Here is a 57671-nt window from a genome sequence, read left to right on the forward strand (position 1 = left end):
CAAGGTCAAAACCGGTGACCGTGTTGTTATCGAAAGTGGCGTAGTGATTGGCGATGAAAAAGGTCAGTCACCGGTTATCGGCAACGACGTATTCATCGGTACCGGCGCAAAAATTATCGGTGGGGTAACCATCGGCGATAATGTGAAAATTGGCGCTAATGCTGTGGTGGTAAAAGACATCCCTTCCGGCTGCACTGCGCTGGGCATTCCTGCGAAGCCCCGTTGATGAGTACAACCATGGAATTCATTTTCTGGCTAAGTGTAGTCGCCATTCTTTATACCTACCTGATTTATCCTGTGATATTACTTGCTGTCAGCAGTTTTCATCAGGCAATTAAAGACACCCGTTTTGTGCTTAGTAAACAGGGCCGCAGAAAGCGTGAAGCCGATTTACCTGACGTCACTATCGTCATCGCTGCATTTAACGAAGAGAAGTGCATAAAGGCGCGTATTGAGAACCTTCTGGAACTGGATTACCCGACGGACAAGTTACGGATCCTCATAGGTTCGGACGGCAGCACAGACGGCACCAATGATATTCTGACATCATTCTCTGCTCCCTGTCTGGAAACCGTTGTTTTTGAGCAAAACCGCGGAAAGATCAATGTGCTGAACGATTTGATGACACGGGTATCGACACCTGTCACAGTTTTCTCTGATGCGAATACGTTTTTTCAACCCGATGCTGTCAGAAAGCTGGTCGCGGACTTCCGTGAGGAGCCAGTTGGCGGTGTATGCGGAGAACTGGAACTTGTAGATGCCTTTTCCGGAAAAAATAAAGACAGTTTATACTGGCAATACGAGCAGGTACTGAAGTTTCATGAGTCCCGTATTAATGCCATGCTCGGAGCGAATGGCGCTATTTATGCTATCCGGACAGCACTGTATGAGCCGTTACCGGAAAATACTATCATTGATGATTTCTGCGTGTTTATGGGTATTGCCAGACAGGGCTATAAACTGACCTATAACCCTGAAGCGCGGGCAACGGAAGAGATTGCGCCTAACCTTGAAGAAGAGGCCGGACGTCGCATCAGAATTGGCGCAGGCAATTACCAGGCGATGATGCGCCTGACCTGGGCACTGAACCCGTTAGCTGGCACCCGGTGCTTCAGTTATATCAGTCACAAAATCTTACGCTGGTTTGTGCCGCATTTTATGCTTGTCGCATTGGTAAGCGGTGCGCTGCTGGCATTCACAAGTCCTCTGTACGGTGTGCTGTTTGCCGGCCAGGTACTTTTTTATTTTACTTATTATTATGGCCTGACATTAAATGATGATAAGAAAGGCAAGTTAGCCAGCATAATTAAACTGGTCACCTTTTTTGTTTCTATGAATATTTCCCTCGGCCAGGGCTTCATCCGATTTTTAACTTCTAAACAGTCTGCAACCTGGAAAAGTACGGCACGCTAATGATCACCTATATTGTTCTCGCTCTCATTGTTCTGATATTAATTGCTGCCGGTTTAGGTACCGCGCTGATTTATCAAAAAGATATGCAGACCTGGATCCTGGGATACTGGAAAAATGCATTCTTCTCGTCTAAGCCGGAAGTCAAAGGTACAACCCACGTGATGTTTTGTTTCGTAGACCACTACGAACCCCAATGGCTGAATAAGGATAACATTGAACTGGAGCGTGCCCGGGTTGACCGCTGGATGCAGGACTACCCTGTTATGGCGTCCAAATTTACCGACGCCGATGGTTACCACCCTAAACACTCTTTCTTCTTTCCGGAAGAAGAATACCGGGAAGAGCATCTGAACAAGCTTTCAGACTTATGTGCCCGCGGATTTGGTGAAATCGAAATTCACCTTCACCATGAAGATGATACCAGTGACAACCTGCGCACCGTGTTATCAAACTTCGCGCAAACGCTGCATGAGAAACATGGCGCACTGGCAACCGATCCGGTAACCGGCAAACCTGTCTATGCATTTATTCATGGCAACTGGGCGCTGGATAACTCTCATCCCCATGGTCACTGGTGTGGTGTGAATGATGAACTCATTGTACTGAAAGAAACCGGCTGTTATGTGGATATGACTTTCCCGTCGCCGGACGCTACACAGCCCGCACTGACCAACTGCTTCCACTACGCGAAGGACGATCCGGCTAAGCCTAAGTCTTATAATTCCGGAAAGCTGATGAAGACCGGTGGTGAGGCCTGGGGCGATCTGCTTATCATGCAAGGCCCGATGGGCTTTAACAAAGAAGCCTTCAAGTTCGGTATTTTACCTAAAATTGAACGTGCGGATATCAGGGACAACTGTCGTCCGACTCCTGGCAGAGTAGATAACTGGGTGGATAAGCATATCCACGTTGAAGGCCGTCCTGAATGGATTTTCATTAAGATCCATACCCACGGAGCCCAGGACACAGACATGGGCGCCCTGCTGGGCGAACCGGTTGAAATAATGCACCGTCACCTGAATGAAAAGTATAATGACGGTGAAAAATATAAGCTGCACTATGTCAGCGCCCGAGAAATGTATAATATTGCTAAAGCGGCGGAAGCCGGGAAGCAAGGCGACCCGAACGACTACCGTGACTTTATATTGAAGAAGCCTGCATTTAAAAGGATTTAACGTGCTCGCGAAACGGATACAATCCAAGCTTGAGTCTATGATAGGTGTTTCAGCTTTTCGCTGGAAACACCTGCCGGACGGTGTATATGTACTTAACTTACACCGTATCGGCGATATGACGACCAGCAAACTCGATCCGAATGTATACTCCTGCTCCGCTGAGAACCTGCATAAACACCTGCGCTTTTTACAGGAGTGTTTCACAATCATCAGCCTGGCGGAATTAAACCAGTTAATATCAACCAGTCCGAAACCGGACAAACGTTACTTACTGGTTACTTTTGATGACGGCTACAAAGACAATTTTGAGCTGGCTTACCCTATTCTGAAGTCGCTGAATATTCCTGCTGTATTCTTTATTGCTACCGGGCTCATTGAAAACAACGAACTCCCCTGGTGGGATAAGGTCGCGTATCTTATTCAGCGCTCACATATTCAAAAAATCAAATTACCCGGCTGGGAAGAGACGGTTGAGTTTAAAACTAACCCGCAAATCTTTATCCGGTTAATTCTGAATCAGATTAAGCGCTGCGCTGCCCCTATTGGCGAACAAATTAAAGAGCTGGAAGATTTTGTCGGTATGCCGTCCCCCTATCCGGATGCAGAGTTTATGTCCTGGGACGATGTCATTACGTTAAGTAATAATGGTATGGATATCGGAGCCCATTCTCACAGTCATGACATACTCGCCAAACTCAGTGACGATCAGATGCTGTTTGAGCTCAGCCACTCTAAAGCGATTCTGGAAGAAAAACTGGGAAAACCGGTAAAAGCATTCAGTTATCCCGTTGGCAGCAAGAACACCTACAACGATTGCGTAATTGAGGCGCTTAAAGATAACGGGTATGAGATTGCCTTCAACTTTCATCCCGGCGTCAATGTAAATCTGGCAAAGAACCGCTATGACCTCTGTCGTTTCCCCATCGAATATATGATGGATGACGAAGCACTTAAGAAAATGCTGACCTACGCAAAGCGGATATAGCCATGACAAACCCCAGAATCCTTCATTGCGTGAGCAGCCTTCAGGTTGGCGGCGCAGAAAAGTGCGCGGTTAATTTATTAACGTGTCAACACGCTCTTGGTTATAAAGTGGCAGCACTGAGTTTTGGCAAACCGGCAGAGCCTTTTCAGTCAGTGCTGGAAAGCCGTGGGATCCGCGTCATTAATAATAACGAGAGCATTATCCGCAGACTGGTCAGAACGGTCAGGATCCTGAAAGGATTCGATGTGATACATATTCACTCTCCGGCTGTGATCCGCGCCTTTATGCCTGTTTTCCCTTTTCTTATGGGTAAAAAAGTCTTGTACACCCATCACGGTGAAGACTCACCGGATCAAAAGGGTATGCGCCTCAGTCACTGGCTTGCAGCGCTTTATATTAATAAAGACTTCGCTGTATCAGAGAAAGTTAAACTAAGCGTAAAACAGCGCTATAACTGGGAACCGGCCAGAACAGACGTTATTCCTAATGGCGTGTTGTTAAGCAAGGGCGACATTACCGCACCTGCTACACCGTTTAAGTTTGCTTGCGTTGCCCGGATGGTTCCCCTGAAGCAAATTGATAAAGTGGTCAACGCATTTGCACAGGCTGATATACCGCAATCTGAATTACATTTATTTGGTGACGGACCAGAAAGGCCGGCGGTGGAAGCTGCTGTGGCAAAACACAATTTACAACATCGTGTTGTGCTGCATGGAAATGTTCTTGATGAAGATGAGATATACCGGCATGTGGATTGTCTGGTGATCAATTCAACCACTGAAGGGCTTCCGATGGCCCTTATTGAAGCGCTGGCAAGAGGAAAGCCTGCCATTTCAACGCCGGTAGGTGAAATACCGAACCTCGATAAACGCTATCATTTTTGCCTTTTCAGTAAAGACGACACAGCCGCTCTCAGCGAAGTCATGAAAACCATGGCCTCCAGTCCTGAACAATGGCAAATGCTCGCCAGAAACGGTAAACAACTCGTGGAAGAATCCTATTCTATAGAGCAGGTATCCCGAACTTATTTGAACGCAGTCAGTTAATCCATGCAGAAAGAACACATTGTTTATTTTACCAACCTGTACCCTCTTCCCTGGGAGCCTGCGCGGGCCGCTTATAATAAGCAAATCGTATCAGCGTTAAGAATGCACTGCGATGTGGATGTACTGACACCGGTGCCGGCTCCTGTGTGGTTCCGGCAGCTTCTGAAAAGAAATCTGAAAAACTCAGAAGCCACTCTGTTCCCTTTTTTCTTTCTGCCCGGCTTTGGACGGCGTACCTATGCATTGACCCTGTTCCTGTCCATGCTCTTGTGTGTATTTCCCCTCATCAGACTGATAAGGGCAAAACATATCGTTGCCAGTTGGGCATATCCTGAAGGCGTCATCGCCAGCCTGTTCAAAAAATGGGGAAATCGTAAAGTCGCCATTCATTGCGTGGGAACAGATATCAATTATCACTTCCGGCACTCTGCCAGACAAAAACAGATGTTGCGTGCTTTTGACCTTGCAGATGAAGTGATAACGGTCAGTCGTGATCTTGCCGGGAAAATCGTTCCTCTGGCTACGGCGTCTACCCGCTGCAATGTGGTTTACAACGGCGTCAGCTTCGATAAATTCGCCTTGAGTGATGCCACAACCCACAGCAAGTCGTTCCTGTTTATAGGCAACCTGCTGACGACAAAAGGGGTGTATGAACTGGCCGGTGCCGCAGCCCTACTGAAAGCCAGAGGTCTTGATTTTACCCTTGATATTGTCGGTAAAGGGCCCGAGAGCGATAAGCTTAAAGCACAAATCAGCAGCAATAACCTTGACGATATCGTTACTTTTCATGGCGCTGTTCTGCATGATGATATTCCGGCTCTTCTGGCGAAAGCCAGAGCCCTCGTATTGCCAAGTTACCGTGAAGGGGTGCCTAATGTCATCATGGAATCCCTGGCGGCAGGCGTGCCACCTGTTGCCACCGCAGTAGGCGGGATCCCTGAAATTGTCCGTGACGGAGAAAACGGCATCCTGGTGCAGGAGCTCAATGCTTCAACGCTGGCTGATGCTATGCAAAAAGCGCTGGAGAAAGACTGGGATAACGCTGCCTTGCGTCATTCAGTGTCAGAGTACACATGGGAAAATTGCGCGCAGGGCTTCCTCAGCGCGCTTTCAATACGGTGAGTTGGATTGTGTTAACGCAATCCGGCTTTACGGGCAACGCCGGAGGCGAATGCCAAAGCCTTTATTACCAGCTTCTGCCATCCTGATGCATAAGCTGTCATACTGTAAACAGGTTCAGAAAACTCCGTCAGCGACTGTTTATAGCTCTGTTTCACACCGCTGCTAAGAAAGTCATATTCCGTCATCCCCTGCCCTGCGGCATATTCTGCCATTAAATAATGAATAAGGGTGCCGGGAGATATATTCGGGCTGAATCCGCTATCAATACCGCCCTGATAAAAGTGAACAGAATTACCGGACTTCATGCCGTAAAATGCACTCACAGGCTTTCCGCCGACTTCGGCATAAGCCAGCAGTAAAGTACCCTGCTTCAGCAGTTGCCCAGCCAGAGACTGATGAAAGCGGTTGAAATATACATCATCAAAAATGGTGTTTTGCTGCTCCCCTTCCCAGCGCAACCGGTGTAAATCTGTGAGCACAGAATAGAACGCATCCAGCGACGCCGGATCGCTGCATATATGCAGTTGACCACCTAAACGGGTAAACAGGTTATAGTAGCGCTTCGCCTTCTTTTTGAGCTTTGTTCCGGCTAAACCGTCATCTTCAAGGGTCATGAAGTAACGTTTCTGTGCCACTGTATTCTCAACCAGGGACGGCGGATAAGCTTCGTCGGCTAACCGCAACAACAATGCATCATGTTTTACGTTATTAAGCACCAGCCCTTTGCCGGTTGATTTGATGGCTTCGATAAGAATAGCAGTGACAGTATCAACATGCTCTTTGCATACCAGCACATCGTGATATTCACTGAATACTTCGCTTTCTTCAGGCTCACCGGTGCCGGTAAAACGTAAACGGAAGGGCTCGCCTTTACGTTCATACAAAGGCAGAACAGCGATCATTTGACCATTGCTATGGAAAACACAAAGGAACTGTAACCGTGATATCAGGTGCCGGTAAGTGTCGAGCCAGGTGAGATTCCACGCAGGACTGAGGAAAATATGTGCATTCTCTGCCCGCTGATACAAATCCTGCCAGAGTGGCTTTACGTTGAAAGCCTCCTCCGGTGTATCAATAACGCGCAGTTGCATAGCTGTCAGTATTTTTGATATTCAAATGCGTCTGCAATCAACTGCCACTTCCGTGTCAGAGTATTGCAGTTACTGTCACAGACAGTATGGGCCCATAACAGGCCGGAGCGGCGCTCCCCTCTGAGTGCATTTTCAATACGTAATTTCTTCATTTCACCTTCGGAAGCCACTTCGCCGCCGGGTGCAATAAAACTGTGGGCAAACAAATGCAGATGCCGTCCGTCACTGACCAGTTGAATAGTCCAGCTGCCATCGGTTATCCGGTTTATTTCCTGCCATTCTACAGGTGCTGACTTCACCTGATATTGTGTAGGCTTACCGTCAAGATCTGACCCGTCGAACAAAATACTCAGCGTTTCAAATGCGTATCCCTGAGAACGCTGTTCTTTAACACACACAGCCCCCTCATACGGAAGAACCGGAGCAACTTCAGCATCAATAGCAGACAAACCTTTGCAAGTCTGGCCAAGCGGCGCGGGATCAGCATGTAAAGTCAGCTGTAAAGCCGCGGAGCTCAAAATCAGGAAACACACTGAGGTAACAACTACGGGTTTACGTAAAGCAAAACGCCCCGTACCCGGCTCAGGTGAATACTCTTCTGCAGCGGGCTCTTTTTTCACCAGCTTTTCACCATACCAGAAGAGAAGAATGATAAACGGCGCGTAGATATACCAGCCAAAGTTATTATGGTCCCGCATCAGTTCACTTTGCATATCCGAAAAATGACCAATGAGTATCAGCGCAACGATTCGGATCCAGTTGGTTATCAGTGCACCGACAATGGCCAGCGTCATGAACTTAGCTATTGAAACTTTATTTCTCAGGTTGAGAAATACGAACAAAGAACCAATAGCCAGAGAAACAATGAAGTAACGCAAACCACTGCAGCCACCGGCGATAACAAACGTCCCTTCGGGGATCATTACCGAAGTATTTTCCACATAAGTAGGAATACCGGTGAACCCCATGATTTTCATAACAGCAAACACGGAAAGATGTTGGAGCACGAACTGCAGTGCGCCCCACAGCGGGTACATAAACAACAGGAACGCTACGGTATAAGCCAGCCCTGCAGTGAACGGAACCAGTAACCAGAAACTGTTTGCCAATAAGGCCAGCGACAATACCCACACCGCAAGGCTCAATTGCGCGGCGATGGAGAAGTAGTAAGCAATAAATAAGACAACAAAAGAAACGACAGCAGGCCAGAAAACGGCCTGGCGGGGTGTAAGCTCACCTTTGTTGGCGAGCACATACAATAAATAAAGAAAAATAAACGGGATCAGGTACGCATGGGAATAAGTACCATCGTCAAAGCCATGCCGCCACAAAGTGATCATGACCGGATAATTGACCACTGCCCACAATACCGTCAGCGCACTTAACGCAAAGAAAACAAATCTTGCCGGGTGTGACTGCAAGAAACCTGACATTCCCGCCTTTTCTTTCATGTTCTACATCCTGATATGAATACAACATCCCTGTTTCTTCACAAAACCGGCGTGTTATCTGCCTTTGCCGAACAACACAATTTCTACAGTTCTGATTAGGATAAGGATATCCAGCAGCAAACTTTGGTGTTTCACATAGTAAAGGTCGAATTTCAGTTTTTCCATAGAATCTTCGACGCTTGCACCATATGGATAGTTTAACTGCGCCCAGCCTGCCAGGCCCGGCTTTACGTTATGACGCTGATTATAATACGGTACTTCACGAACAAGCTTTTCAACAAATTCAGGGCGTTCAGGGCGCGGACCGATAAAAGCCATCTCACCTTTAAACACATTGAACAATTGCGGCAGCTCGTCAACCCGGTACTTACGGATGAAGTGACCAATCCGGGTCACGCGGTCGTCATTTTTACTGGCCCACTTCGCGCCGTCTTTCTCGGCGTCAGGCCGCATACTTCTGAACTTAATAATTTTAAACAACTTACCATTCAGCCCCACACGTTCCTGTTTGTAGAACACCGAAGCGCCGGTGCGGCGTCCATCATCCAGCCAGATGATGGTGGCGGTAATTAACATGAACGGCCAGGTAAAGAAGAATACAAAGGAGGCAAGAAACGCGTTAAGCAGGTAATCCATAGCATCACGAAGGTAGTTCTGACTATGGAAGCCATTGGAGTAAATGACCCAGCTCGGATACATCAGGTTGACCACAATCTGGCCGGTCTCGCGCTCCATGAAGTCGAGCAGGTCTGTGACTTCTATACCACGCAAACGGCATTCGAAAAGCACATCAATGGGCAATGTACCCCGGCGCTGATCGCAGGCGATGACAATTTCTTCTATTTCATTCTCGGCAATAAACTGCTGGAAGTTTTCGTCTACCTTCACATGAATAATTTTTTCTTTCTTAATTCCATCTTCACGGTTATCACCGGGTATGGGAATGAATCCCATGAGATCAAATCCGATACGGTCAACATCCCGCCGCATACGCTTTTCAATAATAGAAGCCCGTTCACCGGCTCCTAATACCACAATGCGCACTTTGCCTAATCCGAGTAAGCCAAGGCGATTTGTAAAATAGCGGAAAATCACCAGCGTAATAATGATGCTGGCAACGGCGGCCGGAAGAAAATAGGAGTGCATGGTGAGTTCGTCGAACAGCGCTCTGCTGACCACCTCTACCAAGAAATAACTTAAGCCGACACTGACAAATATGCGCCGGATGATACCGCGGAAAGTCTCTCTGAGCTTAGCTTCGTAAAGGCCCACAGACAGTGAGCAAACGAGTATGCAAACGGTCAGCATTCCCACATTCACAACCAGCTTTTCAATACTGACTGTTTCACTGACACCGATCTGAACCAAAATGAACTGCGTAATGTATGCCATATACGCCACGAGCAGAGCTTCGGTCACTACAAGTATATTTGATCGTTTACTCTGATTGTGCTTATTTATCGCCACCCTTGGCCCCCTGATACTGCAACATCTTTGTTCATGATAAAGGTTATTATTGTAATAGACTACATAAGATGTTGGCATTATAGTGGTATTTGCCGTAGGGTAAATTACATTAAGGCAAAAAAATTAATCATATCGAGTGTAGGATGAACTCTCATGTACTGGTCTAAACACGTTTTAAGTTTGACGGTTGTCGGCGCAATGACAGCCCTTTCTGGATGCACAAGTCACTCATCGTTGCCGGAGGCAACGGCCCACCCATCAATGACAACCAATGTGAACGATTATCAGTATCTCATTGGCCCGGGCGATTCGCTCACCATTTTTGTTTGGCGTAACCCTGAAATTTCTGGTCAGTTTATCGTTCGTCCGGACGGTAAAGTGACAACTTCACTGGTTGAAGATGTTGATGTAGCCGGTAAAACGCCTTCTATGCTTGCCCGCGAGCTTGAAGAGCAACTTTCTACCTTTATTAACAACCCCCGTGTAACTGTCAGCGTTAATAACTTTGCCGGTCCGTTAAGCGAACAGGTTCGCGTTATCGGTGAAGCAACTAACCCGCGCGCGATCAGCTACACAGAAAATATGACACTACTGGATCTGATGATTGCAGTGGGTGGACTGACAGAATTTGCTGACGGCAATGATGCCAAGCTGGTTCGTGTTGTAGATGGCCGTCAGACAACGTATGACGTGAACATCGACGCGCTTATCCGTAATGGCGACATCACCAAGAATGTCGACATTCTGCCAGGCGATATCGTAATCATTCCAGAAGCCTGGTTCTAGTTGTAAAAAGTAGTTGGGACATTAAATGCAGGATTTACAGCGCACCCTTGGTCAGCTGAGTGACTATTTAAAGGGAATTTGGGTTAAAAAGCGTCTCATCATGGTGTGTACCTGGATACTCTGTCCAATAGGTTTCGCGTATGTAGCACTATTGCCGGATGTTTACCGCTCCCAGGCGGTTGTGTTCGTTGATACCCGTTCAGTACTTCAGCCTTTGCTTAAAGGTCTGGCGATCCAATCCAACCCGGATCAGGAAATCCAGATGATGGCAAAGACACTACTGAGCCGCTCAAACGTTGAAACCATTGCCCGTGAAAGTGATTTAGATCTGACGACGACCACTGACCAGGATTTTGATAACCTGGTTAATGGTCTGACTCAACAAATCCAGTTACGTTCAACCGGCAGAGACAATATTTTCACCATTTCTTATGAAAATAAGAATCCGGCCATGGCGCAAACCGTGGTGCAGGAAACACTGAACCTGTTCGTGGAAGGCGCGTTAGGTAACAACCGTCGTGATACCGATACAGCTAACCGTTTCCTTGATGAACAAATTGCAGAGTACGAATCCAGATTGTCAGAAGCCGAACAGCGACTGGCCGGATTTAAACGACAGTACAATAATATTCTTCCTTTACAGGGCACTTTCTACTCAACACTGCAGACACTGAGTAATGAGCTGGAAGCCACCCGCCTTCAGATTAAGCAGACGACACAACAGGTTGAATCCTTACAGAATCAGTTATCAAAGGCCAAAAGTGCCGGTGACAGCTTTGGTGTAACGAATCAAACTGATTCCGTATTGCGAACCCGTTACGACGAACGGATCAAAGCGCTGGAAGAACGTCTGGATGATTTGCAGCTACGCTTTACTGATCAACACCCTGATGTGATTGAATCAAAAGCGCTGCTGGCAAATCTGGAAGAAGCCCGTCAAAAAGAAATCGATGAGTTTCTTAACGCCGGTGACGGCGAAGGTGATGACGTTCCGATGAGCGACCTGAATCAGGAAATCAAACTTGAGATCAGCCGTCATCAAAGTTCTATTGCAGCATTAAATGTGAAAGAACAGGATTTACAACGTCGTATCGCTTCTCTTGAGTCTAAAATCGACCTGGTTCCGCAAATCGAAGCAGAATCAGCGGCACTTAACCGTGATTACGATATTACCAAGGGTAAATATGAAGAACTGCTGGCCCGCCGTGAATCTGCTGACCTGTCCAGACGTGCGGATGTATCTGCCGAGGAATTACAGTTCAGAATTATTGAGCCGCCGTTGAAACCTAACGAGCCTTCCGGCCCGTACCGCATCATCTATTACACGCTGGTTTTATTAGTAAGCTTTGGATTGGGTGTTGCTCTGGCATTCCTGCTCAGTCAGCTGTCACCATTGCTTATCCGTGCATCTCAGCTACAGCAGATTACTGATTACCCGGTATGGGGTACAGTCACGCATCTGAATATTGATAAGATTCGCAAGACTAACCGTATGCGAATGGCAATATTCCTGCTGTCGTCGGGTGTGCTGGTATTAATTTACGGTGTACTGGTTGGCGCAGAATTGCTTAACATCGATCTACTGCAGGGTGTTTTATAATGAGCAGTACTATTGAAAAGGCGCTTCAACGTCAGCGTGAAGCCCAGAAAAAACAAGCAGAACTCGCTGCTCAGCAGGCAACTGCTGAGCCTCAGACCACTGCACAACGTCCCGGCCATGTTGCTGCCCGATCGTCTGTCGCAAGTCAGCACGACGGCGCACCCACACAGCTGGAGCCGTTCACACTGGATATCGAAAGGCTTGAACAAAATGGCCACATTTCGATTAATGGTGTTCGTAAACAAATAAACGAAGAGTACCGGGAAATAAAACGTAAGCTAATTAACAATGCTTTCGGCCCGATCTCTTCAACGCTGAATAACAGCAATATCATCATGGTGACCAGTGGTCGTCCGTCAGAAGGTAAAACTTTTACCGCCTGTAACCTTGCGATGAGTATCGCTGCAGAACAGGATAAAACCGTTCTGCTGGTAGATGCCGATGTGCTCAAGCCTAACGTATTAAACACGCTGGGACTCAAACGCCGCAAAGGACTGATGGAATATCTGACCGGTGAAGTAGAAGATATCTCAGATGTACTCTACCCTACCAACCTGGATAAACTTAAAATCATCCCGGCGGGTAAATCTCACCATCTGACTACGGAATTACTGGCCAGCCAGAAAATGGCTGAAACTGTGAATGAATTTGCTAACCGCTATCCTGACCGTATCGTTATTTTTGATACACCTCCCTTAATTGGTATCACTGAAACAGCGGTACTGGCTAATTTTGCCGGACAAGCTGTTGTGGTAGTCGAGGAAGGTAAATCAAAGCTTAATGACGTACGTCATGCGGTAGAACGATTAAACCCGGACATGGCAATCGGCTTTGTGGTTAACAAGTCGGTCCATAACGATCCGGAAGGAACCGGTTACTATGGATACTACTACGCAGAAAGGCAAGATTCTTAGTATGCGCAATGCACAGCGTTCAAACAAAAAATGGTTACCGGCTTTAACGCCGGTAGCTTTGTTGCTGATGACGCATTTGTCGCACGCTCAGGGGCTTAATGCGTCTGCTTCTGTAGAAGGTTCTACCATTCTTCAAAATCGTCACTCTGATGTTCGTAATGAAGAATTAGTGACTTTCTCTGTGAAGCCTGAAGGTATTTTAAGATACGATTCCCGTACTTTCTCCGGTACGGTAATTGGCAGTGTCACTCACCTTGAGCGTGACTCTGAAGATGTTGCCCGTAAAGATACCTTCTCAGAATTTTCTTATAACGCAAACTGGCAGGCGATAGACCACATTCTGAGCTTCCGCGCGTCAGGAAACCAGAGCTACATTGATGGCTCCGGTGGTGATTTCCTGATTTCTGATTATTTCTTAAATGCGGAAACGCTGGCGAAAGTAGAAACACAGAATTATGGCGCCTACCTGACCATTCCTGAAGGTGACTGGATTGCCGGCGGTGGTTCGCTGGTCTATGCAAAAACCAATGCTGAAGAATCCGAGTTTCGTCCTAATATCGGGCTGAATAACGACTCTGCAGCAGGCTCCCTTTACCTCATGAATGGTGACAATGCTCAAAATTACTTCTGGAATCTGAACAGCACGTACACCAAGCTGGAACGTTCAGAAGAGTCGGGCAACGGTGACTATATCGGTAAATACGCCACCGGTGCACTGGATAGCATGATCTATAACGATTGGGGTATCCGGGTCACCGCCAGCTACGATGCCAATGAGCTTGTAGCCCGTACCGATGAATTCTCTAATGAGCGGGAATTTAAAAGCTACGGTGTGGGTATAACCTACCGTGAAGCTGCCGGCCGTTATATTTCTGTGACTGCAAACAAAGTAGACTCAGACGTAGAGCGGGATGACGGCGATGTCTTTGTGGGTGTTGACGCCGCATGGGCACTGACACCGCGTACCAGTGTTCAGGCTTCAATCGGACGCCGGTTTTATGGCCGTTCAGCCAGTGCCGGTATTACCTACAATACCCGCAAAATTCGTGGTGCCGTTAATTATTCTGAGCAAGTCACATCATTCAGTCAGCTGATTGCCACGCCGCAGTCTCTGGGCGTGTTTGTATGCCCTACCGGAGATTTTACGGCAGATGCCTGTTTCCAACCTTCTTCGCTGGACTACACGCTGGGAGACGACGAGCAATTCCTGCAGTTTATTACGACGGGGCTTGAGTTATCTAATGCGATTTTCCTGAGAAAAGCTGCAAACGGTGAATTTGGTATCCAGGGGCGTCGCGGTACCATCGTACTTAATCTGCAATACGCAGATGACGAATATCTGGACTTTGATCAACAACGTAAAACCTACTCTGCTAACCTTAGCAGCAGCTATCAGTTGAGCCGTCACTCGAGCTTACTGGGTAACCTGCGCTACGGTGTCACTGAACAAATGAATAACGGTACCGACCGTGACAGCGAACAGTGGTTCGCGTCTGTTGGCCTGCGCCGTACATTCAGCCGTTACTTCAGTGGTGATGTGGAAACTGGCTACGTCACACGTTCTGGCTCTCTGGCTACCAGCGCTTATGGTGCTGACTACAACGAACGCCGCATCAGTGTGACTATCCGCTACGACTTTGAATAAAGTCCGTGCCGGTTAAATTCAAATAAAAACGCCGCTTCACAGCGGCGTTTTTTTGTTTGTATTTCACGTTTATGTGAAGAAGAAAACGGGCTCCTCAGGATACTCAGTCTTCATCTTCCTCTTTCAGCCGGGCATACGTCTGGTATTTTTTCTTCAGCATTTTATCAATGTACTGAGTCAATTTTACCTTGTGCGCGATAGCGTCATCCAGCGCATCCACCAGCTCAGCCAGCATGGCCTTATAATACTCAGCATCCTGCACTTCTTTGCCTTTTGGCGTCACAAGCTTCTGATGAGGACCTTTCTTTTTCAGACTGGCAACCACTTCAGATAAATCCATATCTTCGTCGATATCGTCAGACTCATCGTCCATCACCGGCGCATCCGGTACAAACATTTCATCTTTAACTTCGTCGATGACAGTATTTACCGCTTCTTCGTCCAGCGTTTCCAGTTCCTCAAGGAATCCGAACAACAGTATACGGTCCATCAGGGTGTTAATTTTGCGGGGTACACCACGGGTAAACTGATGGATACGGGAAAAGGCTTCATCAGAAAACAAAGACTCACCATTCCAGCCCGCATGGTGCATGCGGTACTCAATGTAACGTTTTGTCTCTTCTTCCATCAACGGGGCCAGGTGGCAGGAGGCCACGATACGTTGACGGAATTGCTCCATATTCGGTGCGCGCAGAATTGGCTGAAGCTCTTCCTGACCAAGTAGGAAGCTTTGCAACAATGGCTTTCCGAACTGCTGGAAATTGGACAGCATACGCAGCTCTTCGATGGTTTCCAGCGGCAGGTTTTGCGCTTCATCCACCAGTAACAGCGCACGACGACCCTGCTTGCTTAAATCAAACAGAAACGTTTCCAGCTCTTTAAGAATATCGGCTTTGGTGAGGCCGGCCACATTGATACCGAATTTAGATGCAACCATCTTCACCAGTTCATCCGGTGTCAGTTTTGGTGTCACAATTTGTGCAGCAACAATATCGTCTTCAATTTCAGCCAGCAGACTGTTTGCGATAGTGGTTTTACCCGTACCGATGTCTCCGGTGATAACGATAAATCCTTCCGCCTGAGACAACCCGTATTGCAGGTATGACATCGCCCGCTTGTGCCATTTACTGGCGAAGAAAAAAGCCGGATCCGGCGTTAGCTGGAACGGCTTGGAATCAAGTCCATAAAAACTTTCGTACATGTATTATACCGCTGATACTGAAAACCACTTCTTGTGTGCATCAAGGGTATCGTAAAGCTGGGTTAACCGCCATGCCTTAACCGGACAAATTGGCGAATAAAAGAGCTTATTGTTGCCCGCTGACGATCTGGCTGATGATTCCGGTAGTAGATACACCTTCTTCAAAGTGCAATACCCGCACTTCGCCGCCGTTTTCCATGACTTCTTTGCCGCCGGCAATTTCTTCCACTTTGTAGTCACCGCCTTTCACCAGGATATCCGGCAGCAGGCCGGCTATCAGGCGCTGCGGCGTATCTTCACTGAACGGCACGACCCAGTCTACCGCGGCGAGCCCTGCAAGCACGGCCATACGCCGGCTCACGTTGTTAACAGGGCGTCCTGGCCCTTTAAGACGGCTGACCGAAGCATCATCGTTTACTGCCACAATCAGACGATCACCTAATTTTGCAGCGGCTTGCAGATAGCTCACATGGCCCGCATGCAGAATATCGAAACAACCGTTCGTCATGACAATTCTCTCACCACGGTGACGGGATTGCTTCATCGCCAGTTGTAATTGTTCTTCAGTCATCACACCACCATCAAGGTGGCTGGCCTGCTCTCCCAGCGCCACCGCAAGTTCTGTAGTCGATACGGTTGATGTACCTGATTTACCAACCACAATGCTGGCAGCCAGATTCGCCAGCACACAGGCATCAGCCATACTGCTGCCTGCCGCCATTGATACGGCAAGTACAGATACCACCGTGTCACCGGCACCGGTAACGTCATACACTTCTTTGGCTTTTGCCGGCAAATGAAACGGACTGTCGCCCTGTTTAAATAAGGTCATGCCCTGCTCCGAACGGGTCAGCAACACAGACTCCAGCGACAAGCTGTCTCTTAAAGACTCAACCTGAGCAGCTAAAACTTCTTCACTGTCTGCTTTGCCTTTCACCGCTTCAAGTTCTGCACGGTTAGGTGTAATTAACGTGGCGCCTGCATAGCGGCTGAAATCATTCCCTTTAGGATCGATTATGACCTGCTTACCGGCTTCTTTTGCAGCCTGAATAAATGCCTGCGCATCAGTCAGACAGCCTTTTGCATAATCTGATAATACGACCAGGTCATGCTCCGGAAGCGCCTCATAAAAAGCCTGAGTCAGCGCTGCTTTGTCAGCTTCAGCAAAGCTCTTTTCGAAGTCCAGTCTTAACAACTGCTGATTCCGGCTCATTATCCGTAATTTCGTAATGGTATCGTAACCTTCACAGCGCACCAGCTTATGGGAAATACCATGCAATGACAGACGCTGTTCGAGTATACCGGCATTATCATCATTGCCGCACAAGCCCAGCAGCGTCACCTCTGCCCCCAGTATTGCAGCATTAATTGCCACATTAGCTGCCCCGCCCGGCCGGTCTTCTGTGCTGTTTACGTTAACCACAGGCACCGGCGCTTCCGGCGAAATACGAGCGGTTCCGCCAGTCCAGTAGCGGTCAAGCATGATATCGCCGGCAATCAAAATACGGGTTGTGCTAAAGTCTGGTAGAATCATGTTTTTTCTGACTATCTTCAAAGTTGCAGCAGAGTATACCAGCCATCAAAGTAAAAGAGCAGACACAGGCACCCTCATGGTATGTGTATATGGTGGAAAACCGCCTGGGACAATTCTATACCGGTGTCACAACAGACCCGGCCAGACGGATCCGTCAACACAGAGGCGAACTACAAGGCGGCGCAAAGGCGCTTAAAGGCAAAGCGCCACTGGTGTTCCGGATGGTGGTATCTGCCACAGACAAATCTGCGGCGATGAAAGCGGAATACTGGCTTAAGCAGCTCAGTAAAAGACAGAAAACCGCCCTGCTTGACGGTAAAAAAGCCCTTCCCGGCGACTTCCCGGACTGCACTTCACAATTCAAAACGTGCTGAGCTTAATCCAGAAACGCCAGCACACCGTTCACAATGAGTGCAATCCCGATACTCAGCGTTAACTCAAGACAGGCCACGCCGATGTTATGCTGCTGATCCACCTCCTGGCGGTAGTTCAGGCCGAACAGCAATAACTTCTTACTGATAGTGACCAGCACCAGTAATGCGAGGGACAGCACCACGCCGGTGGCCAGCCAGCCGGTGATATTACTGACATAGCCTGACGGGTGATAAGTCAGCAGGTGGCTTGCCGACGACACAATCATCGCGATGCCTAACAGGTTGCCCGCATGTTCCACCGCCAGTGCCAGTTGTCCTTTTCGCAGCGCCCCCTGAAATGAGTCGTTCTGATTGTCCCGTGCATAACGTATTTCATACACCCTGGTCATCATCAGCAATAGGGCCAGCACCACAGTAAAGCCGGTCACAATGGCGATAATCGCGTTCATATCGCTGCCATCCACCCACAACATCATACTGCGTAAAATAATGGCGCTGGCTATCAGACTGGCAGCATCAACAAGGGCAACACTGACACTGCGCTCTCCGATTAAGTCCATGGTATCCAGCTTATTCAGCACAATTTTGTCATGGGCATAACGGCCGAACTTAACCAGTAATACCCCGGTTAAACCAAAAATCAGCATACCTTTTGTCGCTTCCAGATATCCCTGCCCCACATGACGACCCACCACTGAGCCAACAACGATACACAGTGACAACATGCCGCCAGCCATGCTGATCCCGAAAGCGAAGTTATCCTGCACTCCCAGCTCTTCTACTACAGAGCGCTTGCGGAACGCACCGGACAACCATTTCATTACCATTAACAGCAATAAAGCCAGACCAAAATCTATCAGCAGATAAACCCATAAATCGTGGGGCAGCGGGTTCAGCTTTACCAGTGCATCCATGAAATATTAACTCCGTATTCAACGTTAAACAGGACTGGAGACCCTGTGCATCTTGTGCCAGACTCGGTGCACATTCACTCTGACGAAAACATGTATTATGCCTACGAAGGAAGTAAAAAACAGGATTATCACTGAAAAGGGAACAGCTTGCTGGCAGGCTCTGAATGAGCGGCATTCTCTGAGTGAGCAAATTCAGTTACATCAGGCAGAAGTCATAGCGGCAACAGGCTGCAGTGAGTTTATCTTTCGTCAGTGTATGCAGGATGTGGAAAACCTTGAATTTTGCCTGTCAGACGCTCCGGTTCCGGTAACCGCTGAAGCTTTCAGTGACAGCCTGAAGCCACTTTTAAACGACCTTGATGAAGCCGGAATGATGCGCGTTTTACGCCGCTTCCGTAATCAATACATGGCCAGAATCGCCTGGCGGGATCTGCTGAACCGGCAATCCATAGAAACGTCCTTACAACAGGTATCCGCGCTGGCGGACGCGTTGATCCTTTGTGCATATGACGCGCTTTACAGCACTCACTGCCGTAGTTTCGGCACACCTGAAGGGAGCGAAGGCCCGCAGCCCATGCTGATTTTAGGTATGGGAAAACTCGGCGGCAGAGAACTGAATTTTTCGTCAGATATCGATTTAATCTTCGTTTATCCGGAAAAAGGCGAAACCTCAGGCGGACGAAGAACTATGGAGCATCAGCAATTTTTCATTAAGCTTGCTCAGAAGCTCATTAATGTTCTCAATAAAATCACGCCGGATGGTCAGGTCTTCCGGGTAGACATGCGCCTCAGACCATTCGGTGACAGCGGACCGCTGGTTATGCATATGGCAGCGTTTGAAGATTACTATCAGGAGCAGGGACGACACTGGGAACGCTTTGCCATGATTAAGGCCCGCGTGTTGAATCCCCCGTCACCCTACCGCACTGAGGTTGAGAGTATTCTTAAACCCTTTACTTACCGCCGCTATCTGGATTTCACGACAATCGAGTCCCTGCGGGAAATGAAAGGGTTAATTGCCAGCGAACAGCGCCGCAGACAACTTACCGGCAACATAAAACTGGGAGCCGGCGGCATCAGGGAAATTGAATTCTTTGCCCAGAGTTTCCAGCTGATTCACGGAGGCCGCGAGCCGGACCTGCAGGTTAAAGGGTTACACGACACACTCTCCGCCATCGCCGCATTAGCACTGGCCGGAAAAGATGATATAGAAACCCTGTACAGTCATTATCTTTTCCTGCGGAAAACCGAGCATACCCTGCAACAGATTAACGATGAGCAAACTCAGCTCCTTCCGGCTGATGAATTCCGCCGGACAGTACTCGCAGAAGTGACAGGCTTTTCCTCATACGATGATTTTCTTCAGGAACTGGAAAAGGTGTGTCATGGCGTTCATACCCGTTTCCGCGAGCTTATCGACAGCTGTGAAGACAATCATGACGCAGATGACTCTGTGTTTCTGCGCTGCAGGGACGCCTGGGATCTTGAACTGACAGAAGACGAATTTTGTGCACTGACCACACCACGGTTTGACGGAGAAGACGGCCGCACTATTTTTTCAATCCTCAGCAATTTTAAAGAAAAGCTTACTCATACCCGGCTGGGACAGCGTGGCAGGGATACACTGAACAAACTGATGCCGGAAGTCCTGTATGTTCTGTCGGAAGAAGCGCCGGAAAAAATGATAACCGTGCTGCAGCGGGTGCTGAATGTGATCAGTGCGATTACCGGGCGTACCACTTACCTGGATTTGTTACTGGAGAATCCCGATGTACTGCGCCAGTTAATGAAACTGTGTGACCGCAGTAACTGGATTGCTGAACAAATTCAACGATTCCCTCTTCTGCTGGACGAACTGCTGACGCCACTTTATCTGCAACAGCAAAAAACGGGATACCGGCAAAGCCTGGATACTTACCGTGACGAATTGCGCCAGAGCCTGCTGCGTGTTGAGCCTGAAGACGTAGAGCTGCTGATGGATACATGGCGTCAGTTTAAGCTTTGTCAGCAGTTGCGCATTGCCGCCAGTGATATCAGCGGATCTCTGCCGGTAGCCAGTGTCAGTGACAAGTTAACGGCTCTGGCAGAAGTCGTACTGGAGAGTGTTCTTAACAGCGCCTGGCAGCACACCGCAGAGCGTTACGGCCCGCCGTCTCACCTGCAGGAAGGAGAAACCGGTTTTGCTATTGTGGGCTACGGCAAGCTTGGCGGTTTTGAACTGGGCTACGGCTCCGATCTTGATTTAGTGTTTTTACATAACGCCCCGCAGGACAGCCACACTACCGGCAAGCGAACGCTGGATGCCACTCAGTTCTATATTAAGCTGGCTCAGCGCATCATGCATCTGCTGAACACTAAAACCCTTTCCGGACAACTGTACGAAACAGATCTGCGACTACGGCCGTCGGGCAATGCCGGCCTGTTAAGCTGCCATCTCAACGGATTCAGAAAATATCAGCAGGAAGACGCCTGGACCTGGGAACATCAGGCGCTGGTGAGAGCCAGAGCCATTACCGGCGATGCGGCGGTGATTGAGTCTTTCGAAGATATCCGCAGAACGATTCTCGCCAAACCCAGAGACACAGGCTCTCTGGCAAAAGACATCACTGAGATGCGGGTAAAAATGCGGGAGCACCTGCTTAAAGATAATGCGGAAGGACTCGACCTTAAACAATGTAGCGGCGGGATCACAGATATTGAGTTTATGGCTCAGTTCTGGGTACTGGACTACGCCACTCAGTATCCGGGCCTGATGGATTTTCCTGATAATCTTCGCATTATTGAACAAACCGGCAAAGCGGGATTAATCACTGAGGATACCGCCAGTCAGCTACAGGAAGCGTATCTGGATTTGCGTGACAGATATCACCAGTTAACGCTGGCTGACCATAGGTATGCAGGAAAAGAGGATTTAAGTGATATCAGAGCCGGTGTACAGAAAATCTGGCAGGAAGTCTTTGCCTGAGCTGAAGCTTTCTGCCGGCGCCCCTTTCAGCCCCGGGCATCTCCGGCTCTGAACTGACATGTTAGTTTACAACGTTGCAGTTTTTCTTCAGAAAGGGCGTCACTTCATCGGTTACCACCAGAGAACGTTGTTGCGGACACACATACGTGCCTACTCCGCTTTCAAAGTTTGAATCAATGGCTCTGGCAATGTCCGATAATGAACCGACGATGGTGTTATCAATCTGAAAGTGATACTTGATGACAAAGTCCTGGTCCAGATCCCAGATAACCTGCATCCCTTCCTGCTGGGCATAACGGGTAATGGCTTCACGTAAGGTATTGCCGGGCTTAAAGCTCCTGTTCTTGTGTTCACCGACCCAGCGGTTATTAGCCGGTTTCAGTTCGCTGGACATACCGGACAACTGACTGTCCAGGCTGCCGCCCTCGTTGTTCAGATCCACCACAAAGTCGCTTTCCTGATCTTCAATAGGATCGCTGGCCGTCATCCGGTATTCACGGTAAAACTCACTGAGCCCCTGTGAAATGGACTTTTCCTCTTCAGGTTTTTGCGGAGCTGATGATTTGTTTTGCTCGTAAAGCATAACCACAATACCGGCAACCACCAGCGTAGCAAGCGCCACGCCAATGTGTTTTGCCCAGAAGGCAGCATCTGATTGTCTTTGTTTAGTGGCCATACAATACATCCGGACAGCGCATGTTATTCCCGTTTCAGTATAGACAGAAAATGGACTTCACGGCTACTTTGTGAGGAAAAAATCATACTAAACAACTAAATAGCCATCAGTCGTAAAGCGACGGAGCATCCGGATCAGGACGGGTTTTAAATCGCTTGTGCGCCCATAAATAGCTTTCAGGCTGTTCAGCGATAATTTTTTCAATGTGCTGATTCAGCAAAGTCAGAGCAGGCACATCTTCCAGTTCACGCAATGCTTCCAGAGGCGGGTAAAATTTCACTTTATAACCGTCCAGCGTGTACTGCGAAGTGATGATCAGCGGCACACTGTCAGTTCTTCTGACGAACATCAGAGTCGCCGTGGTGGTTGCCGTATCTTTCACTCCGCCAAAGGGTACAAAAATACTTTGCGCCCGGCCGTAATCCTGATCAGGGAGATACAAGCACAGCTCTTTTTCGGCCATTGCTGCAAGCAGGGCTTTAGCATTTCGTTTATGTACCATGTACTTATTTGAGCGCGCACGGCCATGATACTGAAGATAATCCATCAGCGGATTATCATGCTTTCGATAAAAGCCCACAGCAGGATGGACATAGCCCAATCCACGACAGGCAAACTCCAGGTTCATGTTGTGAAGCGCCATACCAAATACGCCCCTTCCCTGAGCCAGCGCCGCTTCGACATGCTCGAAACCTTCAACGGTAAAGTGTTTCTTAATCCGCCACGCCGGCCACCACCAGCCCATTCCGGTTTCGAACAGCGCCATGCCCGTACAACGGATATTTTCTTCCAGCAACCTTGATTGCTCACCGGCTGACAATTCAGGGTACATAAGGGCCAGGTTTCGTCTGGCTACATTTACCCGCTTGGGTAACAGCCGGGCGATGAGTTTTCCTGTTCCGGCACCAAGCGTGCGGATCACAGGAAACGGAAGCCACAATAAGAGATAAAGCACGCCGGCACCCAGCCAGACGCCCCAATATTTAGGGCCGAGATAGGAAAATTTGAAAACAGGGGGTTTTATAGCAGCAGACAAAAACAAACCATCCGGATAATTATTTACTGCTTATTGTACTCATTTGTCGCCTGCCAGCATACCGGCAGGCGAAAGAAAGCAGGAAAACTCCGATGAGTCTGCTTAAACGATCAGAACAGGCTAATACTGCTTATCGATTTCTTTCAGTTTTTTCTCGAACTGATCATAAGCATCCTGAGACGGATAATCAAAACGGTACTGATTGTGAAAGCCGAACTGCAACTTCACCTTAGCATCTTCAATAAATAAGGTGTAACCATCATGGTCAGTGAATGCCACAATGCCGTTAAGTAAATATTTATCGTCTTTCTTCTCGCCGCTCTGGCGAATTTTATCGAACACCTGAAGCAGAAATTTACTTTCCAGTTCATTTTTCATCGGGGAGATACTCCATCAGCAACTGTTATACTATTCATACGGTAACAGCCGCTGATGGATTACTTTTACATACAGCGAAGAGACTAATTAAAGTTGTAGCGAAAACCGAGGTTCAGCACGGTGGCAGCGAAATCGTCCTGACCACGGACGTATAAAGCTTCCATTCGCAGCATGCTGTTCAGACCGACGTGATAGTCAAAGCCCAGTCCGGCCATGCCGGCAATAATGCCATCATCGTAAGCACAAAAGCCTTCAGGGATTGAATCAATATCACTGACCTGGCAACTGCCTGTTTCAATGCTTTGCAAACCCTGAACGTCAACATTCATGACGCCCAGTTTATAGTATAACTCGCCGGTACGTCCGCCCGCTTTACCCAGCACTGCCAGATACAGGCCCTGGGCTTTCAGCGCATCGGTATCGCCTTCTTCGTCCAGTAAATTCTGGTAGCCGGCTTCTACATACCATTTACTGCTGAACTGGTGACCCAGCGCAAGACTGTACGCCACGCCTTTATTCTCAGTGTCGCCAAATTCTGCATCGGTATAACCCACCGTCGCCAGCCCGTACATTCTTTCTGTGGCTTGCGCGTTGAAACTAAGCCCTGCAAGACTTAACACCGGTAACAGCAAGGCGGTGACTATTCCTTTTTTCATAATCTGCAATTCCTTTCCTTAGAAATAATATTCCAGCGCTACCTGTACGTGGTCGTCACGGCGCATGTAGTAAAACGTGTCGTCGGTTTGATCGGAAGAGAAGAAGTAAGCGTCCATCTTCCAGCGCCAGTTGTCAGTCATTCGGCTTGAAGCTTCAACAAAAGCACTGTAAGTATCGCTTTCATCCAGATCCTGAATGAAGCCGGATAAGATTTCTGTACCGTCGATATCATTCCACACCCAGCGTAGTCCCAGCATCAGGTCGTTCTGACCGGTGGCGAAGAAATTATCTTCACGCTCGTCGTACTGATATTCCATCAGCACACCCAGATCATAAGAGGTACCGAAAACCCCCACTGAGGTGCGCTCAAAGCCTGCCACTGCGGCGGCAAAATCTTCACTTTGTCCTGCGCGGTAAATCCCTTCAAACTTGAGCAACCAGGCGCCCTGCACTTTCAGTAAATCCACGCCGTACTGTTCAATTTGCGCATAGTAAGGCTGAATAAACGGCGTGCTGTTTTCATCGGTTGCCTGCAGCAACTCAGGTTCACGGGTTGTACCGTCGAAATAAGACAGACCAATTTCCCAGTCCCCCAGAGAACGTTGCCATCTCAGTGCAAAATCCACATGGTTCTGTTCATCATCAGATTCGTACAACGCCGAATTTTCACGAATTTCAACAGGCGGACGTAAGCGGCCGTCTTCACCCGGGAAAGTACGTTCACGAAAGTATGGCAGGACAAAACCGGACAATGTGCCCCAGTCACCGAACACGTTAAGGTTGATCATCGGCTGACCAAGCTTATCTTCGCCGTCGATGTTTTCTACCATGTCGGTCTGATTAATAATGTCGACCAGGTGAATGGATTCCGTTTGTCCCCAGAATACCTTGCTTACGCCGACACGGGTTTCCCAGTTATCAGCTGCGTGCATCCACATTAATTCACGTAAATCAAAGTGTGTGCGCTGCTCATCTTCCTGGTCCAGACGGGCAAAAGGCTTGAACAGAATACTGTCGATGCCGTCGTTCCATTCCGTGTACATTTCAGGTTCTAAAAACACGGAAGCCTGTGAGCGGGGTTGCCCGGGATACGCTGCATCCTGAAGAAAGTAGCGGGTTTCCACACCGGCTGAGCCACTGATGTCAATATCTGACATATCAGCCATTGCACCGGCAGAAAATCCCAGTGCGGCGGCAACAAGTGACAAACGTCTGACGGGGTTAGCGCGCCCGGCGTAAACTGTTACTGTCAAAGTCCGATTCCTCTAATTCTGTGCCAAATTCCAGTTTGTGTGTAACCAGTTCGGTAGATTTTTGTGTTTGCAGATTGTACATAAAACTACGCAGAGGTCGCCAGAACTCCCCCTCAAATAGTTTGTAATCTTCAAATTCGAGTACTTTAAGCGCTTCACCCTTGCGGTCGAAAAACTCAACCTTACGGGGCCGGTAATGTTCTTTATCAATCCATAAAATTTGTTTCGAATAGCCCGAATATTCGTCCATAGGGGTCTGTTCGAGTACGTAGACATCGTCCCCCTGATACTTGTCTTCACGAAGTAAGTCGTAAGAGAACTTAGGGATTTCAAAGGACGTCATGTCTTCAAAGGCATATTCGCTGCCCAGAAACGGACCGGATTTGTTGCTGGTTGAAATCCGGCGGACACGCTTCACAGCCGGCAGAAAAATCCACTGCTCGTCCGGTGCATCAACATGACTGAAGCTTAAAAATGCGGTGCCGCTTAAATCCCGCGGTGAATCAAATATTGTCAGCGCCTTATCACCGTCGGTAGGCACTTCCAGCGTTTTCACCCGCATTTCCCGCTGGGCTTCCTGCCCCTGGGCATTGCGCAGGGTCATGGTAATACTGGCAACTGTATTTTCCCAGCCACGGTTAACATCTTTCCTCGCTGTCGCAATACGAAGGCCTTCTTTCTCTGAAGCTTCATCTGCAATAACCGGAGTCGTCAGCACCACACTCAGTGCCAGTGACGCTAAAGAGAGCTTGCGTAATTGTCTCATGTAGCTTCCCTCGTTGTTTTGTTTTTATCTTTATCCAGCCACATCAGGAATGAGGGCAGGAAGAGTAAATCAATAAATAATGCTGCAATGAAGATAATGTTTGTCATTAACCCCATGTCTGAGTTCAGGCGGAAATCAGACAACAGCAGTACACCAAAGCCGGCAGCCAGCACCACTGTTGTGGTGATCATGGCCCGGCCTACGGTGCGGAATGCGTATTCCACGGAATCCCGCACGCTCAAATTATCTTTTCTTGCAGCCTGGTATTTCAGCAGAAAATGTACAGAGTCGTCGACGATAATCCCCATGGTCATACTCAGTTCTACTGACAGCGCCATATTGATTTCGCCGGACATCATGCCCCATATTCCAAAGCCCACACCAGCCGGCATTAAGTTAGCCATCAGGCTGACTATTCCCAGCCGCCAGGACCGCAGTGCAAGGGTGATCAACAGTGAAATCACCACCAGCGCAGCCACTGAGCCCCACACCATGCTTTCCATGTTTCTGGCACCGATGTGCGCGAACATCAAAGCGGGACTGGCCGCTTCCAGACGCAATTCTGGTGCCAGTTTACCAAACCACCGTTTGGTCCGCGCCTCAAATTCGGTGAACTCCTCACTTCCGAGGTTTTCCAGCACGGCAATAATGCGAACACCGGACTTGTCGATATCTATCTGGTTATTCAGATCGAGACCATATGGCAAGGACATTTCGTACAGTAACAGGTACTGTGCAGCGAGGTCTTTAGATTCAGGTAAGGTAAAATATGCCGGCTCATCATCATGCATATTCATGTTAAGGCGCTTGATGATGTCAGCAAAACTCAGCACATGTTTGACTTCCGGCTGCGAGCGCAACCATTTGGCCAGTGCATCCACCTCTTTCATCACCGCAGGGTCATTGATGCCATAGGGCTCACCGGTATAAACAGCAAAATCGATATTCGACATGCCGCCCATATATTTCTTTTGGATTTCAACGGACTGACGAAACGGTGATGATAAATCGAAGTACTCTACCGCCACATCGTTCAGACGGTTATTCAGGCAGAACAGCAGCGACACAGTGAGAACAATGACCGAATAAGGCAGAATACGGCGGTGATTGCTGATAACCCATCCACCCAGTTTTTTAACCTGTGTGTCGTCGCCATTTTGCTCTTTAACACGGGGGGCTGGCAGTAAAGTGAGCATAGCCGGCAGCACGGTCAAAGACAAAATACAGGCCAGTACAACCCCGACGGCGGTTAAATTTCCAAGGTGAGATAAAATAGGTACTTCCGCAAAATTCAGCATTAAAAAGCCAATTGCTGTGGTACCGCTGGTAAGTAAAACCGCCTTGAGGTTTAGCACAATACTTTCAGCCAGTGCCTGTTCCTTCGCCAGACCCTGCTGAATTTTTTGCCGGTAAGTCACAATAATGTGTAGGCAATCAGCGACAGCAAGCGTTGTGACCATGGTCGGCACATTGACCGTAGAGGGACTCAGAAAAATTCCCCACCAGCCGGCAATTCCCATCGTCATCACAATCGTGCCGCCAACAACCACGAGCACTACTGCTGATGCTGCTTTTGAGCGTGTTAATAGTGCAATCATCACCGCAATGATGATAAACATAAGCGGGATCAGGGTTGACGCATCATCCTGCGCTGTCAGCGCGAATGCGTCATTCATTGTCACAATCCCGGACAGATAAATTTTGTGGTCCGGGTAGGCGGTTTCATATTTCTCTTTTAACTCTCTGGCGAATGCCCCGATCTTCATTATCTTGGGAGTCTGGTCGCCTTCGGGTAGCTGAATTGTGACATTGATCACCGCCATCGCTTCGTTGTCGGAGATAAGCCGCCCGCGTAAATTTTGGATGGGTTCAATTACTTCCCTCACCCATCTGATATGGGCTTCATCCGTTTGCCCTTTGCGAATAAGATCCTGCACCACCAGCCCTTCCTCATCGGCAAAGGTATACTGATAATTCGACAGTGATTCCACCCGGTTAGACATGGGAATATGCCAGGCATCCTCTGTGAGGGCATGAATAAGTTCGAAGGTTTCCGGCTGATAGACGTTTTCACTGTCCGGCAAAATGAGGAAGGTAACATTTTCGCTTTTGCTGAAAACATTCTGCATTTCTTCATAAGCCAGTTTCTGAGGATCATCAGGCTCAAAGAAAACTTTATAGTCTCCGCGGAAATAAAGATTACCGGCTCCGAAACCGGTGATGACGCACGCCAGCAGAAACAGTGCTATGACTGTTTTCGGTTTTTCCATGCACCACCGCGCCCAGGCCGGGAGTGTTTGCATAAAATGTCATGTCCTTTTATCTGTTCTGTTTCACAGTGTATCTGCTAAAAGTTCAGAGTGTAAGTATTTGCCCTTATACGCAGGATTTCCAAAAAGAAATTTAATGTTTAAAAAAACAGCAGAAAAACAAGCAGGTAAATAAACCTGCGTACTGGCTCAGGTATCTCATTTAACAGACTGCTTACATAACATTTGATCTTTGGAAAATGTCATGTAGTATTAGAAGAATACAACTGGTCAGATGAGCGGATGAGTAATATGAGTATTCGAAAAAGCCTGAAAAAAGTTCTTCCACCTATTTCTGTGACAGAGCAGGAAGCATTGGACGCCGGTGATATCTGGTTAGAAGCCTCTATCTATCAGGGCAAACCAGACATGCAAGCCCTGCGTGCCATTCCACAGGCGGAATTAAGTGCCGATGAACAGGCATTTATTGACGGCCCTGTGCAGGAGTTGCTGGGATTAATCGATGATTTCGAGCTGGCAAATGGTAAGCACATTCCGGATGAGATTTTAGCGTTCCTGAAGAAACACCGTTTCTTCTCAATGATCATTCCGAAGAAATTTGGTGGTCTGGAATTCAGTCCTTACGCCAACTCAACCATCGTTGCAACTATCGCTGCGAAAAGCGGTGCTATTGCCGTAACCGTTATGGTGCCTAACTCGTTAGGTCCGGGCGAACTGCTGATGCACTATGGTACAAAAGAGCAGCAGGACTACTATCTGCCCCGCCTTGCAGTGGGTGATGACATTCCCTGTTTTGCACTGACCAGCCCTGAAGCCGGTTCAGATGCCGGTGGCATTCCTGATGCAGCTATCGTCACGAAGGGTGAATGGGAAGGTAAAGAAGTTATTGGTCTGAAAGTCAGCTGGGACAAGCGTTATATCACGCTTGCGCCAATCGCTACCGTACTGGGCCTCGCATTTAAAGTTTTCGACCCTGATCAACTGCTGGGTGAAAAACTTGAGCTGGGTATTACCTGTGCCCTGCTGCCAAAATCTCACCCCGGCGTAGAACTGGGTAACCGTCACGATCCTATGGGACAACGTTTCTACAACGGTACGACCCGTGGTAATGATGTATTTATTCCTATGGATTTCATTATCGGCGGTCAGAAAAACATCGGCCGCGGCTGGCAGATGCTGGTGAGCTGCTTAGGTGCAGGTCGTGGTATTTCATTACCGGCCATGGGCGTGGCAACAGGTCAGGCGGCACTGAAAGCGTCTGCAGAGTACAGCTTTGTGCGTGAACAATTCGGACTGCCAATTGGCCGTTTCGAAGGTATTCAGGGCAAACTGGCAGATATCGCCGGTAAAACATTCCTGCTGGAGTCTATGCGTGTTCTGACAACAGAAGGTTTGGGTTTAGGCCTGAAGCCGTCAGTAGTGACTGCGATTGCCAAATACCATATGACTGAGCTGGGTCGTGACGTAATGAACTCGGCAATGGATATCCTGGCGGGTAAAGCCATTCAGCGCGGACCGCAAAATACGTTATCCGGCGGCTACAGTTCATTACCGATTGCCATTACGGTGGAAGGTGCCAACATTCTGACCCGTAACCTGATGATCTTCGGCCAGGGTGCAATGCGTTGCCATCCATACTTGAAAGAGATGGTGGATCTTATTCACAGTGACGACCACTCTGCCGACGGCGAATTCAATAAAGTATTGAAGAAAACGGTCAGTTTCAGTGTGAAAAATGCGTTCCGCAGCTTAGGTAAGAGCTACCTGCCCTTCCTGCGCGGTGCAGAGTCTGCACTGCCGGAAGTGACAAAGTACGAGAAGCGTCTTAATGCATTGTCAGCAAAACTGGCTCCTATGGCCGATTTATCGCTGGCGGTACTGGGCGGTGATTTGAAAAAAGCAGAATTGCTGTCAGCCCGTCTGGGTGATGTAATGAGTTATCTGTACGGCGCCATGGCAGCCATCCGCTTCTATGAGCAACGTGTAGAAGACCGTAAACTGGCACAGCCTTACTTCGAGTACGCTATGGAGTGGACGCTGCAACAGGCTGAACAGGCACTGGTTGATTTCATCGGTAACTTCCCGAACACAGCAACCCGTGGTCTGATGCGCCTGCTGACCTGTACGTATACCAATTCAGTCAGCGGGATCAGCGATAAGCTGTCCTGTGAACTGGCTCTGGCATCCATGCAGGATAACAGCATCAAAGCACAACTGACGCACCTGGTTCGTCCTGTTGCCGGTGACGGTAACGACATCAACGAGCAGGCGTTTAAAGCGAAACATGCTGTAGCCCATCTGTTAGGTAAAGTACAGAAGGCGCTGCGTAAGGAACCGGTCATCCCGTTCCTGTCGTTTGAAAACGCACTGAATAAGTTACAGGAGCGCGGTGTTGTAACGGCTCAGGAAGCTGAAATGCTTCACGATTACAATGAGAAGCGTAAGCTGGCTGTCCGGGTTGACGAGTTCAACTTTGACCTGGAGCCGTTATCTCAGGAAAAAAGCGATTCTTCAGCGAAGAAAGACGCTGCCTGATATTCTGAATACTGCTCTACAGCATTGATTTAAAAGGTGACTACGGTCACCTTTTTTTATTGCTTTTTGCCGGTTTTGCACTATACCTTTTAGCAGGAACTTTTCCGGTTTACCCGGGCGGTACGCTTCTCCGTCATCTCCCGGTGAATACATATAAAATGTGACAGGGCCGTCCAGCTGACAGGATTAAGTAGTGCGCCCCATATTCCACCACTCCACACTGAATGATGCCGCGTTAAGGGATGTTGTGCACCTGCTGCACTCTAATGCCTTTAACGGCATGATTATCTCTGTCGCTGCCATCAGTGCGCTGGCATTCGGGTTCGATACACCGGAAACCCATTCAGTCAAACGACTCTTCTGGTTGATCATGGTGTCTGTTTTACTGCTTCGCTTTCTTGATGCCATCTTCTGGATGAAAGTCCTCAGGCAGAAAGACAAATCTCCCCGTCCCGCATTTTTCCGGTTCGCCATTGGTGTCACACTGACAGCCATCATCTGGGCGCTCTATTGCGTTACCCTGTACCCGCTGATGGATATTATGGAGCTGGCTACCACTGTTGTGGTGCTGTCAGCCCTGGCGGGCGGTGCAGCGGCAGTGCTCGGTGCCAGCCGGCCGCTGGTATGGACTTACTGCACGCTGTTGCTGATCCCGGTTTCCGTAATGGCACTGACAGATCCGCGTAAAGAGTTATTTATGCTGGGTCTGCTTGGATTCGGCTTCTGCATCATCATGCTGGACACCTCCCGCAAAACCAATGCCTTTTATCTGGAGACCATCAGCTTACGGGAAAAGAATCAGGCGTTGGTGGAACAAATGGCAGAAGAGCGCAATGAAGTGGTAAGAGTAAACGAAGCTCTGCGTCTGAGTAACCAGAAACTGGACAATATGAACGCGACACTGGAAGCCGAAGTGCATTCCCGCACAGAAGATATTGTGCGCCTTTCTAACCGCGACCCCCTCACCGGCCTGATGAACCGGGCGGCGTTCTTAAATACCCTGCGGGACAAGTTAAAACAGGCCGCCTTAAGGGAAGAGAAGCTGGCTATCCTGTTTACTGATCTCGACGGCTTTAAACAGGTGAACGACAGTCTCGGCCATCAAACCGGTGACCAGGTACTGGTCTCTGTCGCCTCGAGATTCCGCCAATTTGCACCGGACGATTGTTTATCACGGTGGGGAGGCGACGAATTCATTATTGTTGCGACGTTCTGCAATCTCAGCAAAATAGTGCAACTGGCAAAAAATATCCGCGCCAGTATTGCTCAGGGCATGGCTATAGACAGAAATATCATCAATCTTGATGCCACGACAGGTATTGCTATTTTTCCGGATCACGGCGACAACGAACAGCTTTTGATCCAGCGTGCCGATATCACCATGTATCATGAGAAACGTCGCGGCGTGAACCATACCGGCATTTTCAGTGATAACGTGTATGATGCGGTATGCAGAGAAATGCAGTTACGGGACGGGCTTCGTTCTGTCATCATCAATGACCAGTTGCACCTTGTTTATCAACCTATTGTAGATGCCGGTACTGGCCGTGTGTGGTCTTACGAGGCGCTGCTGCGGTGGCAATTTAACGGACACCCCGTCTCTCCCGCAGACTTTATTCCTGTCGCTGAACGTTCGGGCCTTATCAACGATATCGGATTATGGGTGCTGTCAAAAGCGTGCGAAACCGCAACAGGCTGGAAAGACCCTGACGTTGCTGTTTCGGTGAACGTATCAGTGATTCAGCTTATGGAAGATAACTTCATCCTCAAGCTCGACGAAGTACTCAGTCATACGGGCCTTGCGCCTTCCAGGTTGCATCTGGAAATTACAGAATCTGTATTCGCAGACAATAAACAAAAGCTTGCAGCGCAGGTGAATGCCATAAAAAATCGCCGGGTAGCCGTTTCCATAGACGATTTCGGTACCGGCTTTTCATCGCTGAGTCAGCTTCAGCTCCTGCATTTTGATCACATAAAAATTGACCGGTCGTTTATTCATAACCTTAACTCAGCAGGCGGCCCGATTATCCGTGCGACCTTGCTGATTGCCGGCGAGTTCGGCTGTAAAACCGTTGCCGAAGGAGTAGAAACAGAAGAACAGGCTACAAGGCTTAAGGCGATGGGTGTAGACTACCTGCAAGGATTTTACTTCGCCAGGCCTGAGCGTGCAGAGACACTGACCGGCCGGCTATAAACAGAACAATAATAATCACATGGCTCAACTTTACTTTTACTACTCTGCAATGAATGCAGGGAAATCTACCTCACTGCTCCAGTCTGCTTACAACTACCGTGAACGGGGTATGCACGTACTGATTTTCACAGCGGCAATCGATGACCGCTATGATGTGGGTAAGGTCACCTCAAGAATTGGTTTGCAGGCCGACGCCAGTTTATACGGTAACGAAGATAACTTGTTCCGGCAGGTATTTAAGGCTCACCGTGCCCAGCCGCTGGACTGCGTATTTATTGATGAAGCGCAGTTTCTGACTAAGGCGCAGGTAAGGCAACTGGTAGAAATTGTCGACGAACTGGATATTCCCGTGCTGGCCTACGGACTCCGTACAGATTTTCTCGGTGAAACCTTCGAAGGCAGCCATTATCTGCTGGCCTGGGCTGATAAATTTACTGAGCTGAAAACAGTCTGTCACTGCGGTCGCAAAGCCACATTTGTGGTGCGGATGGATGAACAGGGCCAGCCTGTCACCGGCGGTAATCAGGTTGAGATTGGCGGTAATGACCGTTATGAATCTATGTGCCGCAAACACTTCAAACAGCTGGTATGGGATCAACCGTCGGCGTAGATCTGCTTCAGCGGTTCCCTGCAGCGCCGGGTCGTTGATCCGCCACCCCGTGTCACTGAACCTCTGACAGTTGACAAGCCTCTCAATATTTTCAACAGTGGTGTGAAAAGATAAAGGAGTACACCACTTGCGCAGGCTTTTTCTCTCCGGCTTATGTGCCACCCTCATTGCAGCTCAGGCTGCGGCTGATACGCAACCGGTAAACCAGTTGCCATCTGATTTGAAAACACTGCCGGATACCATTGACCGTGCTTTGTCAGAATTTTACACCCCGGGTATGAGCGTGGGCATTGTGAAAGACGGCAAGGTTGTGTACCTCGCCGGACATGGCCTCAGAAATAAAGAGCAAGGGCTGCCAGTGACACCGGACACCTGGTTCAGACTGGCTTCTGTCAGCAAAGCATTTACAGCCACCACCGTGGCACAACTGGTAGACGAAGAAAAACTGAACTGGCACACAAAGGTAGAAGACGTGCTACCCGGTTTCAGGATGGCTGATCCTTTTGCCAGCCGCGAAATGGATATCACCGATCTGTTAACCCACCGCAGCGGTTTGGGTTCAGGTGCCGGAGACAGTATGTTGTGGCCTGAGCCATCCGGCTTCAGCCGTCAGGATATCGTGCATAACCTGCGCTTTCTGACGCCTCAGTACAGTTTTCGCAGTGAATACGCCTATTCCAATGTAATGTATATCACAGCAGGGGAAATAGTGGCGCACCTGACGGAAGACAACTGGGAATCCCGGCTACAAAACCGTGTATTTGCTCCCCTTGGTATGGACTGCTTTGGTGGGGATGTGCCGGGCTATGTGCTCGAAAACCGCGCCATCAGTTACGGCCACAACGATGAGAGAGGCATTTATCCCATTCCACGTAACCAGCTGGCAGAAAAAGGCATTGTCTCTGCTGCAGCCGGCGGCGTCAGCTGTAATGCGACGGGTATGCTGAAGTGGGTTCAGATGTGGCTGGATGAAGGTAAAAGTGCCGGCGGTGAAACCATTCTCTCAGAAGATGCATACAACACCATGCTGACGCCGCAAACCCTGTTGTCTGTTGATGACACTGACGAAGAATGGGACCACATGCATTTTAAGGCGTATGGTCTCGGCTGGCGGCTTATGGATATTTTCGGCCATAAGGTAATCTCTCATACCGGCACCTTATCCGGTTATCAGACGTATGTGGCTTTCGTACCGGATCAACAACTGGGTGTGGTAGTACTGAATAACGGCTCCAACTACGGTGCCCGCGGCGCTGTCATGCAAACCATCCTCAAAGCTTACCTGCCTGAAAGTGATAAAAGAAACTGGATAGATGAATACCGGGCTTATCAGGATGAACAGGAAGAGAAATATCTGGCCAGACACACGACTCCCTCTGGCAGCAATAAAGTGCTGTTACCGCAAAACACCTACGCCGGACAATTCAGCGACGAATGGTTTGGCCTGATGACCGTTTACCCTGAAGGCGACACCCTGCGGATAAAATCTAACAAAATGCCCACTCTCACCGGCAGACTGGAGCCCTTTGAAGATCATACATTTGTGATCCGCTGGGACAACCAGAACGCAGCCAGTGACGCCTTTATCCGTTATCAGGTGAATGTAAAGCGGGAAGTCACCGGCTTCACCCTCTACCCGTTTACAGAACGTGAAATAACCAACCATGAATGGCGGGATATGGTTTTTACTGTTGATAAGGAATAGCCCGGCCGAGATGCAGAATCATCAGGAAAGCGATTAGAGCGATTAGTATTTAAGATTTTAATCGTTTTATAAAATCACATAATCTGTACCCAACTTAACAAGGAGCAGATTATGGCTAAAATGATTCAAAAACTGGTAAGCAAAAACAAAACACAATCCACCCCGGCAATGACCTGTAATTATCAGAATAATTACTATGGCGATCAGGTATGTGTGGCGTGCGCACCGGTCAAAGGTAAGCGGGCGTAAAGGTGACTTTAAGGTCACTCCTCTGTCCGAAGATACCGGCAACACCGGAAATAAAAAAAGCCCGCACCGGAAACCGGTGCGGGCAATGCTATTTCACAGGGAGAGTGAATCAGTCGAACAGGTACTTCAGAGATACCACAGTAGTGCGGCCGTTCAGCGGGCGGGCACGGATGTAGCTGCCTACTGCTGCAGAGCCTTCTTCAGATTCTGTAATAACAAACTCATCAGTGGCGTTGTTTACGTTCAGAGAAACTGAGAACTGGTCATTAACCCAGTAAGTGGCAAATACATTCACCAGGTTATAAGCATCCTGTTTCAGGTCATTGTTGTCCTGAACATAGTACTCGGTAGAGCCTTGCAGAGATGCACCCACTGACCAGAAATCAGTAACGTATTCCGGTGTAATTGTCCAGATCCAGTCAGCCTGACGACGGGGTGTGTTACCCACCAGCGTTGCATCATTCGCGTCTTTGCTGATTTCAGCATCTGTCCATGTGAGGTTACCGGACAGCACGAAGTTATCAGTTGCATTCCAGCGTCCTTCAAATTCCAGACCTGTTGCTTCATATTCGCGCATGAACGTCAGACCGCTGGTCACCTCAGCCTGAGTATCTTCCGTCACTGTGTCGAACAGCGTAGCGTTCAGCATCAGATCACGGGTGCCGTACTTATAACCAATTTCAAGTTGCTTCGTTGTATCGAAGCCGGAGGTTGTGTTGGTCAGGCTGCCATCAGTATTCAGTGTGCCGCCAATTTGCAGCAGACGGTCTGCCAGTGCACGGCCACCTTTCGAGTAGCGGGCGAACAGGGTTTGCGTTTCGCTCAGTAAATAAGAACCACCCAGTGAATAGGAAGTGTTATTGGCACTGTAGTCAACAATTTGCGATGACGCACCGGCGCGGTTCAGGTTAATCACACCGCCGCTGATGAAGCCGCTGTTCTGCGCAGACGCATCTTCAATCTGTTCAATAACACCGTTTCCGTTAATGTCGTAATCGGCATTGCCGCCACAGCAAGCGCTGATCAGTTCACCCGATGCATCAACACTGTCGTAACGCACTGAAGCATCAATAAGAATGTTGTCTGACAGTTCAAAGCCTACGTTCATGTAGGGTGCAGTTGTCACATAGTTCAGATCCCACTCATACGACAGGAAGCTGGCTGACAGCAGGCCGTTGGATACCAGTTCAGTACCATCAGCATCTGTAATATTCAGCAACTGCGAGTTGTCACCGTCCAGCGTCTGGATAAAGGTTTGCCAGCTTGCCCAGCTCGTCGCAATATCCTGATTTGAATAGTAATAACCTACTGTCAGTGATACGCCGTTATCGAACTCTTTACGCAGGCTCAGATCGTTAATCATGTTACCCAGGTCATTGAGACGGGCATCAAACTGTAAGTTAGTAAATGCTTCGCCGGTATACACTTCACCTGCACCCGGACCATTCGCCAGAGTAACCGTGGTGCTGTCGCAGTTCAGCGCATTACCTTCGCCATCAAGCGCGCCGGAACAAAGCGCAGCAGCGAAGTTTGATACATCGCCCGGGCCGGCAGGGAAACCGTCAGTGAAAGGTGCAATGAATCCACCGGAAACATCCGAAATACGGAATTTGTTTAACAGGAACAGATTATCCGCAACTTCCAGGTCTACTTCCACGCCGAATGAATTAACTTCTGATGAAATACCGTCGCGTACGTCACGGTTTTCCGGATTGCCGTAGCTGTCAAAAGTAGAAATATTCGTGTTATACACTGAGTTCAGGGCCTGTGAACTGGCATCAAAACCGGGAACTGGACCGTACTCACCGTCACCTTTAACCAGTACCGGAGATGGCAGATAAGTGGAAACTTTGTCATCCAGGTTTTTGTAGAAGAAACGGATATGACCGTTATCCAGCAGCTTGGTGATATTAAACTTCACCTGGCCGCCTTTATCACCGTGATAACCGGTGTCACGGGTACCTTCACCACCGCGGGCAAAGCCGGCAATGTGATAATACAGGTCGTCGCTGATTTCACCGCCGTAACGGAAATCCAGGCGCATTTCATCGTAATCCACACCAAAAGATGTACCGATAGCACCACCACCGATTTCACCGGTGTTGCTGATCATATTGATAACACCACCCGGCGAGTTACTGGCGAAAGTCGACGCAGAGCCTCCGCGAACGGCTTCTACATTAGCCACTGACCAGTCATAACGGATGAAGTTATCAGCATTACCAAAGTTGATATCACCGTATTCCAGTACCGGTAAGCCATCTTCATGAATTTGCAGAAATTTGGAACCGCCGGTAGCCAGAGGAATACCACGGATAGTGATGTTCGCGTTACCGCCACCACCTGAAGACTCAGCACGGATCCCCGGAATAGCACGGAACACTTCAGCAGTAGAGCGTGGCGCAAGTTTTACAATATCGTCTTCGTTAAAGGAACTGACCGACACGCTGGCTTCCTGCATGGTGGCACCACCAGGGGTTGCAGTCACAACGATTTGTTCGTATTTGGCTTTATCCTGGGTTTCAGCGTCAGTATTGTCCTGAGCAAAAACGGGACTGGCTATGACTGCGCTGACAGCCAACGCTAATCTACTGAATGCATAACGCTTGTTCATGTTTTCTCCGGGAGAGTGTTTGAGTGTTTACAGGCTAACAATCCGGTCACTTTTCTAACGGGCAGCTTATTCCCACCTTCTTCATAACCGAACTTAATCGTTTAAGAATTTAATCTAAAAACTTTCCAGTGTAAATACAATGTGAAGAATTTATATAGCAGAGATAATAAAAGAGACGATATAACCGATACAAATCAGTGATTTATAATTGATAAAATTTTATTAACCTGTTTTAAAATATACCCAAAAGGATAACAATTTAATCTTATTTGATTAAGGTAAGTACAGAGAGACAGGCAATTATGAAGGCTGAAACCGCTATAATTGTCCGGCCAGACTGACGCCGGCCGGTGCAGCGGATGAAAAGGTGCAACAAAAAAAAGCAGTTTTACAAAAAGAAAGAGACGGCAGTCTGAAGCGATGCCGGAAGCGGTACTAAGACACCGGAAGCGATATTAAATAGTACCGCCGTTAAGAAGTTCGAAATCGAGTACTACAGAGTCAGCCTGCTCACCTTCCAGTAGCAGCTTTGCGGCAGTTTCCCCCTTTTCGATGCTCGACTGGCAAACCGTGGTGAGAACAGGACGGGTACGGCGGGCTTCGTCAATACCGTCAAAGCCGGTAATTTTCAGTTCCTGCGGCACTTTAATGCCCTTGCTGAGCGCACATTGCAACAACTCCAGCGCAATCATGTCACTCATGCACAGTACGGTTTGCGGGCGGGGTGAAATACTTAGCACTTCATTGGCGGCCTGACGGGTAAAATTTCCCCCGCTCTCCGGAATATGCCAAATCCATTCATTATTAATGTCGCAATTTTTGCGTTTCATCGCCCTGAAATAACCATCAAGCCGGCGATGAGAAATTGCACTGTCTGAGTCCAGCAGCGGACTGTCGTACACCCTGCAGGTCACAGGTGAGTCGATAAGTTTCAGTCCCAGAATAGCGGCACGTCCACCTTCTTCCAGTGCTTCCATCGCAATCTGATAAGCGGCATTCTCGTTATCGATGTTCACTGAGGGGCAGCCTTCAAGGTTGAAGTCTACCGTGACCACCGGTTTACTTAATTGCCGTAGTTCTTCCCCTAGTTTAGGGTTTTGGGGCGCACCATAGCAGATAAAGCCGTCAACGAAATCGGCCACATCGGTAATAGTTTGTGCATTACCGGCATACAAGAGTAAATGCTTTTGAGCGTCCTGCAGCACGGAGGAAACGCCACGGATGAAGGTAGATGCAACAGGGTCACTGACCATGTATTCAATGTTATCGGCAAGCACCAGCGCCACAATATTAGACTGACCTTTACGGAGGATCTGCGCTGCTTTATTAGGCCCGCTGTAACCTATCTCTTTACAGGCAGCCAGAATGTCATCACGTCTGGCGGCAGAAAGCTGGTCCGGGCGGTTAAAGGCATTAGAGATGGTTGCGGTAGAAACGCCCAGCTTTTCAGCCACATCTTTTAAAGTCAGTTTTACTTTCTTCATTGTTACGGCAAAGGTCACTGTACTGAATGCCGGCAGGCATAATTAAACGGGTGCAATCTTAATCGATTAACATTTTTTTAAAATTTTAGCACAGTGATGGTAACCGGTACGACTTTATTTTCAATTTTTACCGCCATCGTACCGGTGAACTAGTAATTTAACAGGAAAACTAGTTGTAAACGGGCCTTGCTGCAGTAAGTTCAGCCACCTTCTGTTTAATGGTTGCAGCCGTGTCTGCGCAGTCCGGCGCACTAAGCAAATCACACATCCATCCGGCCAGTTGCTGACAATCTGCTTTAGTGAAGCCCCGTGAAGTGACGGCCGGAGTGCCGATGCGAATACCACTGGTGACAAATGGAGACTGGGGATCATCAGGCACCGTGTTCTTATTAACAGTTATATTTACACTGTTAAGCAACGCATCGGCTGCTTTACCGGTCATGCCTTTGCTGATCAGGCTCAACAGAAACATGTGGTTATCAGTGCCGCCGGATACCACATCAAAGCCACGCTCAATAAAGACTTCTGCCATCGCTCTGGCGTTGTCTACCACCTGTTGCTGATACACCTTATAGTCATCAGACATAGCTTCTTTTAACGCCACCGCTTTGGCTGCGATGACATGCATAAGCGGACCGCCCTGAATACCCGGAAAAATCAGTGAATTGAATTTCTTTTCCAGTTCGGGAGCAGACTGACAAAGGATTAACCCTCCCCGCGGCCCCCGCAATGTTTTATGAGTAGTGGTGGTAACCACATGTGCCGCTTTCACAGGGTTAGGATACACACCGGCGGCCACCAGGCCGGCAACATGAGCCATATCCACCATTAACCACGCACCAACACTGTCGGCGATATCTCTGAAACGCTGCCAGTCAACGATGCGGGAATACGCCGAGAAGCCGGCAACAATCATTTTTGGCTTGTGGATTTCTGCCAGCTCTGCAACCTGTTCATAGTCAATTTCACCGGATTCCGGGTTAATACCGTATTGCACAGCGTTGTACAATTTACCGGAAAAATTCGGCTTTGCACCGTGTGTCAGGTGACCGCCGTGATCGAGGCTGAGACCTAAAATGGTATCGCCCGGAGAAAGCAACGCCATGTAAACCGCCGCATTAGCCTGCGAGCCTGAGTGCGGCTGAACATTGGCGTAATCTGCGCCGAATAAGGCTTTAGCGCGGTCGATAGCAAGTTGTTCGGCAACATCCACTTCTTCACAGCCGCCATAATAACGTTTCGCCGGATACCCCTCAGCGTACTTGTTGGTTAACTGACTTCCCTGTGCCGCCATTACCGCCCGGCTAGTGTAATTTTCAGATGCGATCAGTTCGATATGAACTTCCTGACGCCGGGTCTCTTTTTCGATTACCGCAGCGATTTCAGGATCCACATTATTCAGCGATTCATTCAGCAGCTTCATGATAACTCCATTGTGTTTTGATTTTCTTTATGCTAATTCTGGTATCGCAATAAATAAAATTAATAAAAACAATAGAGCCATAAGTTTCCAAAATAGGGTTGCCTGCCTATTTTTATTTTGGAGTGTAGCCATGAAAAATTTGTCCGTGGACTTCTTACGTTCATTTGTGACGATTGCGCAGACGGGTAGCTACACTTTATGTGCGGAACGTTTAAAACGCACACAACCAGCTATCAGCCTGCAAATCAAAAAACTTGAAGAAATGGTGGGGGAAAAGCTGTTTTCCCGCGAAGGCAACCGTCTTACTCTGACGCTGGCAGGCAGCAAGCTGCTGGAATTCGGTATGAAAATACTCATGCTGAATGACCAGGCGATGGCTGAATTTGGTCGTCCTCAGGTCAGCGGGAATATCAAACTGGGGATCCCCAGTGAATTTTCCACGACCCTGATGCCTAAGATCATTCGCCGCTTCACCCAGTCTTATCCGGAAGTCTCTCTGGAAGTGCACTGTGCGCTGAGTAAAGATTTGCTGTGTGAACCCCTGAAAAACCAGTTTGATTTAATCCTGTCACTGCAGGAGATGCCCGATCCCGACCAGGATGGTTACATCGTGACAGACCAGCTGGTGTGGGTTGGCAGTCAGCGCTTTGTTAACAGCATTCCTGAAAAGCTGCCCATTATCGCCGCCCCGGCGCCCTGTATTTACCGTAAACGTGCAACCAACCTGTTAGGAAAGCACCGCAAGCAGTGGCAAATTGTGTACACCATCGGCGATCTCAACGGTATTCAGACCGCCATCAATGAAGGACTGGGCATTACCGTACTGGCGAGAAGTACTGTGCCGAACGGCTTGCATATTTTGTCCCCTTCTCCGGCGCTGCCGGAGCTGGGTCATATTGGTGTGTGTCTGGTGAATCCGCAGAAAGTGCGCTCTGAAGCCATAGAACTACTGGCCAAAACCATGGTGACTGAACTGTCTGCCTGCTGAGGAGACTTAAAAGAGTCTCCCGTTCCGACTTTGTTAATAGAGAATTATTGCAGCAACTACATGTTAATAAAGAATTAGCAAAATCTGTGGGAATTTCCGGTATCATTCAGGAATCCGATAAGAAGTAAGGTAGTAAAAACAAGGCATGGTGTCAGTTCAGGTACCCATTGCCCTGTCTGCCTTGAATTGCTGAGAGTAACATCAGGCAATTTCGCAGTAGTAATTGAAAGGAAAGCGGTGAGCGCACAAAGCCAGAACCCCGACAGTATTTACACACAGCAAGTAAAACAACTCATCAACATGATTTACCCTCATGAAACCGGCTTCGGCTCCGTTTTCGAAGATGCCAGTGATTACTTTTCCCTTACTCCGGCCCTGGAAAAGCAAGTTGAAGATTTAAAAACGCAACTCAGTAAAATTGAAGGAAATAAAAAAAGAAAAGTACTGGCAGAGCAACTTGCACGACAAATAAAGAATCATAAAGAAAAACTCAAAGAAGAAAGGCTTGCACGTTTAGAAAGGTTGAACGACGTAAGCACAAAAATCATCGAACTTTGTGAAGGCGACAACTGGCAGGAAACACAGCAGTCCAGTGCAAAGCTGCTTGGAACGCTGATGTTGCTTACCCGGGGCCCGTCGGGTAATTTTGCCCGCCTTCATATGCGCCTTAAGCCTTTGTATAAGGCCGTACTGACATTACGCTTAGCCGACAGGCTTCTGGCACACGACACTATTGCTAATAAATATCTGTCGAAGTATCGCGAAGCCGCATCCCGCTTTCGCGGAAACCGTTATTGGCGTGATAAATGGAAAATTGAGCTGGGACGTCCCCTAATCCTTGCCGCACTTTTGCAGGATATCGGCTTACAGAGTCCCGCCGCGCAAACTATCCTCAAAGGTGAGAATGGTGATTTAAGTGAATTCCGGTTATTAGATGACGCACAACGAAAAGCGCTGTTGAAGCTTAACTTCCATTTTACGCTCAAATACATTTCAGAAGGCTTAGGGCTACCTGATTATGTAGGAAATGATAAGGAAGAAAGAGACCGGTTCGTCCAGACCCATAAAGACGCCGGCGAATTTCTGTATCAATTAGTAAAAGACGCGTTTGTTTCCAAAACAGGCCTGGGAGAGATAGTTAAAATTCCACAAATTTATGTTTCTATTGTACTTTCAACCAAATCAGACTATTCGCGCAAAAGCTTGCCGAAAGGTTATATGCTGATTGAGCAACTTGCGAAAAAAGATGGCTTAAATAAACAGTTAGCTCAGGATTTCATTGAGCTTGTAGGTTACTTCCCGCAAGGTTTCGGTGTTACCTATATTCCGGTCAATGAAAAAGGTCAGGAAAAAGATCAATATGAATGCGCCATCGTGATTGGGCTCAATCCCCATAATCCGGCAGAACCTCTGTGCAAAGTGGTAACAAGAAATCAGAAGTACATTTCAAGCGGTGCGCAAGAAATCATTCCTAAGGGAAGAAACCTGTACTTTCCCGCCAACCGGAAAAAGTTAATGCGTATGGGGAAAGACAGGTTGAGTGAAATAATGAGTCAGTTATCGGGCAACTTTACCCCTGATGCCATTGACGATTTAGTGCCCGGCCTCTGGGAGCCCTTCAACTTTTTCAGCTTTAAAAAGCATCAGAATTTATGGGCGAAAAACAAATAGCATATAAGGCTAGTTTAAGGCAAACAGGTACATCAAAGTCGCTGAGCTGACAGAGCTGTCTGGCTGAGGAGACTTAAATGAGTCTCCCGCTCTCATACAACCCGTAGAACATAGCAGCATTGCCCATCAGTAATCCTGCATAGAGTCCGAACCGTCCGCAAAATACCCCGACGGATCTTTGCCTTGCCTGCCCGGCAGATTGTTGATCGGCCAGAATCATATTTTGCATCTTGATGGTTTGTACAATGATGATGCCCATCATCACCTGGTACATCAGAACCGGCCCCGCCCACCCCGTTGTAAACTCATAGGCCGCTGTCCACAGCGCACCGGCAATCAGCGTCGCTGTAACGGTTCTGTTCCGCTCTTTTTTCAGTGCGGCTTTACGCTCTTCATGCTGCATATAACGCAGGGGAATACTGGCGCTCATGTATACGGTTAATGCGCCGGCGGCTGCGGCCATCATGGCACCACTGAACAGCCATTTCACAGCCCCCCAGAACCCGCCTTTAGCCACAGAACCGGTTGCTGCATGTGCCGGTGTGCTGAACCCGGCACCAAATAATACAGCGCTGCTGATTGTCAGAGCCGGCGCAGTTGAAAGGATCAGCGAGCCGTACTTTTCCATCAGTTTTTCACGCAGAGATAAACGGGCACGGTAAAGCTGCTGCCGTACGGCATCATCAGAAATATTCAGCAAGCGGGCAACCTGAGCACCAGATTGCTCTTCCCGGTAATACAACAAAACCACCTCACGGGCCTCTTCCGGCAACTCATCTACCACTTTGCTTAATACTAAAGCCTGTTGATCACGGCTAAACGCCTGAACCGGTTCATCACTGTCGTTACAGAATTGTTCGAACAACTTGTCAGCTTCGTCACTGTCAGCCCGTGATGAAACCTTGTTGTCCCGTAAATAGTTGAAAGCGGTATAGCGGGTAACCTGACGTACCCAGGGCAGAAAACTGGCAGGATTTTTTAATGTGTCCAATTTTTGCCAGCATTGAATATACACCTGCTGGGTGACTTCTTCACTGGCATCAAGATCTTTCACCACTGCCAGTGCAATACTGCTGATGGTATTTCGTGTCGCTTCAATCAAACGGGTAAATGCGGATGTATCACCAGTCATGGCTAAACGGACATCCTTCTCAATAATCTGTGAACTCATAATGATCCTCCCGCACCGTGTGAAACGAAACTGATTAACCTTACCGGCTTGCGGGGCGTCGTGAAAGTGTCTGCAGCCATTTTATCTTCTTGCATAATTATTCCCTGTTAACTGTCATGGTCAGGATATATCTGACATGTTCAGTACAAAGAAACCGCGGGAGGGTATTTTGTGACAAAAAAAGTAAAAAAAGGGCAACCAGATGGTTGCCCGAAACGCTCAACAGAGCACGTACACATGAAATGCCCCGCTGCGGGGGCCGTCTTACCGCTTTAACTAAAGTGGTGGACCCGGTTATCTTTCCGCTGCATCGCTTTGTTTATCCTGCCGCAATTGCCGGCGGCAGCGGAAAAGTTAAAAAAATCATCAGCAGGATCAATCCGACAAGAAACCTGACTACCCTTGCCTCTTTTTCAAAGGCAAAGCAATGAGGGCATCCGGTCCGGTTCTTGTCAGACATCACTGCATTTCCTTCTTATTTACTCGTCCCGCACCATGGGATACGACACGCCCAGCTGTTCCAGATAGGTGTCGTACTTTTCAGGATCGTAGTAGAACTTACGCATTTCACCGCGATACTGCTTCATGATGTTTTCGTTGAGATTAATTTGCGGCTCATCGCCGTCACGGAGTAAAGACTGATACTTCACGTCTTTGGTCTGCACGTTATCGAAATAGTCCTGCATCTGCGGCAACAGTGCCGGATCAGTGAATAAATCGACCATCGTCATAGCATGTGCTTTCGCGCCGGCAATAATGCCTTTATGGGCAATAGGCGTTGCCATCGATACCGCATTCGCCCAGTTGTGGCCAGGCAGATTTGGAATGTTCGACGGATACAACATAAAGATTGTCGGCACAGTCCAGGCGATATCGCCCACATCATCAGAACCACCGCCAGTTAGTTTTTCCAGCGGAGGCGGCTCAAAAATAGGCATCACTTTTTCCGGCAGGCCGGTAACCTCTGAACCAATTTCTTTTTGCAGCGCTTTCGCTAACGTCTGATCATCTTCCGACCATTCAGGCATGCCTATTTTCTTGATATTCTCATAGGCTGCCAGCGCCAGGGGTTTGTTGAAATGGCCCGGCCATGCGGTGCCCATTACCACCGAGTCCCAACTGGTGTTGGTCATCAGTGCTGCACCTTCCGCCATTTTATCACCGACTTCCCACAGCGCTTTAATATGGGGGTAGTCCATTTCACGGAAGTAATACCAGGCGGTTGCTTTGGGTGGCACAACATTCGGCTGGTCACCACCGTCCACAATCACCGAGTGCGTGCGCTGCGCAATCCGCAAGTGCTCGCGGCGGTAGTTCATGCCAACGCTCATCAGCTCAACCGCATCCAGCGCACTGCGTCCGCGCCAGGGTGAACCCGCACTGTGAGCAGATTCACCGTAAAAATTATATTTAACTGACACCAGCCCGGAAAAAAACGGATTACCGTAGAAAGTACCGAAGCCGCTGCCCACATGGGAATACAACACAGCATCCACATCATCAAAATAGCCGTCGCGAACATAGTACGCTTTGGTAGCCAGTTGCTCTTCAGCAACGCCCGGCCAGAGTACGATGGTGCCTTCAATGTTGTTTTTGATCATGTAATCTTTCATCGCCAGCGCGGCGATAATATTCACAACCTGACCGGAGTTATGACCCTCACCGTGACCGGGTGCACCTTCTACAATGGGATCGTGATAAGCCACACCGGGCTTCTGTGAAGCTTTAGGTATACCGTCAAGATCGGTGCCCAGCGCTATCACCGGTTTACCTGAACCCCATTTGGCATACCAGGCAGTAGGAATACCGGAAATGCCCTGCTCTACGTCAAAACCCTGCTCTGTCAGAAATTTAGTCAGATACGCCGAAGTTTCCGTTTCCTGAAAACCCAGCTCGCCAAAGCTGAAAATCATATCGTTCATGACCTGCGCCAGCTTGGCCTGTTTATCAACAGCACTCACCAGTTCTGTTTTCGCAGCATCCCGCTGCGCTTCTGTCAGCGTGGTGGCAGAGGCGGTCATCATCATGCCTGCAGATATCAGTGCCGCTGTCAGCGCATTACGGTAAAAACGTTTCATAAACACTCCTGAATAAATCTGGCAGGCGGCAATACCGCCTGCATTCGTTATGACAGTTACTCGCGTACAGTGGGATAAGAAATACCCAGCTGTTCAAGGTACGTGTCGTACTTTTCAGGGTCGTAATAAAACTCAGACATATCGCCTTTAAACTCCGCCATAATACCTTTGTTCAGGTGCACGGCCGGTTGATCCTGTTCGCGCAACAACGGCGTGTAAGAGGCATCTTTGGTCTGCACGTTCTCGTAGTAATCACGGGCAGCATCCATCAGCGATTCATCGGTAAGCAGGTCAAATAGGGTCAGCGCCTGAGCTTTCGCGCCTGCAACTACCCCTTTATGAGCAATTGGCGTTGCCATCGCTACAGCGTTAGACCAGTTGTGACCAGGCAAGTTAGGAATGTTTGCCGGGTAGCGCAGTGTGATGGTGGGCACTTGCCAGGAGATATCACCGATATCATCTGAGCCGCCTCCCATGTTTTTCTTGAGATCAGGTGGATCAGTGAGCTCATTAATTTCGGTATTCAGTCCTTCCGGCTCCACACCAATCTCTTTTTGCAACGCTTTGGCCAGCGCAATATCATCAGCCGACCACTCTGGCATACCTACCAGTTTGATATTCTCATAAGCGTCTTCAGCAATGGCTTTATTCATGTGCTGCGGCCAGGCAGAACCCAGAACAACAGAGTCCCAGGTAGTGTTTGACATCAATGACGCCCCTTCTGCCATTTTGTCACCGATTTCCCACAGGGATTTAATATGCGGATAGTCGGTTTCACGGAAGAAATACCAGCGGCTCGCTTTTGGTGGTACAACGTTTGGCTGGTCGCCGCCGTCAACCACGATAGAGTGCGTACGCTGTGACAGACGTAAGTGCTCACGGCGATAGCTCATACCCACTTCCATTAACTCCACAGCATCCAGCGCACTGCGGCCACGCCAGGGTGAACCGGCACTGTGAGCGGATTCACCGTAGAAGTTGTACTGAACAGAAATCAGGCCATTACCGCGGCCGCCTCCCCAGCTTGTGCCAAAACCGTTAGATACGTGTGAGAACAATACGGCGTCGACATCTTTAAAGTAGCCGTCACGAACATAATAGGCTTTAGTACCCAACTGCTCTTCCGCTACGCCCGGCCACACTTTAATAGTGCCCTTCAGGCCATGTTCTTCCATGAACTCTTTCACTGCCAGAATGGCAATAATATTTACCACCTGACCTGAGTTATGTCCTTCACCGTGGCCCGGTGCACCTTCGATAATGGGATCATGGTAAGCCACACCGGGTTTCTGCGACGCTTTAGGAATACCGTCAATGTCTGATCCCAGTGCAATGACCGGCTCACCTTCACCCCAGGTTGCCATCCAGGCGGTAGGGATGCCGGAAATCCCCTGTTCAACGGTAAATCCATTTTCCTTCAGCAGGTCGGTTAAATACTTCGAGGTCTGGAATTCCTGAAAGCCAAGCTCACCAAAGCTGAAAATCATATCGTTCATGATTTGCGCCTGTTTGGCTTTACCGTCAATGGCTTTAATTAACGCTTTTTTCGCATCCATGCGCTCATTCTGCGACATGCCGGTGGCAGCATCTGCTGCCAGCGACAATCCCGCCAGAGAAAGTCCGATTAGCGCACTTGTCATGCTTCTTTTAAACATTCTGTTTTCCTTTTTCATTGCGGGCATTAATTACATGTTTACACGGAAGCCAATTTTGAATTCGCGGCCAAGTACGTCATATAAAGAACGGTTTGTTGCCAGATAGCCCGGACGGTTCTCAGACCCCTGATAAGCCGGATAAGTAACAACCGCAGGATCGGTATTGAACAGATTCTTAATTTGCAGATACAGTTCAAAGTCACCGGTGTTGTCAAAGCTGAATGTTTTTGATGCGTAGGCATCGAAGAACACTTTGCTGGCTACGGTATTGTCGTTAATGGTGTAGTAAGGCGCGCTGCTTACCGGACAATCTGTTGAACACTCAATGTATGCGTTGCTTAACGTGCCTTCACTGATGCCACGGGCAGTTAAGTCAAAACGCATATCGTCCAGGTCGTAAGTGACAGAAGCACGAAACTTCCAGTCCGGCGTTGAGCCTGCGTTTGAGCCAGCTTGGTCAATGGCGGTAGTACCGTCATCGGTGATGGCTTCAAGATAATTGGTGGCCAGGAAGCGCAGTTTTACGTCACCGGGAATACCACTGTACAGATCGCCCAGAGCAAAACGGTAAGTCACATCGTAGTCCACACCTTTCGCAGACATGGAGTTCAGGTTGTCGTACAGCAGGTTAATGGTTTGCAGCGTACCTGACTCATCATAAATCATGTTGTCACAGTACTTCTGAACACTGTACTCTACACAGTATTCAGCGGTAGTATCTGCTGTGACATAACCGATAACACCGTCAACTTCCACTTCGTAGTAATCAATGGTTGCAGAGAAACCTTCCAGGAAACTTGGGCGTAACACCACACCTAAGCCAAATGAATCCGCTTCTTCCGGAGACACATTAGGGTTACCCTGAAGGTTCTGTACCATAGGCACAGACGCGCCGTTGATGGTGACCGAGTTAGAACGTGCCGTACCTGCGGCATAAAGCTCAGACAAATTTGGTGCACGAATATCTTTAGACTTGGTGATGCGGAAAGTCGCATCGTCAATTGGCGACCATGTGAAACCGGTTTTCCAGGTGGTCACACCGCCGGAGGTACTGTAATCGGTATAACGTACAGCGCCGTTAAAATCTAAATCTTCAATAACCGGCACCAGGGCTTCCAGGTAGGCTTCTTTTACATTGTAAGAACCTTCGGTCACTTTATAGTTACCGTACTTCCAGCCTGATGAATATTCCTCATCGACCGAGCCATCCATTTCTTCTTTACGGTACTCAACACCGAAAGCCAGAGAAATGGGGCCCGCCCAACCGTCGATATCGGATGTACTGAAATTAATTGCCGCAACGTCCTGGATAAACTCCTGTTTACGACGCGGCTGGCCCAGTACATAAGCCAGTGCTTCTTCGCTTGCAACGCCAACACCCATCCGGTTCAGCGGTACACAGCCATTTGTAGGATCAGTCAGCGTAGAACGACACACAATATTACCGGTATCCGGGTCAACCACAGCATCTGTCGCCAGAGATAAACGGGAGGTATTGTAGGTCGGTGTCATATGTTCGTCGGTATTAGTTTTACCGTGCTGGTAATACACATCCCACAGGAAGTACTTGTCAGACAGTGCAAATTCACCTTTTGCCCCGCCAACAATACGGGTGGTATCACGTTTGTTATTCGAACCTGATGCCGGCATATCCACGTTACTGGTATTCAAAGAGAAACTATCCAGTCCCAGGGTAGCCATTTGGGTAGCCACAGACTCAGGCAGATACGCATTGTCCGCGTAAATGGTCACACCTTTCGTGGTGGGATTAATGTAGTAACTTAAGCCTTCATACTCGGCGTAAGAACCTTGCAGGAACACTTCGGTTTCACCGAACATCCAGCTTAACCGTCCAAACAGGTTTTTCCTGTCGAGGTCTGCTGCCAGAGAGTTTGTGCCGAGCATACCCGACGTGGTGTATTCCCAGTCGCCGCCCTGCATCCATTGTCCGGATGTTGCGCCGGTTGCCAGTTGACCTACCGCACCGTCAACACCGAAGTAGGTGCCGGCCAGCGGGCCTGACGCAATTAAACCGCCCGGGGTGTAGTTAGAAATACCGATGCCGCTGCCGGTATAGAAATACGGCGCGCCTTCAGACGTGTCCGGATTGATCATCGCCACGTTGCCCTGCTCGGCATAGTCGCGGGTGGTATAGTGAATTCCGTTAGCACGGAAGACCTCACCACTGAGTAACAGGTGGCCATCGCCGTTGCCCAGTTCAGAACCGTAAGTCAGTACGATTTTGCTGTTTTCACGGTCGCCGTAAGTCGTTTCGCCGTATTCCACCTGCGATTTAAAACCGGTGTACTCTTTATCAAGAATGAAGTTCACCACCCCGGAGATGGCATCAGAGCCGTAAACAGAAGAGGCACCGCCGGTAACGATTTCAACGCGCTTGATCAGCGATTGAGGGAATGTGTTCGTATCAACCTGACCGGTTGAGGCTGATACCACAGAACGCTGACCATCAAATAATACCAGTGTACGGCCTGTTCCCAGTGCCCGCAGGTTTAATGCGGCAATACCGGAAGCACCGTTACTCAGTGAACCGGAACTGGTTGAGGCTGTGGAACTGCCTGATACCGACGGCATGGTGTTGACAAAGTCAGCCACACTGTTTGGTGCGAAGGTATTAATATCTTCTTCAGACATTGATGCAACCGGTGTAGGGGTATCGTAACCGTCACGGGAAACCCGTGAACCGGTCACCTGAATGGACTCAACTTTTTGTTCTTCTGCTGCCGGTACAGACGTTTCGCTTTCCTGTGCGAAGGCCTGGGATGACAAACTGCTCGCAATCGCTACCGCCAGATAGAGTTTTCGGGTGGGGAATGGGGTGTTCACCTTCATATGTGTATCTCCTGTTTAAGCTGTGCTTGCTTTCAACTGCTGATTATTTGAGGTGCGTCCGACTACAGAACTGGCGCGGTTTATTTTTCAGCTTTACTCAGTAAATGTGCTTGTTGCAGGAGAGGTATTGCACATGCCGTACCTAAAACATTGATTTAAGTAATTTTTATCAGAGAATAATTATTCGCATGGAATTTTTAACAAGGGAATAAAGATTTATATTCGTAAATTCAGCGCGTTACGAACATAAGAAAGACTTATTTACAAACGATCAACATATAAGATTTATAAATATTGTCACTTATGCAGAAATTAAAAATGTTTATGCACATAAAAATGAATAAAAAATTCTTATGTGCAAATTAGCTTACTTTATACTAAAGAATAATTCGCACTCATTTGATGCACCGTTAATGAAATTGCACAGGAGTCAAAGATATACTGATACAGTGTAACAACTGGCCAATTTTAGGATGCACATCTCAATAAACATTAAATATAGGGATAAAATTAACAACCTTGGCGTTAATGCTGCGTTGAAATACAGAATTAAAAGGAGGAAATACTGACACCTTTGATCGTATAACCCGTCAAATTGTGTCAGTAACGTGGTACTGGAAGGTAAATAAAGCATCCGCACTGTGCATAGTTATTCAAATAAATGACTCTTTTGCACCATTTTGGAATTCGTAGAAAAAAGAGAAATCAGCTCCGGCAAGTCCTTTTCAGCAATTTGTTATCGCGTGCCGAAAATTTTATCGCCGGCATCCCCCAACCCGGGCAGGATGTAACCCTTCTCATTCAGCCGCTCATCTATGGATGCCGTATAAATATCAACATCCGGGTGCACTTTCTGTACAGCTTCAATCCCTTCGGGAGCAGCAACCAGAAACAACCCCATGATGTGCTCACACCCTTTCTGTTTCAATAAATCGATAGTCGCGATGAGCGTGCCCCCGGTGGCAAGCATAGGGTCGACAATCAGCGCGGTACGGGCATCAATATCTTTTACGACTTTGTCGAAATATGGTACCGGCTCAAGGGTTTCCTCGTCCCGGTATAACCCCACCACGCTGATACGGGCATTCGGGATTAACTGTAATACCCCGTCCAGCATACCCAGACCAGCGCGCAGAATAGGGACGATAGTGATTTTCTTTCCTTTGATCTGTTCAACATTGAGTTTCTCACCGGTCCACCCTTCGATTTGTGCTGTTTCTGTGGGCAAGTCACGTGTGGCCTCGTAAGTCAGCAGATTGCCTACTTCACTGGCTAATTCACGAAAATCTTTACTCGAGACCGACGCTTCTCTCATCAGACCGATTTTATGCTGGATTAACGGGTGCTTGATTTCATGAACAGCCATGACGTGCTCCTGAGTAAGATTATGATGGATAAAAGGCATCATGCGTGTCCCTTGAGAACACGCATAACAGTTAGCCGGATAATGGCACTAACTGGCTGGTTTTTGAATGATAAAAATAATGTCGTTGTAATGCCAGTCCAGCTTATTGCCTGACAGTTTACTGATCATTTGTGCCACTACACGAACAATCTTATCTTTTTTGGCCCGCTTTCGCAGGTAATTATTCTTCCCCATTTCTTTGCATAGCGTGAGCTGGTGCTTTGCGCAGAAAGCCTTGATACCGGAGCGGGACAACTGCGGATCGTAAACAATAGGATAAGGGATGTGACCGGGCTTACCGGCATGCTTTTTACCTTTTATATATCGGTAATAGGCAACATGGAGCCAGTGCGGCGTATGGCGGGCAAGAAAACCGTAAACCGTGTCACGGTCCGGCACTTTAATCACGACAACGCCTCCCGGTTTCAGCCACAAGGCGAAGTTCTCCAGTACTTTATCGATATTCTCGATATGTTCGAGCACGTAAGAAGTATAAATAACGTCGAAATGTGCTGCAGGTAAAGACAAGGCGCGCAAATCGCCGGTGATGATATTCTGCAAATCGCCGTGAATTTGCTGCCTCAGAGCCAGTGCAGCCTCATCAATATCAACGCCGGTGATATGACGGGGGATCCCTTCCAGCTTAAGAGGCCATTTTTGCCCGCAGCCGGCTTCCAGTATTTTAAGTTCACCGGTATTGCCTGCGACTTCACGAATATGCGCCTCAATAACAGCGGTTTCTTCCCTGGTGTTCTTTACGAGCTTAATGCTATCCATTGCGATCCTGAGAGGGAGATGATTTCATCCAAAACTGAGTGAACCTGGCCGGGTAACCGGTCACCTGAATGTTTACCTGTTTACACTGCTACGGAGTTCCAGATTACACAGTTCAATAAAAATTTAAATACGCGCTACCCTGCTATCTGCGACTTTTAGCGAAATATCACTTTACCCATTAGCTGCAGAGGACAACTAGGTTCACCGGAGACTTTCGCAAGTTAGTCGTTAAAGCTTTGCATTTCTGTTCCTCTGTTGGGTAGCTTAGGCAGATTACCATGTGGCGCACAACCACGTCGCCACAGCGCATCTGCACACACAACAAGAAAAGTAGGGAACTATGAAAAAGGGCTTTAAGAAACACGCTATTTTGCTCGGTCTGTCTTTATTTGCGACCCAGTCCATGGCAGCACTTTCTGATAAAGAGCAGCAACTCGCTGACTACATCGATAAAACTAATCCCGCAGCCCTGAAGTTGCTTGAAGATATCGTCAATATTAACAGCGGCACGATGAATTTTGCCGGGGTGAAAAAAGTGGCAGATGTTCTTATTCCAGAATTCAAAGCACTGGGGTTTGATGCGCGGTTTGAAGAGGGTTCTGCATTTGGCCGTGCCGGACATCTGGTTGCAGAACTGAATGGCGGGACGGGTCCAAAAATGCTGCTTATCGGACATCTGGATACGGTATTCGAACCGGACAGCCCGTTTCAGACTTTCGAAAAAATCAGCGACACACAGGCACGGGGCCCCGGCATTGCTGATATGAAAGGCGGTGATGTGGTTATTTTGCAAGCCTTGCGGGCCTTACATGATGCCGGTGAGCTGAAAAACATGAATATTCTGGTGGTCATGACCGGTGATGAAGAACTGAGTGGCCGCCCGCTGGAATTGTCGAAAAAGGCCCTGACCGACGGTGCAAAATGGGCTGATATTGCAATCGGGTTTGAAAATGGTGACGGTAACCCCGCCACAGCAAACATTTCACGCCGTGGCTCTATCGACTGGACACTCACTGTTACCGGCGTTCCCTCTCATTCCTCTCAAATCTTTAAAGATAACGTGGGTGCCGGTTCTATTTATGAAGCTTCGCGAATTTTAAACACCTTCTATACGGATCTGCGCAGCGAAGAACTGCTGACGTATAATCCCGGCCGTATCATGGGCGGAACAGCCGTCACCCACGACCGCAAAGCAAACAGCGGCACCACCTTTGGCAAGAACAACGTAGTGGCTGAAACCACCATTGTCACCGGGGATATCCGTGCTATTTCGGAAGACCAGGTTAACCGTGTGAAAGATAAAATGCGGGAAATCGTCGCGGCATCCCTGCCAAAAACCCAAAGTACCATTGAATTCGGTGAGGGATATCCCGCTCTGGCACCAACAGACGGTAACAAAGCCCTGCTGGAAATTTACAGCAATGTCAGTGAAGATTTAGGTCAGGGTAAAGTGGCACCGGTCAACCCGCTGAATGCAGGCGCCGCCGATGTATCTTTTACTTCAGCATACGTTGAAATGGCCATTGACGGACTGGGCATGAGCGGTTCTGCGGGTCATACTGTGAATGAAACCGGCAACCTTGAAGCACTGCCTTCTCAGTCCAAGCGGGCAGCCATTTTACTGTACCGCCTGAAACAGCAATAAAAGCAGAAGTCACAATAATACAAAGGGCGCGGTTACAGCGCCCGTTTAACAACAAAAAGACAGAGGAAATACTATGAAACTTCGTCGTTCCGTCTCCGCACTGGTACTCGGCGTGTCAGCAACACTGGCCATTCCCCCTGCACTGGCCGCAGAACAAACGGTTGAAACCAAACGCAGCATTCCGGTTGAATCCGCCACCGTAACCAAGCATAAAACCACCATCCGCGGCGAGAAAGTCAGTTATACGGCCACTGCCGGTATGCAACCGGTGTGGGATGAAAAGGGAAACCCCACCGCCACTTTGCAATATACTTATTATCAAAGGGATGACGTAAAAGATACAGCCACACGCCCGCTGGTGATCAGTTTTAACGGTGGTCCGGGTTCCGCTTCCGTGTGGATGCACATCGCCTATACCGGCCCGAAAGTGCTGAATATCGACGAAGAGGGCTATCCCTTACAACCTTACGGCGTGAAGACCAATCCCTACTCCATTCTGGATGTGGCGGACATCGTTTATGTGAATCCGGTGAATACGGGATACAGCCGCGTACTGCCTGACGCTGAAGGCAAAATGCCGTCAAAAGAGCAGCAAAAATCTCAATTCTTTGGCGTTAATGCCGATGTGAAATATCTGGCAGAGTGGATCAATACATTTGTTTCCCGTCAGAGCCGCTGGCGCTCACCAAAATACCTGATTGGCGAAAGCTATGGTACAACCCGGGTGTCCGGACTGGCGCTGGCGCTGCAGGAACAGCAGTGGATGTACCTGAACGGCGTGATTCTGGTCTCTCCTACAGAATTAGGCATTAACCGCGACGGACCGGTAGAAGCCGCTAACCGCCTGCCCTATTTTGCTGCCGCAGCGTGGTTTCACAAAAAACTGGCGGCTGAATACCAGAACAAAGATCTTGAAGCGTTTCTTCCGGAAGTCGAAACCTGGACGCTGAATACCCTTTTACCGGCACTGGCAAAAGGCGCATGGATCGACGAATCCGAAAAGCAGCAGGTTATTAAGCAATTTGCCGCGTATTCCGGTTTAAGCGCACAGGAAGTTGCACAAAGTAATCTGGACGTCAGCACATGGTATTTCTGGAAAGCACTGCTCCGTGATGAAGGTAAAACCATTGGCCGGCTGGACAGCCGTTACCTGGGTATTGATGAAAAAGAGCTGGGTGACGGGCCGGACTACAATGCTGAACTGACATCCTGGCTGCATTCTTTCACACCGGCGATTAACGACTATCTGCGCAACGATCTGAAGTTTGTGACTGACACCAAATACAATATGTTTGGTCCTGTGCATCCCTGGGATCGTGAGAACAATCACACCGGCAAAGATTTACGTCAGGCCATGGCAACAAATCCGTACCTGAACGTGATGATTCAGTCGGGTTATTACGACGGCGCCACCAATTACTTTGATGCCAAATACACCATGACTCAGTTAGACCCAAGCGGCAAAATGAAAGACCGTCTGCGCTTTAAAGGTTATCGCAGTGGTCATATGATGTATTTACGTTATGAAGATTTGAAAACCGCTAACGATGACATCCGGACATTTATCAGCGACAGCCTGCCGGCTAAAGACCAGGCAGCAAAATACGACCGCTGAGACAACTATGCAGCCATTCCTTAACAGGAATGGCTGTTATTCACTACGCCTCAGATGAACTATCTCGCTCACCTTTTTCTTGCCCGTCCCACACCCGACTCCTGTTTTGGCAACCTGCTGGGAGATTTTCAGAAAGGACTGGATACCACCTCACTGCCAGCTCCGGTTTATATTGCCCTGCGTAATCACATGGCCGTAGATAAATTTACTGACAGTCACCCCTGGGTCAGGGACATTAAGAAAACATTCAGCCCTGAAAGGCGGCGGTTTGCCGGTATTACCC

At 48.6% G+C, this 57671-nt stretch carries 45 protein-coding genes (2 of these 45 running past the window's edge); 22 read left to right on the top strand and 23 right to left on the bottom strand.

What is annotated here, in order from left to right:
- The 6 genes in view from ACXAH4_RS12505 to ACXAH4_RS12530 are tightly spaced (at most 3 nt apart) and all read left to right on the top strand, a layout consistent with a single transcriptional unit that may run on beyond the window.
- Window positions 1–226, top strand: partial view of a serine O-acetyltransferase gene (locus ACXAH4_RS12505; RefSeq protein WP_474842674.1) — the final stretch only. The gene continues 275 nt to the left of window position 1, outside the view; the window shows 226 of its 501 coding nt (coding positions 276–501); its start codon lies beyond the left edge, outside the window; the stop codon is at window positions 224–226.
- Window positions 226–1413, top strand: coding sequence for a glycosyltransferase family 2 protein (locus ACXAH4_RS12510; protein ID WP_474842676.1), 1188 nt, complete (start codon window positions 226–228; stop codon window positions 1411–1413). The genes ACXAH4_RS12505 and ACXAH4_RS12510 overlap by 1 nt, the downstream gene beginning before the upstream one ends.
- The gene (locus ACXAH4_RS12515; RefSeq protein WP_474842678.1) at window positions 1413–2588 is read left to right on the top strand and encodes a hypothetical protein; all 1176 of its coding nucleotides are present in this window, start codon (window positions 1413–1415) and stop codon (window positions 2586–2588) included. Before ACXAH4_RS12510 ends, ACXAH4_RS12515 begins: the two co-directional genes overlap by 1 nt.
- Window position 2589: 1 nt before the next feature.
- The gene (locus ACXAH4_RS12520) at window positions 2590–3573 is read left to right on the top strand and encodes a polysaccharide deacetylase family protein (RefSeq protein WP_474842680.1); all 984 of its coding nucleotides are present in this window, start codon (window positions 2590–2592) and stop codon (window positions 3571–3573) included.
- A gap of 2 nt (window positions 3574–3575) precedes the next feature.
- The gene (locus tag ACXAH4_RS12525) at window positions 3576–4619 is read left to right on the top strand and encodes a glycosyltransferase family 4 protein (RefSeq protein ID WP_474847841.1); all 1044 of its coding nucleotides are present in this window, start codon (window positions 3576–3578) and stop codon (window positions 4617–4619) included.
- A 3-nt stretch (window positions 4620–4622) separates the two neighbouring features.
- Window positions 4623–5741 (top strand): glycosyltransferase, encoded by a 1119-nt coding sequence (locus tag ACXAH4_RS12530; RefSeq protein WP_474847839.1) that lies wholly within the window; start codon window positions 4623–4625, stop codon window positions 5739–5741.
- 11 nt (window positions 5742–5752) lie between these two features.
- Here the strand turns inward: ACXAH4_RS12530 and ACXAH4_RS12535 are convergent, their stop codons facing one another.
- From ACXAH4_RS12535 to ACXAH4_RS12545, 3 genes are read right to left on the bottom strand one after another with little or no spacing between them, the layout of a single operon-like run.
- Window positions 5753–6832, bottom strand: a complete 1080-nt coding sequence (locus ACXAH4_RS12535; protein WP_474847837.1) for a GNAT family N-acetyltransferase — start codon at window positions 6830–6832, stop codon at window positions 5753–5755.
- A 5-nt stretch (window positions 6833–6837) separates the two neighbouring features.
- Entirely contained in the window at window positions 6838–8283 is a 1446-nt protein-coding gene (xrt, locus tag ACXAH4_RS12540; protein WP_474847835.1) for an exosortase, read from the bottom strand.
- A 54-nt stretch (window positions 8284–8337) separates the two neighbouring features.
- Window positions 8338–9750, bottom strand: coding sequence for a TIGR03013 family XrtA/PEP-CTERM system glycosyltransferase (locus tag ACXAH4_RS12545; RefSeq protein ID WP_474842690.1), 1413 nt, complete (start codon window positions 9748–9750; stop codon window positions 8338–8340).
- Window positions 9751–9948: 198 nt separating this feature from the next.
- Here ACXAH4_RS12545 and ACXAH4_RS12550 point away from each other — a divergent pair, with 198 nt between their 5' ends.
- Genes ACXAH4_RS12550 through ACXAH4_RS12565 form a run of 4 tightly spaced genes read left to right on the top strand, consistent with a single transcriptional unit; the run spans window position 9949 to window position 14695 of the window.
- Complete coding sequence (locus tag ACXAH4_RS12550) at window positions 9949–10536, top strand: XrtA/PEP-CTERM system exopolysaccharide export protein (RefSeq protein ID WP_442858431.1); 588 nt, start codon at window positions 9949–9951, stop codon at window positions 10534–10536.
- A gap of 25 nt (window positions 10537–10561) precedes the next feature.
- Window positions 10562–12136 carry an XrtA system polysaccharide chain length determinant gene (locus ACXAH4_RS12555; protein WP_119502059.1) on the top strand — a complete coding sequence of 525 codons (1575 nt, stop codon included), beginning with the start codon at window positions 10562–10564 and terminating at the stop codon, window positions 12134–12136.
- The gene (locus ACXAH4_RS12560; protein WP_474882100.1) at window positions 12136–13050 is read left to right on the top strand and encodes an XrtA-associated tyrosine autokinase; all 915 of its coding nucleotides are present in this window, start codon (window positions 12136–12138) and stop codon (window positions 13048–13050) included. The genes ACXAH4_RS12555 and ACXAH4_RS12560 overlap by 1 nt, the downstream gene beginning before the upstream one ends.
- Window positions 13016–14695, top strand: coding sequence for a TIGR03016 family PEP-CTERM system-associated outer membrane protein (locus ACXAH4_RS12565; RefSeq protein WP_474842694.1), 1680 nt, complete (start codon window positions 13016–13018; stop codon window positions 14693–14695). The genes ACXAH4_RS12560 and ACXAH4_RS12565 overlap by 35 nt, the downstream gene beginning before the upstream one ends.
- Window positions 14696–14798: 103 nt before the next feature.
- Here the strand turns inward: ACXAH4_RS12565 and ACXAH4_RS12570 are convergent, their stop codons facing one another.
- On the bottom strand, window positions 14799–15896 hold the full coding sequence (locus tag ACXAH4_RS12570; protein ID WP_119502062.1) for an XrtA/PEP-CTERM system-associated ATPase: 1098 nt from the start codon (window positions 15894–15896) through the stop codon (window positions 14799–14801).
- A gap of 106 nt (window positions 15897–16002) precedes the next feature.
- Window positions 16003–17430 (bottom strand): bifunctional D-glycero-beta-D-manno-heptose-7-phosphate kinase/D-glycero-beta-D-manno-heptose 1-phosphate adenylyltransferase HldE, encoded by a 1428-nt coding sequence (gene hldE / locus ACXAH4_RS12575; RefSeq protein ID WP_474882101.1) that lies wholly within the window; start codon window positions 17428–17430, stop codon window positions 16003–16005.
- A gap of 89 nt (window positions 17431–17519) precedes the next feature.
- Here hldE and ACXAH4_RS12580 point away from each other — a divergent pair, with 89 nt between their 5' ends.
- On the top strand, window positions 17520–17804 hold the full coding sequence (locus tag ACXAH4_RS12580; RefSeq protein WP_474842698.1) for a GIY-YIG nuclease family protein: 285 nt from the start codon (window positions 17520–17522) through the stop codon (window positions 17802–17804).
- Between the two features lie 2 nt (window positions 17805–17806).
- Here the strand turns inward: ACXAH4_RS12580 and ACXAH4_RS12585 are convergent, their stop codons facing one another.
- Window positions 17807–18718, bottom strand: a complete 912-nt coding sequence (locus tag ACXAH4_RS12585; RefSeq protein WP_119502065.1) for a DUF350 domain-containing protein — start codon at window positions 18716–18718, stop codon at window positions 17807–17809.
- A gap of 97 nt (window positions 18719–18815) precedes the next feature.
- On the opposite strand from ACXAH4_RS12585, the gene glnE reads away from it, so the two are divergent.
- A complete protein-coding gene (gene glnE / locus ACXAH4_RS12590; RefSeq protein ID WP_474882103.1) occupies window positions 18816–21683 on the top strand; it encodes a bifunctional [glutamate--ammonia ligase]-adenylyl-L-tyrosine phosphorylase/[glutamate--ammonia-ligase] adenylyltransferase in 2868 nt (955 codons plus the stop codon).
- 61 nt (window positions 21684–21744) lie between these two features.
- On the opposite strand, the gene ACXAH4_RS12595 is transcribed toward glnE, so the two are convergent.
- The 7 genes from ACXAH4_RS12595 to ACXAH4_RS12625 all read right to left on the bottom strand — a co-directional run bounded on the left by ACXAH4_RS12595 (window position 21745) and on the right by ACXAH4_RS12625 (window position 28719).
- On the bottom strand, window positions 21745–22359 hold the full coding sequence (locus ACXAH4_RS12595) for a TcpQ domain-containing protein (protein ID WP_474882104.1): 615 nt from the start codon (window positions 22357–22359) through the stop codon (window positions 21745–21747).
- A 106-nt stretch (window positions 22360–22465) separates the two neighbouring features.
- On the bottom strand, window positions 22466–23395 hold the full coding sequence (gene lpxL / locus ACXAH4_RS12600; protein WP_474842704.1) for an LpxL/LpxP family Kdo(2)-lipid IV(A) lauroyl/palmitoleoyl acyltransferase: 930 nt from the start codon (window positions 23393–23395) through the stop codon (window positions 22466–22468).
- 120 nt (window positions 23396–23515) lie between these two features.
- The gene (locus tag ACXAH4_RS12605) at window positions 23516–23773 is read right to left on the bottom strand and encodes a DUF3081 domain-containing protein (protein ID WP_474847823.1); all 258 of its coding nucleotides are present in this window, start codon (window positions 23771–23773) and stop codon (window positions 23516–23518) included.
- Between the two features lie 83 nt (window positions 23774–23856).
- Window positions 23857–24429: an outer membrane beta-barrel protein gene (locus tag ACXAH4_RS12610; protein ID WP_119502070.1), complete on the bottom strand. Its 573-nt coding sequence runs from the start codon at window positions 24427–24429 to the stop codon at window positions 23857–23859.
- 18 nt (window positions 24430–24447) lie between these two features.
- The gene (locus ACXAH4_RS12615) at window positions 24448–25683 is read right to left on the bottom strand and encodes a hypothetical protein (protein ID WP_232373379.1); all 1236 of its coding nucleotides are present in this window, start codon (window positions 25681–25683) and stop codon (window positions 24448–24450) included.
- Entirely contained in the window at window positions 25652–26449 is a 798-nt protein-coding gene (locus ACXAH4_RS12620; protein ID WP_303572986.1) for an outer membrane lipoprotein-sorting protein, read from the bottom strand. The genes ACXAH4_RS12615 and ACXAH4_RS12620 overlap by 32 nt, the downstream gene beginning before the upstream one ends.
- Window positions 26446–28719 carry an efflux RND transporter permease subunit gene (locus ACXAH4_RS12625; RefSeq protein WP_474882106.1) on the bottom strand — a complete coding sequence of 758 codons (2274 nt, stop codon included), beginning with the start codon at window positions 28717–28719 and terminating at the stop codon, window positions 26446–26448. Before ACXAH4_RS12625 ends, ACXAH4_RS12620 begins: the two co-directional genes overlap by 4 nt.
- 291 nt (window positions 28720–29010) lie before the next feature.
- On the opposite strand from ACXAH4_RS12625, the gene ACXAH4_RS12630 reads away from it, so the two are divergent.
- The 5 genes from ACXAH4_RS12630 (at window position 29011) to ACXAH4_RS12650 (ending at window position 36012) form a co-directional block, all read left to right on the top strand.
- Window positions 29011–31254 (top strand): acyl-CoA dehydrogenase, encoded by a 2244-nt coding sequence (locus tag ACXAH4_RS12630; protein ID WP_474882107.1) that lies wholly within the window; start codon window positions 29011–29013, stop codon window positions 31252–31254.
- Window positions 31255–31447: 193 nt separating this feature from the next.
- Entirely contained in the window at window positions 31448–33448 is a 2001-nt protein-coding gene (locus tag ACXAH4_RS12635) for a putative bifunctional diguanylate cyclase/phosphodiesterase (protein ID WP_474882109.1), read from the top strand.
- A gap of 19 nt (window positions 33449–33467) precedes the next feature.
- Window positions 33468–34058 (top strand): thymidine kinase, encoded by a 591-nt coding sequence (locus tag ACXAH4_RS12640; RefSeq protein WP_119502075.1) that lies wholly within the window; start codon window positions 33468–33470, stop codon window positions 34056–34058.
- A gap of 127 nt (window positions 34059–34185) precedes the next feature.
- A complete protein-coding gene (locus tag ACXAH4_RS12645) occupies window positions 34186–35763 on the top strand; it encodes a serine hydrolase (protein WP_474882111.1) in 1578 nt (525 codons plus the stop codon).
- 111 nt (window positions 35764–35874) lie between these two features.
- Window positions 35875–36012, top strand: a complete 138-nt coding sequence (locus tag ACXAH4_RS12650) for a hypothetical protein (RefSeq protein WP_474847813.1) — start codon at window positions 35875–35877, stop codon at window positions 36010–36012.
- A gap of 109 nt (window positions 36013–36121) precedes the next feature.
- On the opposite strand, the gene ACXAH4_RS12655 is transcribed toward ACXAH4_RS12650, so the two are convergent.
- From ACXAH4_RS12655 to glyA, 3 genes are all read right to left on the bottom strand, one after another.
- On the bottom strand, window positions 36122–38626 hold the full coding sequence (locus tag ACXAH4_RS12655; RefSeq protein WP_474847811.1) for a TonB-dependent receptor domain-containing protein: 2505 nt from the start codon (window positions 38624–38626) through the stop codon (window positions 36122–36124).
- Window positions 38627–39081: 455 nt separating this feature from the next.
- On the bottom strand, window positions 39082–40110 hold the full coding sequence (locus ACXAH4_RS12660) for a LacI family DNA-binding transcriptional regulator (RefSeq protein ID WP_474882113.1): 1029 nt from the start codon (window positions 40108–40110) through the stop codon (window positions 39082–39084).
- A gap of 169 nt (window positions 40111–40279) precedes the next feature.
- Window positions 40280–41527, bottom strand: coding sequence for a serine hydroxymethyltransferase (gene glyA / locus ACXAH4_RS12665; RefSeq protein WP_474882129.1), 1248 nt, complete (start codon window positions 41525–41527; stop codon window positions 40280–40282).
- Window positions 41528–41663: 136 nt separating this feature from the next.
- On the opposite strand from glyA, the gene ACXAH4_RS12670 reads away from it, so the two are divergent.
- Window positions 41664–42521 carry a LysR family transcriptional regulator gene (locus tag ACXAH4_RS12670; RefSeq protein ID WP_474842722.1) on the top strand — a complete coding sequence of 286 codons (858 nt, stop codon included), beginning with the start codon at window positions 41664–41666 and terminating at the stop codon, window positions 42519–42521.
- Window positions 42522–42758: 237 nt separating this feature from the next.
- The gene (locus tag ACXAH4_RS12675) at window positions 42759–44192 is read left to right on the top strand and encodes a hypothetical protein (protein ID WP_474882114.1); all 1434 of its coding nucleotides are present in this window, start codon (window positions 42759–42761) and stop codon (window positions 44190–44192) included.
- A 73-nt stretch (window positions 44193–44265) separates the two neighbouring features.
- Here the strand turns inward: ACXAH4_RS12675 and ACXAH4_RS12680 are convergent, their stop codons facing one another.
- The 7 genes from ACXAH4_RS12680 to ACXAH4_RS12710 form a co-directional block, all read right to left on the bottom strand.
- Window positions 44266–45363 (bottom strand): RNA polymerase sigma factor, encoded by a 1098-nt coding sequence (locus ACXAH4_RS12680; RefSeq protein ID WP_474882116.1) that lies wholly within the window; start codon window positions 45361–45363, stop codon window positions 44266–44268.
- Between the two features lie 319 nt (window positions 45364–45682).
- Window positions 45683–45823, bottom strand: a complete 141-nt coding sequence (locus ACXAH4_RS12685; RefSeq protein WP_474842728.1) for a hypothetical protein — start codon at window positions 45821–45823, stop codon at window positions 45683–45685.
- A gap of 19 nt (window positions 45824–45842) precedes the next feature.
- Window positions 45843–47441: a peptidase dimerization domain-containing protein gene (locus ACXAH4_RS12690; protein WP_474842730.1), complete on the bottom strand. Its 1599-nt coding sequence runs from the start codon at window positions 47439–47441 to the stop codon at window positions 45843–45845.
- 56 nt (window positions 47442–47497) lie between these two features.
- Window positions 47498–49096: a M20/M25/M40 family metallo-hydrolase gene (locus tag ACXAH4_RS12695; RefSeq protein ID WP_474842732.1), complete on the bottom strand. Its 1599-nt coding sequence runs from the start codon at window positions 49094–49096 to the stop codon at window positions 47498–47500.
- A gap of 30 nt (window positions 49097–49126) precedes the next feature.
- The gene (locus ACXAH4_RS12700; RefSeq protein ID WP_474842734.1) at window positions 49127–51946 is read right to left on the bottom strand and encodes a TonB-dependent receptor plug domain-containing protein; all 2820 of its coding nucleotides are present in this window, start codon (window positions 51944–51946) and stop codon (window positions 49127–49129) included.
- A gap of 736 nt (window positions 51947–52682) precedes the next feature.
- Window positions 52683–53312, bottom strand: a complete 630-nt coding sequence (upp, locus tag ACXAH4_RS12705; RefSeq protein ID WP_474842737.1) for a uracil phosphoribosyltransferase — start codon at window positions 53310–53312, stop codon at window positions 52683–52685.
- A gap of 87 nt (window positions 53313–53399) precedes the next feature.
- A complete protein-coding gene (locus tag ACXAH4_RS12710; RefSeq protein WP_474882118.1) occupies window positions 53400–54128 on the bottom strand; it encodes a class I SAM-dependent methyltransferase in 729 nt (242 codons plus the stop codon).
- A 340-nt stretch (window positions 54129–54468) separates the two neighbouring features.
- On the opposite strand from ACXAH4_RS12710, the gene ACXAH4_RS12715 reads away from it, so the two are divergent.
- The 3 genes from ACXAH4_RS12715 to ACXAH4_RS12725 all read left to right on the top strand — a co-directional run.
- A complete protein-coding gene (locus ACXAH4_RS12715; RefSeq protein ID WP_474882120.1) occupies window positions 54469–55773 on the top strand; it encodes a M20/M25/M40 family metallo-hydrolase in 1305 nt (434 codons plus the stop codon).
- 73 nt (window positions 55774–55846) lie between these two features.
- The gene (locus ACXAH4_RS12720) at window positions 55847–57388 is read left to right on the top strand and encodes a S10 family peptidase (protein WP_474842742.1); all 1542 of its coding nucleotides are present in this window, start codon (window positions 55847–55849) and stop codon (window positions 57386–57388) included.
- A 54-nt stretch (window positions 57389–57442) separates the two neighbouring features.
- Window positions 57443–57671, top strand: partial view of an acyl carrier protein phosphodiesterase gene (locus tag ACXAH4_RS12725; protein ID WP_474847795.1) — the 5' end (the start) only. Its footprint extends 374 nt past the window's final position; 229 of the gene's 603 nt are visible here — the first part of the coding sequence; the start codon lies at window positions 57443–57445; the stop codon falls past the right edge of the window.

Source organism: Alteromonas sp. ABV2_168, assembly GCF_056161165.1.

Coding starts and splice junctions, on each gene's coding strand:
- ACXAH4_RS12535 (WP_474847837.1), bottom strand. CDS start 6,832: ATGCAACTGCGCGTTATTGATACACCGGAGGAGGCTTTCAACGTAAAG.
- ACXAH4_RS12525 (WP_474847841.1), top strand. CDS start 3,576: ATGACAAACCCCAGAATCCTTCATTGCGTGAGCAGCCTTCAGGTTGGC.
- ACXAH4_RS12720 (WP_474842742.1), top strand. CDS start 55,847: ATGAAACTTCGTCGTTCCGTCTCCGCACTGGTACTCGGCGTGTCAGCA.
- ACXAH4_RS12610 (WP_119502070.1), bottom strand. CDS start 24,429: ATGAAAAAAGGAATAGTCACCGCCTTGCTGTTACCGGTGTTAAGTCTT.
- ACXAH4_RS12660 (WP_474882113.1), bottom strand. CDS start 40,110: ATGAAGAAAGTAAAACTGACTTTAAAAGATGTGGCTGAAAAGCTGGGC.
- ACXAH4_RS12625 (WP_474882106.1), bottom strand. CDS start 28,719: ATGGAAAAACCGAAAACAGTCATAGCACTGTTTCTGCTGGCGTGCGTC.
- ACXAH4_RS12710 (WP_474882118.1), bottom strand. CDS start 54,128: ATGGATAGCATTAAGCTCGTAAAGAACACCAGGGAAGAAACCGCTGTT.
- ACXAH4_RS12655 (WP_474847811.1), bottom strand. CDS start 38,626: ATGAACAAGCGTTATGCATTCAGTAGATTAGCGTTGGCTGTCAGCGCA.
- ACXAH4_RS12680 (WP_474882116.1), bottom strand. CDS start 45,363: ATGAGTTCACAGATTATTGAGAAGGATGTCCGTTTAGCCATGACTGGT.
- ACXAH4_RS12690 (WP_474842730.1), bottom strand. CDS start 47,441: ATGAAACGTTTTTACCGTAATGCGCTGACAGCGGCACTGATATCTGCA.
- ACXAH4_RS12585 (WP_119502065.1), bottom strand. CDS start 18,718: ATGGATGCACTGGTAAAGCTGAACCCGCTGCCCCACGATTTATGGGTT.
- ACXAH4_RS12695 (WP_474842732.1), bottom strand. CDS start 49,096: ATGTTTAAAAGAAGCATGACAAGTGCGCTAATCGGACTTTCTCTGGCG.
- ACXAH4_RS12550 (WP_442858431.1), top strand. CDS start 9,949: ATGACAGCCCTTTCTGGATGCACAAGTCACTCATCGTTGCCGGAGGCA.
- ACXAH4_RS12620 (WP_303572986.1), bottom strand. CDS start 26,449: ATGAGACAATTACGCAAGCTCTCTTTAGCGTCACTGGCACTGAGTGTG.
- ACXAH4_RS12570 (WP_119502062.1), bottom strand. CDS start 15,896: ATGTACGAAAGTTTTTATGGACTTGATTCCAAGCCGTTCCAGCTAACG.
- ACXAH4_RS12630 (WP_474882107.1), top strand. CDS start 29,011: ATGAGTATTCGAAAAAGCCTGAAAAAAGTTCTTCCACCTATTTCTGTG.
- ACXAH4_RS12640 (WP_119502075.1), top strand. CDS start 33,468: ATGGCTCAACTTTACTTTTACTACTCTGCAATGAATGCAGGGAAATCT.
- ACXAH4_RS12605 (WP_474847823.1), bottom strand. CDS start 23,773: ATGAAAAATGAACTGGAAAGTAAATTTCTGCTTCAGGTGTTCGATAAA.
- ACXAH4_RS12595 (WP_474882104.1), bottom strand. CDS start 22,359: ATGGCCACTAAACAAAGACAATCAGATGCTGCCTTCTGGGCAAAACAC.
- ACXAH4_RS12650 (WP_474847813.1), top strand. CDS start 35,875: ATGGCTAAAATGATTCAAAAACTGGTAAGCAAAAACAAAACACAATCC.
- ACXAH4_RS12715 (WP_474882120.1), top strand. CDS start 54,469: ATGAAAAAGGGCTTTAAGAAACACGCTATTTTGCTCGGTCTGTCTTTA.
- ACXAH4_RS12530 (WP_474847839.1), top strand. CDS start 4,623: ATGCAGAAAGAACACATTGTTTATTTTACCAACCTGTACCCTCTTCCC.
- ACXAH4_RS12565 (WP_474842694.1), top strand. CDS start 13,016: ATGGATACTACTACGCAGAAAGGCAAGATTCTTAGTATGCGCAATGCA.
- xrt (WP_474847835.1), bottom strand. CDS start 8,283: ATGAAAGAAAAGGCGGGAATGTCAGGTTTCTTGCAGTCACACCCGGCA.
- glnE (WP_474882103.1), top strand. CDS start 18,816: ATGCCTACGAAGGAAGTAAAAAACAGGATTATCACTGAAAAGGGAACA.
- ACXAH4_RS12670 (WP_474842722.1), top strand. CDS start 41,664: ATGAAAAATTTGTCCGTGGACTTCTTACGTTCATTTGTGACGATTGCG.
- ACXAH4_RS12510 (WP_474842676.1), top strand. CDS start 226: ATGAGTACAACCATGGAATTCATTTTCTGGCTAAGTGTAGTCGCCATT.
- ACXAH4_RS12580 (WP_474842698.1), top strand. CDS start 17,520: ATGGTGGAAAACCGCCTGGGACAATTCTATACCGGTGTCACAACAGAC.
- ACXAH4_RS12685 (WP_474842728.1), bottom strand. CDS start 45,823: ATGTCTGACAAGAACCGGACCGGATGCCCTCATTGCTTTGCCTTTGAA.
- hldE (WP_474882101.1), bottom strand. CDS start 17,430: ATGATTCTACCAGACTTTAGCACAACCCGTATTTTGATTGCCGGCGAT.
- ACXAH4_RS12555 (WP_119502059.1), top strand. CDS start 10,562: ATGCAGGATTTACAGCGCACCCTTGGTCAGCTGAGTGACTATTTAAAG.
- ACXAH4_RS12700 (WP_474842734.1), bottom strand. CDS start 51,946: ATGAAGGTGAACACCCCATTCCCCACCCGAAAACTCTATCTGGCGGTA.
- ACXAH4_RS12560 (WP_474882100.1), top strand. CDS start 12,136: ATGAGCAGTACTATTGAAAAGGCGCTTCAACGTCAGCGTGAAGCCCAG.
- upp (WP_474842737.1), bottom strand. CDS start 53,312: ATGGCTGTTCATGAAATCAAGCACCCGTTAATCCAGCATAAAATCGGT.
- ACXAH4_RS12515 (WP_474842678.1), top strand. CDS start 1,413: ATGATCACCTATATTGTTCTCGCTCTCATTGTTCTGATATTAATTGCT.